At 60.9% G+C, this 55,429-nt stretch carries 54 protein-coding genes, 1 tRNA gene and 1 other RNA gene (2 of these 56 only partly in view); 24 read left to right on the forward strand and 32 right to left on the reverse strand.

Features of this window, described 5'->3' with window-relative positions:
- Positions 1 to 259, reverse strand: the 5' portion of a protein-coding gene (locus ACQY1P_RS05675; protein ID WP_062454222.1) for a GntR family transcriptional regulator. 506 nt of this gene lie to the left of the window's left edge; the window shows 259 of its 765 coding nt (coding positions 1–259); it begins with the start codon at positions 257 to 259; its stop codon lies beyond the left edge, outside the window.
- Positions 256 to 1,149: a BadF/BadG/BcrA/BcrD ATPase family protein gene (locus ACQY1P_RS05680; RefSeq protein WP_430255621.1), complete on the reverse strand. Its 894-nt coding sequence runs from the start codon at positions 1,147 to 1,149 to the stop codon at positions 256 to 258. The genes ACQY1P_RS05675 and ACQY1P_RS05680 overlap by 4 nt, the downstream gene beginning before the upstream one ends.
- Positions 1,150 to 1,354: 205 nt before the next feature.
- On the opposite strand from ACQY1P_RS05680, the gene ACQY1P_RS05685 reads away from it, so the two are divergent.
- The 7 genes from ACQY1P_RS05685 (at position 1,355) to ACQY1P_RS05715 (ending at position 8,035) form a co-directional block, all read left to right on the forward strand.
- On the forward strand, positions 1,355 to 2,278 hold the full coding sequence (locus ACQY1P_RS05685; RefSeq protein WP_430255623.1) for an N-acetylmuramic acid 6-phosphate etherase: 924 nt from the start codon (positions 1,355 to 1,357) through the stop codon (positions 2,276 to 2,278).
- 18 nt (positions 2,279 to 2,296) lie between these two features.
- Positions 2,297 to 3,553 carry an ABC transporter substrate-binding protein gene (locus ACQY1P_RS05690; RefSeq protein ID WP_430255625.1) on the forward strand — a complete coding sequence of 419 codons (1,257 nt, stop codon included), beginning with the start codon at positions 2,297 to 2,299 and terminating at the stop codon, positions 3,551 to 3,553.
- A 171-nt stretch (positions 3,554 to 3,724) separates the two neighbouring features.
- Complete coding sequence (locus ACQY1P_RS05695; protein WP_113165771.1) at positions 3,725 to 4,678, forward strand: carbohydrate ABC transporter permease; 954 nt, start codon at positions 3,725 to 3,727, stop codon at positions 4,676 to 4,678.
- Positions 4,679 to 4,691: 13 nt separating this feature from the next.
- Positions 4,692 to 5,534 carry a carbohydrate ABC transporter permease gene (locus tag ACQY1P_RS05700; RefSeq protein WP_113165757.1) on the forward strand — a complete coding sequence of 281 codons (843 nt, stop codon included), beginning with the start codon at positions 4,692 to 4,694 and terminating at the stop codon, positions 5,532 to 5,534.
- Positions 5,531 to 6,595: a Gfo/Idh/MocA family protein gene (locus tag ACQY1P_RS05705; RefSeq protein WP_430255627.1), complete on the forward strand. Its 1,065-nt coding sequence runs from the start codon at positions 5,531 to 5,533 to the stop codon at positions 6,593 to 6,595. Before ACQY1P_RS05700 ends, ACQY1P_RS05705 begins: the two co-directional genes overlap by 4 nt.
- A gap of 74 nt (positions 6,596 to 6,669) precedes the next feature.
- On the forward strand, positions 6,670 to 7,671 hold the full coding sequence (locus tag ACQY1P_RS05710) for an ABC transporter ATP-binding protein (RefSeq protein WP_430255628.1): 1,002 nt from the start codon (positions 6,670 to 6,672) through the stop codon (positions 7,669 to 7,671).
- Positions 7,672 to 7,771: 100 nt separating this feature from the next.
- A complete protein-coding gene (locus ACQY1P_RS05715) occupies positions 7,772 to 8,035 on the forward strand; it encodes a hypothetical protein (protein WP_174195392.1) in 264 nt (87 codons plus the stop codon).
- 46 nt (positions 8,036 to 8,081) lie between these two features.
- On the opposite strand, the gene ACQY1P_RS05720 is transcribed toward ACQY1P_RS05715, so the two are convergent.
- Both ACQY1P_RS05720 and ACQY1P_RS05725 read right to left on the reverse strand, forming a co-directional pair.
- Positions 8,082 to 8,157, reverse strand: a tRNA-Ala gene (locus ACQY1P_RS05720).
- 154 nt (positions 8,158 to 8,311) lie between these two features.
- Entirely contained in the window at positions 8,312 to 8,701 is a 390-nt protein-coding gene (locus tag ACQY1P_RS05725) for a TIGR02300 family protein (RefSeq protein ID WP_062454214.1), read from the reverse strand.
- A 213-nt stretch (positions 8,702 to 8,914) separates the two neighbouring features.
- On the opposite strand from ACQY1P_RS05725, the gene aroA reads away from it, so the two are divergent.
- The 3 genes from aroA to rpsA all read left to right on the forward strand — a co-directional run bounded on the left by aroA (position 8,915) and on the right by rpsA (position 12,801).
- On the forward strand, positions 8,915 to 10,291 hold the full coding sequence (gene aroA, locus ACQY1P_RS05730; RefSeq protein ID WP_430255630.1) for a 3-phosphoshikimate 1-carboxyvinyltransferase: 1,377 nt from the start codon (positions 8,915 to 8,917) through the stop codon (positions 10,289 to 10,291).
- Entirely contained in the window at positions 10,288 to 10,941 is a 654-nt protein-coding gene (cmk, locus tag ACQY1P_RS05735; RefSeq protein WP_430255631.1) for a (d)CMP kinase, read from the forward strand. Before aroA ends, cmk begins: the two co-directional genes overlap by 4 nt.
- A 156-nt stretch (positions 10,942 to 11,097) precedes the next feature.
- Entirely contained in the window at positions 11,098 to 12,801 is a 1,704-nt protein-coding gene (gene rpsA / locus ACQY1P_RS05740) for a 30S ribosomal protein S1 (protein WP_062454210.1), read from the forward strand.
- Positions 12,802 to 12,895: 94 nt separating this feature from the next.
- On the opposite strand, the gene ACQY1P_RS05745 is transcribed toward rpsA, so the two are convergent.
- The 10 genes from ACQY1P_RS05745 to rimP form a co-directional block, all read right to left on the reverse strand.
- Positions 12,896 to 14,791: a hypothetical protein gene (locus ACQY1P_RS05745; protein WP_430255633.1), complete on the reverse strand. Its 1,896-nt coding sequence runs from the start codon at positions 14,789 to 14,791 to the stop codon at positions 12,896 to 12,898.
- A 177-nt stretch (positions 14,792 to 14,968) separates the two neighbouring features.
- On the reverse strand, positions 14,969 to 15,595 hold the full coding sequence (locus ACQY1P_RS05750) for a ribonuclease D (RefSeq protein ID WP_062454208.1): 627 nt from the start codon (positions 15,593 to 15,595) through the stop codon (positions 14,969 to 14,971).
- 458 nt (positions 15,596 to 16,053) lie between these two features.
- A complete protein-coding gene (locus tag ACQY1P_RS05755; protein ID WP_430255635.1) occupies positions 16,054 to 17,046 on the reverse strand; it encodes an Ldh family oxidoreductase in 993 nt (330 codons plus the stop codon).
- Positions 17,047 to 17,102: 56 nt separating this feature from the next.
- Positions 17,103 to 18,014, reverse strand: a complete 912-nt coding sequence (locus ACQY1P_RS05760) for a cell envelope integrity protein TolA (RefSeq protein ID WP_430255637.1) — start codon at positions 18,012 to 18,014, stop codon at positions 17,103 to 17,105.
- Positions 18,011 to 18,517, reverse strand: a complete 507-nt coding sequence (gene exbD / locus ACQY1P_RS05765; RefSeq protein ID WP_092663993.1) for a TonB system transport protein ExbD — start codon at positions 18,515 to 18,517, stop codon at positions 18,011 to 18,013. The genes ACQY1P_RS05760 and exbD overlap by 4 nt, the downstream gene beginning before the upstream one ends.
- 4 nt (positions 18,518 to 18,521) lie before the next feature.
- Positions 18,522 to 19,481 (reverse strand): tonB-system energizer ExbB, encoded by a 960-nt coding sequence (exbB, locus tag ACQY1P_RS05770; RefSeq protein WP_325264090.1) that lies wholly within the window; start codon positions 19,479 to 19,481, stop codon positions 18,522 to 18,524.
- Positions 19,482 to 19,853: 372 nt separating this feature from the next.
- Complete coding sequence (gene infB, locus ACQY1P_RS05775) at positions 19,854 to 22,697, reverse strand: translation initiation factor IF-2 (protein WP_430255639.1); 2,844 nt, start codon at positions 22,695 to 22,697, stop codon at positions 19,854 to 19,856.
- Between the two features lie 100 nt (positions 22,698 to 22,797).
- Entirely contained in the window at positions 22,798 to 23,481 is a 684-nt protein-coding gene (locus tag ACQY1P_RS05780; protein WP_062578573.1) for an RNA-binding protein, read from the reverse strand.
- Positions 23,478 to 25,094 carry a transcription termination factor NusA gene (gene nusA / locus ACQY1P_RS05785; protein WP_113109286.1) on the reverse strand — a complete coding sequence of 539 codons (1,617 nt, stop codon included), beginning with the start codon at positions 25,092 to 25,094 and terminating at the stop codon, positions 23,478 to 23,480. Before nusA ends, ACQY1P_RS05780 begins: the two co-directional genes overlap by 4 nt.
- Before the next feature lie 61 nt (positions 25,095 to 25,155).
- The gene (rimP, locus tag ACQY1P_RS05790) at positions 25,156 to 25,758 is read right to left on the reverse strand and encodes a ribosome maturation factor RimP (RefSeq protein ID WP_062578581.1); all 603 of its coding nucleotides are present in this window, start codon (positions 25,756 to 25,758) and stop codon (positions 25,156 to 25,158) included.
- Between the two features lie 290 nt (positions 25,759 to 26,048).
- Here rimP and ACQY1P_RS05795 point away from each other — a divergent pair, with 290 nt between their 5' ends.
- A complete protein-coding gene (locus ACQY1P_RS05795; protein ID WP_192078035.1) occupies positions 26,049 to 27,698 on the forward strand; it encodes an MFS transporter in 1,650 nt (549 codons plus the stop codon).
- An 18-nt stretch (positions 27,699 to 27,716) separates the two neighbouring features.
- Here ACQY1P_RS05795 and ACQY1P_RS05800 read toward each other — a convergent pair whose 3' ends face one another.
- Entirely contained in the window at positions 27,717 to 28,898 is a 1,182-nt protein-coding gene (locus ACQY1P_RS05800) for a lytic murein transglycosylase (protein ID WP_430256667.1), read from the reverse strand.
- A 66-nt stretch (positions 28,899 to 28,964) separates the two neighbouring features.
- Positions 28,965 to 29,570 (reverse strand): recombination mediator RecR, encoded by a 606-nt coding sequence (gene recR / locus ACQY1P_RS05805; protein WP_174195406.1) that lies wholly within the window; start codon positions 29,568 to 29,570, stop codon positions 28,965 to 28,967.
- A gap of 54 nt (positions 29,571 to 29,624) precedes the next feature.
- Here recR and ACQY1P_RS05810 point away from each other — a divergent pair, with 54 nt between their 5' ends.
- Positions 29,625 to 30,257, forward strand: a complete 633-nt coding sequence (locus ACQY1P_RS05810; protein WP_325263709.1) for an MOSC domain-containing protein — start codon at positions 29,625 to 29,627, stop codon at positions 30,255 to 30,257.
- A gap of 55 nt (positions 30,258 to 30,312) precedes the next feature.
- Here ACQY1P_RS05810 and ACQY1P_RS05815 read toward each other — a convergent pair whose 3' ends face one another.
- From ACQY1P_RS05815 to ffs, 3 genes are all read right to left on the reverse strand, one after another.
- On the reverse strand, positions 30,313 to 30,636 hold the full coding sequence (locus ACQY1P_RS05815) for a YbaB/EbfC family nucleoid-associated protein (protein ID WP_184654272.1): 324 nt from the start codon (positions 30,634 to 30,636) through the stop codon (positions 30,313 to 30,315).
- A gap of 22 nt (positions 30,637 to 30,658) precedes the next feature.
- Positions 30,659 to 32,536 carry a DNA polymerase III subunit gamma/tau gene (locus ACQY1P_RS05820; RefSeq protein WP_430255643.1) on the reverse strand — a complete coding sequence of 626 codons (1,878 nt, stop codon included), beginning with the start codon at positions 32,534 to 32,536 and terminating at the stop codon, positions 30,659 to 30,661.
- A 76-nt stretch (positions 32,537 to 32,612) separates the two neighbouring features.
- An RNA gene (ffs, locus tag ACQY1P_RS05825) (signal recognition particle sRNA small type) lies at positions 32,613 to 32,709 on the reverse strand.
- A gap of 85 nt (positions 32,710 to 32,794) precedes the next feature.
- Here ffs and ACQY1P_RS05830 point away from each other — a divergent pair.
- Positions 32,795 to 33,205 (forward strand): HIT domain-containing protein, encoded by a 411-nt coding sequence (locus ACQY1P_RS05830; RefSeq protein ID WP_209902757.1) that lies wholly within the window; start codon positions 32,795 to 32,797, stop codon positions 33,203 to 33,205.
- Positions 33,202 to 34,158 (forward strand): NAD(+) diphosphatase, encoded by a 957-nt coding sequence (gene nudC / locus ACQY1P_RS05835; RefSeq protein ID WP_430255646.1) that lies wholly within the window; start codon positions 33,202 to 33,204, stop codon positions 34,156 to 34,158. Before ACQY1P_RS05830 ends, nudC begins: the two co-directional genes overlap by 4 nt.
- A gap of 18 nt (positions 34,159 to 34,176) precedes the next feature.
- Here nudC and ACQY1P_RS05840 read toward each other — a convergent pair whose 3' ends face one another.
- Positions 34,177 to 35,040: a prephenate dehydratase gene (locus ACQY1P_RS05840; protein ID WP_062454192.1), complete on the reverse strand. Its 864-nt coding sequence runs from the start codon at positions 35,038 to 35,040 to the stop codon at positions 34,177 to 34,179.
- A gap of 12 nt (positions 35,041 to 35,052) precedes the next feature.
- Positions 35,053 to 35,811 carry a 3-deoxy-manno-octulosonate cytidylyltransferase gene (locus ACQY1P_RS05845; protein WP_062454191.1) on the reverse strand — a complete coding sequence of 253 codons (759 nt, stop codon included), beginning with the start codon at positions 35,809 to 35,811 and terminating at the stop codon, positions 35,053 to 35,055.
- A gap of 150 nt (positions 35,812 to 35,961) precedes the next feature.
- On the opposite strand from ACQY1P_RS05845, the gene ACQY1P_RS05850 reads away from it, so the two are divergent.
- On the forward strand, positions 35,962 to 36,549 hold the full coding sequence (locus tag ACQY1P_RS05850; RefSeq protein ID WP_062454190.1) for a c-type cytochrome: 588 nt from the start codon (positions 35,962 to 35,964) through the stop codon (positions 36,547 to 36,549).
- Positions 36,550 to 36,574: 25 nt separating this feature from the next.
- On the opposite strand, the gene ACQY1P_RS05855 is transcribed toward ACQY1P_RS05850, so the two are convergent.
- Complete coding sequence (locus ACQY1P_RS05855; protein ID WP_325263721.1) at positions 36,575 to 37,519, reverse strand: AEC family transporter; 945 nt, start codon at positions 37,517 to 37,519, stop codon at positions 36,575 to 36,577.
- A 349-nt stretch (positions 37,520 to 37,868) separates the two neighbouring features.
- On the opposite strand from ACQY1P_RS05855, the gene ACQY1P_RS05860 reads away from it, so the two are divergent.
- On the forward strand, positions 37,869 to 38,861 hold the full coding sequence (locus tag ACQY1P_RS05860) for an adenosine kinase (protein ID WP_062578597.1): 993 nt from the start codon (positions 37,869 to 37,871) through the stop codon (positions 38,859 to 38,861).
- Here ACQY1P_RS05860 and ACQY1P_RS05865 read toward each other — a convergent pair.
- Positions 38,854 to 39,396: an SH3 domain-containing protein gene (locus tag ACQY1P_RS05865; protein WP_062454187.1), complete on the reverse strand. Its 543-nt coding sequence runs from the start codon at positions 39,394 to 39,396 to the stop codon at positions 38,854 to 38,856. The two genes, ACQY1P_RS05860 and ACQY1P_RS05865, sit on opposite strands and share 8 nt — an antisense overlap.
- Before the next feature lie 164 nt (positions 39,397 to 39,560).
- On the opposite strand from ACQY1P_RS05865, the gene ACQY1P_RS05870 reads away from it, so the two are divergent.
- The gene (locus tag ACQY1P_RS05870; protein WP_092663971.1) at positions 39,561 to 40,565 is read left to right on the forward strand and encodes a 2-hydroxyacid dehydrogenase; all 1,005 of its coding nucleotides are present in this window, start codon (positions 39,561 to 39,563) and stop codon (positions 40,563 to 40,565) included.
- 6 nt (positions 40,566 to 40,571) lie between these two features.
- Here the strand turns inward: ACQY1P_RS05870 and ACQY1P_RS05875 are convergent, their stop codons facing one another.
- Genes ACQY1P_RS05875 through recF form a run of 3 tightly spaced genes read right to left on the reverse strand, consistent with a single transcriptional unit; the run spans position 40,572 to position 42,992 of the window.
- Positions 40,572 to 41,045, reverse strand: coding sequence for a GNAT family N-acetyltransferase (locus tag ACQY1P_RS05875; RefSeq protein ID WP_430255649.1), 474 nt, complete (start codon positions 41,043 to 41,045; stop codon positions 40,572 to 40,574).
- Positions 41,042 to 41,830 (reverse strand): molybdopterin-synthase adenylyltransferase MoeB, encoded by a 789-nt coding sequence (gene moeB, locus ACQY1P_RS05880; protein ID WP_430255651.1) that lies wholly within the window; start codon positions 41,828 to 41,830, stop codon positions 41,042 to 41,044. The genes ACQY1P_RS05875 and moeB overlap by 4 nt, the downstream gene beginning before the upstream one ends.
- 37 nt (positions 41,831 to 41,867) lie before the next feature.
- Positions 41,868 to 42,992: a DNA replication/repair protein RecF gene (gene recF / locus ACQY1P_RS05885; RefSeq protein WP_430255653.1), complete on the reverse strand. Its 1,125-nt coding sequence runs from the start codon at positions 42,990 to 42,992 to the stop codon at positions 41,868 to 41,870.
- A 197-nt stretch (positions 42,993 to 43,189) separates the two neighbouring features.
- Between recF and ACQY1P_RS05890 the strand changes: the two genes are divergently transcribed.
- Positions 43,190 to 43,396, forward strand: coding sequence for a SlyX family protein (locus ACQY1P_RS05890; RefSeq protein WP_430255655.1), 207 nt, complete (start codon positions 43,190 to 43,192; stop codon positions 43,394 to 43,396).
- Between the two features lie 3 nt (positions 43,397 to 43,399).
- Here the strand turns inward: ACQY1P_RS05890 and ACQY1P_RS05895 are convergent, their stop codons facing one another.
- The 4 genes from ACQY1P_RS05895 to ACQY1P_RS05910 all read right to left on the reverse strand — a co-directional run bounded on the left by ACQY1P_RS05895 (position 43,400) and on the right by ACQY1P_RS05910 (position 50,622).
- Positions 43,400 to 44,578 (reverse strand): low temperature requirement protein A, encoded by a 1,179-nt coding sequence (locus tag ACQY1P_RS05895; protein ID WP_062578606.1) that lies wholly within the window; start codon positions 44,576 to 44,578, stop codon positions 43,400 to 43,402.
- Between the two features lie 155 nt (positions 44,579 to 44,733).
- Complete coding sequence (gene dnaJ / locus ACQY1P_RS05900) at positions 44,734 to 45,870, reverse strand: molecular chaperone DnaJ (RefSeq protein ID WP_430255657.1); 1,137 nt, start codon at positions 45,868 to 45,870, stop codon at positions 44,734 to 44,736.
- A gap of 94 nt (positions 45,871 to 45,964) precedes the next feature.
- Complete coding sequence (gene dnaK, locus ACQY1P_RS05905) at positions 45,965 to 47,866, reverse strand: molecular chaperone DnaK (RefSeq protein ID WP_062578609.1); 1,902 nt, start codon at positions 47,864 to 47,866, stop codon at positions 45,965 to 45,967.
- Positions 47,867 to 48,060: 194 nt separating this feature from the next.
- A complete protein-coding gene (locus tag ACQY1P_RS05910) occupies positions 48,061 to 50,622 on the reverse strand; it encodes a PBP1A family penicillin-binding protein (protein WP_430255659.1) in 2,562 nt (853 codons plus the stop codon).
- 240 nt (positions 50,623 to 50,862) lie between these two features.
- Here ACQY1P_RS05910 and ACQY1P_RS05915 point away from each other — a divergent pair, with 240 nt between their 5' ends.
- From ACQY1P_RS05915 to ACQY1P_RS05935, 5 genes are all read left to right on the forward strand, one after another.
- Entirely contained in the window at positions 50,863 to 51,066 is a 204-nt protein-coding gene (locus ACQY1P_RS05915) for a hypothetical protein (protein ID WP_430255661.1), read from the forward strand.
- Positions 51,067 to 51,180: 114 nt separating this feature from the next.
- Positions 51,181 to 51,423 carry a hypothetical protein gene (locus ACQY1P_RS05920; RefSeq protein WP_162734899.1) on the forward strand — a complete coding sequence of 81 codons (243 nt, stop codon included), beginning with the start codon at positions 51,181 to 51,183 and terminating at the stop codon, positions 51,421 to 51,423.
- Positions 51,424 to 51,527: 104 nt separating this feature from the next.
- Complete coding sequence (locus tag ACQY1P_RS05925; RefSeq protein ID WP_062454176.1) at positions 51,528 to 51,725, forward strand: hypothetical protein; 198 nt, start codon at positions 51,528 to 51,530, stop codon at positions 51,723 to 51,725.
- 277 nt (positions 51,726 to 52,002) lie between these two features.
- Positions 52,003 to 52,215, forward strand: coding sequence for a hypothetical protein (locus tag ACQY1P_RS05930; RefSeq protein ID WP_062454175.1), 213 nt, complete (start codon positions 52,003 to 52,005; stop codon positions 52,213 to 52,215).
- A gap of 95 nt (positions 52,216 to 52,310) precedes the next feature.
- The gene (locus ACQY1P_RS05935) at positions 52,311 to 52,685 is read left to right on the forward strand and encodes a hypothetical protein (protein WP_139283901.1); all 375 of its coding nucleotides are present in this window, start codon (positions 52,311 to 52,313) and stop codon (positions 52,683 to 52,685) included.
- A gap of 15 nt (positions 52,686 to 52,700) precedes the next feature.
- Here the strand turns inward: ACQY1P_RS05935 and ACQY1P_RS05940 are convergent, their stop codons facing one another.
- Entirely contained in the window at positions 52,701 to 53,180 is a 480-nt protein-coding gene (locus tag ACQY1P_RS05940) for a YbaK/EbsC family protein (protein WP_325263735.1), read from the reverse strand.
- Positions 53,181 to 53,730: 550 nt separating this feature from the next.
- Between ACQY1P_RS05940 and ACQY1P_RS05945 the strand changes: the two genes are divergently transcribed.
- Positions 53,731 to 53,940, forward strand: a complete 210-nt coding sequence (locus ACQY1P_RS05945) for a cold-shock protein (RefSeq protein ID WP_062454173.1) — start codon at positions 53,731 to 53,733, stop codon at positions 53,938 to 53,940.
- Positions 53,941 to 54,243: 303 nt separating this feature from the next.
- On the opposite strand, the gene ACQY1P_RS05950 is transcribed toward ACQY1P_RS05945, so the two are convergent.
- Positions 54,244 to 55,429, reverse strand: the 3' portion of a protein-coding gene (locus ACQY1P_RS05950; RefSeq protein WP_430255663.1) for a dipeptidase. Its footprint extends 203 nt past the window's final position; 1,186 of the gene's 1,389 nt are visible here — the last part of the coding sequence; the start codon falls outside the window, past its right edge; the stop codon is at positions 54,244 to 54,246.

Below are 55,429 nucleotides of genomic sequence, written 5' to 3' on the forward strand. Positions count from 1 at the left end.
TTACCACGAAGGTCCCGGATCCATGGCGGCGGGTCAGAAGCCCGTCCCGGACGAGATCGTCGACGGCCTTGCGCACCGTGACGCGGCTGACGCTCGCATAGTCGGCGAGATCCCGCTCCGCGGGAAGCGCGTCGCCGTGACCGAGCTTGCCGGACCGGATCGCATCTTCCAGGCTTTGGCGCAGCTTGAGATAAAGCGGGCCGGAGCCGCCGGACTGCAGGCCGTCGAGGGGGAGGATGGCCGTCAGCGTCTCGCTCATGCGCACGCCTCCATCCGGGCTCCAGATGCGAAGGCCTTGACGGCCAGTTCGACGGCGCCGGTCAGCGCGTCCGCCCGCGGCTCGGAAAGGCGACGCCTGTGCCTCTGGGCAAGATAGGGAGGATAAAGCGGTGCGAGACCGCCCAGCAGGCAGAGCTTGGTCTTGTCGCCGGATAGCGCGGTAACTGCATCGAGCGCTTCGTCGATCCCGGCTGCACCGGTATGGAGGATCCGCAAAGCCGTCTCGTCGCCACGCCGCGCAAAGTCGAAAACCTTTGGCGTGTGACGACCGAAGTCGCCGGGCTTTGCCAGCCGCGCGAAATCGACGATCAGTTCCGGATTGTTGTCGAACTCGGCAAGGATTGCCTCGCAGAGCGGCGTCATCGGCCTTATCCGGTCGAAGGCAAGCAGGGTTTCCTGCAGCGCGAGCTGCCCGAGCCTTGCGCCGCTGCCGAGATCGCTCACCTGAAACCCCCAGCCGGCGACGGATCTGAACTGACCGTGGCTGCGGATGATGTAGACGGTCCCGGTCCCAACGATGCCGATCGCACCGTCTTCGTCACCGATCGCGCCCTGCAAGGCGATGACGCCGTCAGAAACGATCTGCGATCTGGCAAAGGGGAGACGTTCGGTCACATAGCCCACCGCGCCGCCGACATTGTTGCCGGCAAGACCCAGGATTGCAGATGCGGATGAAAGATCCGGCGTGAGCCCAGCATCTTCGAACGCCAGCTCTGCGGCTTCAGCAATATGCCTGAGGGCAGTGTCGGGATCGGTCAGGATATTGGAGGCACCGCTCTTGCCGCGGCCGAGCAGGGTGCCGTTCCTATCGGCCAGCGCCGCCCGGCAGCTTGTCCCGCCGCCATCTATCCCGATCACGTAATCCGCCATGGATACCTCCACGAAGAATGATACCAAAAAAATACCATTTACCAAGCGCGAAATTATTGATGCGGACAGAGCGGCGCTAACACGCTATTTTAACTCAATTATTAGTCCTAAACGCCAGCTGCCATGTTTCAGTTGGTAACTTTCGTTAATTTCCTGCTGGACAATTGGTATTTTTTTGGCATCATTTTGCTTGAGGGAGAAACGGATGAGCCAAACAGCCACCGAAGCCAGGCATGGGAATACGGAAGGGCTCGATACGCGCGCCCCGACCGAAATCCTTCGGCTTCTGGCGTCCGGTCAGCAGCAGGCGGCCAAGAGCGTCGATGCGGCGATCCCCGCTCTTGCGGATGCCGCGGAACTCATTGCGTCGGCTCTGAGGCGTGGCGGAAAGCTTGTCTATGCAGGCGCCGGCAGCTCCGGCCTGATGGCCATGGCCGATGCGCTCGAGCTTCCCGGAACCTACGGCATTGCACGCGAGCAGATCGTCCTTCTTCTTGCCGGCGGAACGTCCGTCCTGGCTGACCTGCAGGGTGCGCCGGAGGATGATATCGCCCTGGCCGATCAGGATGCAGCGATCATTGCGGCGGGAGACTGCGTTCTCGCCGTGTCTGCAAGCGGCTCGACCCCTTACGTGCTGAAGATCGTCGAAATTGCCGGGGCCCGTGGCGCAAAGGTCGTGGCACTCGCCAACAATCCCGATGCACCGCTTTTCAATCATGCCGATGTCGCCGTCCTTCTCGAAACGCCGCCGGAACTGGTGGCGGGGTCGACGCGCATGGGCGCGGGGACCGCACAGAAGCTTGCATTCAACATGCTGTCGACGCTGGCTGCGATCAAGCTCGGTCACGTGCATGACGGACACATGGTCAATCTGCGCGCCGACAATGCCAAGCTGCGCACCCGCGCCGCCGGCATGGTTGCCGATATCGCAGGCGTGACTGCCGACGAGGCGGTAAGATATCTGCAGGTGGCGGACGGATCGGTGAAGATCGCCGTGCTTCTGGCTGAAGGCGCCCCCGATATCGACGCCGCACAATCGCTGCTTATTCGTTCCGATCAGGTGTTGAGGAAAGCACTAGCGGAACTGAAGATGACGGAAACGACCGAGACTCGCGCCGCAAGGCGCTAACCAATAAGGGAGAACAGCATGAACAGCCTGTTGAAATCAATTCTTTTGGCCACGACGGTGATCGCGTCTGCGGGCGCAGCGTCTGCGGCCGATGTCACGCTCAACATCGAGAGCTGGCGCAATGACGATCTGGCGATCTGGAAAGAAAAGCTGATCCCGGCCTTCGAAGCGAAGAACCCCGGCATCAAGCTCAACTTCTCGCCGACCGCACCGACCGAGTACAATGCGTCGCTCAACGCCAAGCTCGATGCAGGCTCTGCCGGTGACATCATCACCTGCCGTCCTTTCGATGCCTCGCTCGAACTCTTCAACAAGAAGCAGCTCGTCGATCTCACCAGCCTGTCGGGCATGAGCAATTTCTCGCCGGTCGCCAAGGCCGCCTGGTCGACAGACGACGGCAAGTCCACCTTCTGCGTGCCGATGGCATCCGTCATCCACGGCTTCATCTACAACAAGGACGCCTTCGACCAGCTGAAGATCGCGGTGCCGAAGACGAACGAGGAATTCTACGCCGCGCTCGACAAGATCAAGGCTGACGGCACGTTCATTCCGCTCGCCATGGGCACCAAGGATCTCTGGGAAGCCGCCACGATGGGCTACCAGAACATCGGCCCGAACTACTGGAAGGGCGAGGACGGCCGCAAGGCGCTGATCGAAGGCAAGCAGAAGCTGACCGATCCGGAATGGGTCAAGCCCTACGAAGAGCTGGCCAAGTGGAAGCCTTATCTCGGCGACGGTTTCGAAGCCCAGACCTATGCCGATAGCCAGAACCTGTTCACGCTCGGCCGCGCTGCGATCTTCCCGGCCGGTTCGTGGGAAATTGCGCTGTTCACCAGCCAGGCCCAGTTCAAGATGGGCGCGTTCCCGCCGCCGGTGCTCAAGGCTGGCGAAACCGGCTACATCTCCGACCATCCGGATATCGGCGTTGGCTTGAACACCAAGAGCAAGCATCCGGAAGAAGCCAAGAAGTTCCTCACCTGGGTTGCTTCGCCGGAATTTGCCGAGATCTACGCCAATTCGCTTCCAGGCTTCTTCAGCCTGAATTCGTCGCCGGTGAAGATGGCAGATCCGATGGCGCAGGAATTCGTCTCCTGGCGTGAAAAATACAAGCCGACCGTTCGCTCGACCTATCAGATCCTGTCGCGCGGCACACCGAACCTCGAAAACGAGACCTGGGTCGAATCGGCCAACGTCATCAACGGCACCGATACCCCGGCCGTTGCCGCCGAGAAGCTCCAGAAGGGCCTCGACAGCTGGTACAAGCCAGGTAAGTGACAAGCTTACCCTCCCCTTGATGGGGAGGGTCGGCCCGACGGGCCTGGGTGGGGTGATCCTTGTGCGTGTGGTGTCACCCCCACCTGCAGCTTCGCTGCGACCTCCCCCTTCAAGGGGGAGGTATCGTGATCATGCTGCGCCAGCGCAAGCACCAAGAAAACAGGCAAAGCCATGAGCGACATCCACCCTTCATCTGCCCTGCAGCCGGTATCGATCAAGCGCCCGTTCCGCTGGCATATCGTCGTCTTCATGGCGCCGGCGCTGCTGGTCTACACGGCGATCATGATCCTGCCGCTGATCGAGACGCTCAGGCTTTCGTTCTACAACACTGTCGATGGTGCTCAGTCCTTCGTCGGCTTTGCAAACTACCAGGTCCTCTTCGGTGATGTCCGCTGGGCGCGCGATTTCTGGAATGCGCTCACCAACAACCTGATCTTCTTCGCCATCCACATGTGCGTGCAGAACCCGATCGGCATTGCGCTCGCAGCACTGCTGTCACTGCCGAAACTGCGGTTTGCCGCCTTTTACCGCACCGCCATCTTCCTCCCGACGCTTCTCTCCTTCGTCATCGTCGGCTTTATCTGGAAGCTCATCCTCTCGCCGATCTGGGGCGTTGCGCCCTGGCTGATGAGCCTTGCCGGCGCCAAATGGCTGTTTGCGCCCTGGCTCGGTCAGTCCGGCCCAGCCCTGATTGCGGTTTCCCTCATCTCGGTTTGGCAATATGTCGGCATACCCATGATGCTGATCTATGCGGCGTTGCTCAGCATCCCGGAAGAGGTGGTCGAAGCTGCCGAATGCGATGGCATTACCGGCTGGAGCCAGTTCTGGAAGATCAAGCTGCCGCTCATTCTGCCGGCGATCGGCATCATCTCGATCCTGACCTTCGTCGGAAATTTCAACGCCTTCGATCTGGTCTACACGGTACAGGGCGCGCTTGCGGGCCCTGATATGTCGACGGATATTCTCGGCACGCTTCTCTACCGCACCTTCTTCGGTTTCCAGCTGCAACTCGGAGATCGCTCCATGGGGGCAACGATCGCAGCGGTGATGTTCGTCATCATTCTCGCCGGCGTCTCGTTTTACCTTTTTGCCATCCAGCGGCGCATGCGCCGCTACCAGTTCTAGAGGGCGTCCAGACATGTCCAACAAGGCACGCTCTTCACCGATCCGCTCAAGCCTCGTGCATCTGGCTTTGATCGCCTACACGCTGATTGCGCTGTTTCCGGTCTTTCTCACCATCATCAACTCGTTCAAGGATCGCAATTCGATCTTCCGCAATCCGATGCAGGTTCCCACACCGTCGAGCTTCAGCCTGATCGGCTACCAGACGGTTCTCGGCCAGGCGGATTTCATCGGCTATTTCCAAAACAGCATGATCGTCACGGTCGCCTCGATCGCGCTCGTGCTGTTGTTCGGCGCGATGGCCGCCTTTGCGCTGTCAGAGTATCGCTTCCGCGGCAACACGCTTCTTGGGCTCTATATGGCGATCGGCATCATGATCCCGATCCGGCTCGGCACGGTCGCGATCCTGCAGGGCATGGTCGCATCGGGCCTCGTCAACACGCTCACCGCGTTGATCCTCGTCTACACGGCGCAAGGGATACCGCTTGCGATCTTCATCCTGTCCGAATTCATGCGCTCGGTCTCCGATGACCTAAAGAATGCCGGCCGCATCGATGGTCTTTCGGAATATGCGATCTTCTTCCGCCTGGTCCTGCCGCTGATCAGGCCGGCCATGGCAACGGTTGCCGTCTTCACCATGATCCCGATCTGGAACGACCTGTGGTTCCCGCTGATCCTTGCACCGTCTGAGGCCACCAAGACGGTAACGCTCGGATCGCAGATCTTCATCGGCCAGTTCGTCACCAACTGGAACGCGGTGCTGGCAGCCCTGTCGCTCGCCATCCTGCCGATCCTCGTCCTTTACGTCATCTTCTCGCGGCAACTGATCCGCGGCATCACGTCTGGAGCCGTCAAGTGAGTTCAACCGAAAAGCCGATCCGCGTTCTCGTCGCAGGCCTCGGCAATATGGGCCGCAGCCATGCGCTGGCCTATCACAACAACCCGGGCTTCGAGATCGTCGGTCTCGTCAACCGCTCGAAGCCGACGCTCGATCCGGCCCTTGCCGGCTACGAGATCCATGCCGATTTCCTGACTGCCCTTGCCGAGTTGAAGCCAGACCTCTGCGCCATCTGCACCTATTCCGACAGCCATGCGGACTATGCGGTCGCAGCCTTCCAAGCCGGCTGCGACGTGTTTGTCGAAAAGCCGCTGGCAACCACGGTTGCCGATGCCGAGCGCGTCGTTTCCGCCGCCAAGGCCGCGGGCAAGAAACTGGTGATCGGCTATATCCTGCGCCATCATCCGTCCTGGATCCGCCTGATTGCCGAAGCCCGCAAGCTCGGCCCGCCCTATGTCTTTCGCATGAACCTCAACCAGCAATCGTCAGGCCCGACCTGGGATGTCCACAAGGCCCTGATGCAGACGACGCCGCCTATCGTCGATTGCGGCGTGCATTATGTGGATGTCATGTGCCAGATCACCGATGCCAAGCCGGTGGAAGTGCGCGGCATGGGCCTGCGCCTTTCGGATGAAATTGCGCCCGACATGTATAATTACGGCCACCTTCAGGTGATCTTCGATGACAAGTCGGTCGGCTGGTACGAGGCGGGCTGGGGGCCGATGATCTCCGAAACTGCGTTCTTCGTGAAGGACGTGATGTCGCCGAGAGGCTCGGTCTCCATCGTCATGGACCCCAATGCCAAGTCCGACGATATTGACACGCATACCAAAACCTCTGTCATTCGCCTTCACAACGCCGAGACCGGCCCGGACGGCAGGTTCATCAGGCCCGACGAGGATATGACGATGGCGGGTGAGCCCGGCCATCAGGAGCTTTGCGATTTCGAGCAGGCCTATATGCTGAAGGCGATCCGCGAGGATATCGATCTAACCAGGCACATGGACGACGCGGTTCAATCGCTGCGCATCTGCCTTGCGGCGGATGAAAGCGCAAGGACCGGCAAGCCAATCTATCTCTGAAATCAACGCAAGCAAGACAGCCGGGCGGACAAACGTCCGCGATTGCACCAAACGACAGAAGTGGGAATACGCTCGTGGGTTCGCTGCAACTGAAATCCATCCGAAAGGCCTTCGGCGATCATGAAGTGCTGAAGGGCATCGACCTCGAGGTTCAGGATGGCGAGTTCGTCATCTTCGTGGGCCCTTCCGGCTGCGGCAAGTCCACGCTGCTGCGGGTCATTGCAGGCCTTGAAGATGCGTCATCGGGCTCGATCCGGATCGACGACCAGGAAATGGCAACGACCCCGCCGGCCAAGCGCGGCATTGCCATGGTCTTCCAGTCCTATGCGCTCTACCCGCATCTGACGGTGAAGGACAATATGGGCCTAGGTCTGAAGCAGGCCGGAACGGACAAGGCCGAGATCGAGACGCGCGTGTCGAATGCCTCGTCGCTTCTGTCGCTCGATCCCTATCTCGCCCGTCGCCCTGCCGAGCTGTCCGGCGGACAGCGCCAGCGCGTGGCGATTGGTCGTGCCATCGTGCGGGAACCGAAGCTTTTCCTGTTCGACGAGCCGCTGTCCAACCTCGACGCGGCTCTGCGAGTGCAGACCCGGCTTGAAATCGCCCGCCTGCACCGGCGGCTGAAGGCGACGATGATCTACGTGACGCACGACCAGGTCGAGGCGATGACGCTTGCCGACAAGATCGTCGTCCTCAGCGCCGGCGTGATCGAGCAGGTCGGGTCTCCAATGGAGCTTTACAACAAGCCGGCCAACGTCTTCGTCGCCGGTTTCATCGGCTCGCCGCAGATGAACTTCATCCCGGGCGAGACGCTTTCCGAAAGCGGCATCAAGACCATCGGCATCCGGCCGGAGCATATCGCTCTGTCGCGAGAAAGCGGCGACTGGAAGGCCAAGGTAGTCCATGCCGAGCACCTCGGCGCCGATACCATCCTCTATCTCGAAACCGAGACGGCGGGCCTCATCACGGTCCGTCTGTTCGGCGAGCATCGCTATGGTCCAGACGACATCGTCTTTGCCACACCGGATAAGGCCTCGCTGCACCGGTTCGACGAAAACGACAAGGCGATCGGTTAACCTTTAAATCGGCCGTAACCAGTTCCGTGTTCCACTACCTCCAATGCGGGAAAGCGAACCTTTGCGCTCCTTCCGCGTTATGGGGATGGAGGAAACGGCAATGACGGTAATTTTAATTCTGATTGCAGCGATCGCCACTCTCGCAGGGACCGGCGCCCTGGTGGTTCGCCAGATCGCGGATGCTCGCCGCCAGCAGTACCAGGACGAGGTTCTGGCCTCAGATCTCGGCTATCTGCGCGAAGTCGAGCGCACCAAGAAGCGCTTCCGGCACGCGGCCCACAAAACCCGCAAACTCGCCGCCCGACGCACCCGGATCCATCAGACGAAAGCTGCGCACAGCACAGCCGCGTACTTCGCGAATTAGGCTTTGTCGGCCTCTATTCGGCAGTCGGTTTATTGAGAGAAAGATTTGGTGGAGCTAAGCGGGATCGAACCGCTGACCTCTTGCATGCCATGCAAGCGCTCTCCCAGCTGAGCTATAGCCCCATCAGGGTGGTCCGGGTGTTCCGGTCCTTGGGAACTCCGAAGCAGCGATGCTGACCGGAGTGGCGGCTTATTACGTCCGGTTTTCGGAGAGTGCAAGCCTGTTTTTCAAAGCCCGGCAATTTTTCTTCAAATTACCGGGCTTTAGGTCGAAAGATCAATTCTCGTCGTCGTCGCCGCCAACGCCGACAATGCCGGTTACGTCGTCGTCTTCATCGTCTTCGTCGGCTTCGAGGAAGGTGTTGTCGTCATCGTCGCCGATATCGACATCATCGTCGTCGCCCAGATCCGGGATATCGTCGCCGGTTGCCGCATCGTCGGCGTCGTCGGTTGCGACGGGCTCGACAGTTGGGTTCTCGACGTCGACTTCCTCGACATCTTCTTCTTCCGCCTGCTCCAGCTTTGCAGCGGCGCTGTTTTCGGCGAAGAACGACAACGGCCAGGACTTGCCGCTATAGGGGGAAACGACGGGATCGCGGTTCAGATCGTAAAACTTCTTGCCGGTATCCGGGTCGGTGCGCTTGGTTCCGAGTTCCGCTTTAGCCACTATCAAAGCCTCATGAGATGGCCGAACAGGTCGGCGAAGCCGCATAAAGCGGCAATCAATGGGTGAAAAATCTAAGCCGGTCCCCATAAGGCCTGGCGGGCTCCATGTCAAAGACTAACTTTTCCTGAATTCCTTGGCAGGCAGGCTAATGACCCGCCTTTTGCTTTGTGATAACGACGGCGGAAATCAAAGGCATACGAGCAAGGACCGATCATGTCGCATGGGATTGCCCTCAAACCGGCAAAGTCGAGAAGATCGACAAACCTCACCGGGACCGTCCGCATCCCGGGCGACAAGTCCATCTCGCATCGTTCCTTCATGTTCGGAGGCCTGGCTGCCGGCGAGACGCGGATCACCGGCCTCTTGGAAGGCGAAGACGTCATCAACACCGGCAAGGCGATGCGTGCCATGGGCGCGAAGATCGACAAGGTCGGCACTGAGTGGATCATCCAGGGCACAGGCAACGGCGCGCTGCTGGCACCGCAGGCGCCTCTCGATTTCGGCAATGCCGGCACCGGCTGCCGCTTGACGATGGGGCTGGTCGGCGTCTACGATTTCGAGTCCACCTTTATCGGCGATGCCTCGCTGTCCAAGCGGCCGATGGGCCGGGTGCTCGATCCATTGCGCGAGATGGGCGTCCAGGTGACGTCGATGGCCGGCGACAGGCTGCCCGTCACGCTGCGTGGTCCGCGCACGCCGAACCCCATCGTCTACCGCGTGCCCATGGCCTCGGCGCAGGTCAAGTCCGCGGTGCTGCTTGCCGGCCTCAACACGCCTGGTGTCACCACCGTGATCGAACCGGTCATGACCCGCGACCATACCGAAAAGATGCTGCAGGGTTTCGGCGCCGATCTGACCGTCGAGACGGATGCCGACGGCGTTCGCACGATCCGGCTGGAAGGTCGCGGCGCTCTCAAGGGGCAGGTGATCGACGTGCCCGGCGATCCGTCCTCGACCGCGTTCCCGCTTGTCGCTGCCATCCTGGTGCCGGGTTCGGATGTGACGATCATGAACGTCCTGATGAACCCCACCCGCACCGGTCTCATCCTGACGCTGCAGGAAATGGGCGCGGATATCGAGGTGATGAATGCCCGCAGCGCCGGTGGCGAGGATGTGGCCGACCTGCGCGTCCGCGGCTCCGACCTCAAGGGCGTCACTGTTCCCGCCGATCGTGCACCATCGATGATCGACGAATATCCCGTCCTCGCGGTCGCCGCAGCCTTTGCGGAGGGAACGACGACGATGCTCGGTCTCGAGGAACTGCGCGTCAAGGAGTCCGACCGTCTCTCGGCCGTCGCTGAAGGTCTGAAGCTGAACGGCGTCGATTGCGATGAAGGCAAGGAAACGCTGGTGGTGCGCGGCCGTCCAGGCGGCAAGGGCTACGGCAATCCGTCCGGCGCTGCCGTCGTCACCTATCTCGATCACCGCATCGCCATGAGCTTCCTCGTTCTCGGTCTCGCATCCGAGCACGAAGTCACGGTCGACGACGCCTCGATCATCGCCACCAGCTTTCCGGAGTTCATGGATCTGATGACCGGTCTCGGCGCGCAGATCGAGAACCAGACCGACGGAGCCTCCCGCCTGACATGACTTCTGCAGATAAAACTACGCCTCTGGTGATCGCAATCGACGGCCCTGCCGCAGCCGGCAAGGGCACGCTGTCGCGCCAGATCGCTGAAACCTACGGCTTCCAGCACCTCGATACGGGTCTGACCTACCGCGCAGCCGCCAAGGCCCTGCTCGACCGGGGTCTGCCGCTCAATGACGAGGGCGTTGCCGAGAAGATGGCGCGCGACGTCGAACTGGCAGGTCTCGACCGCGAAATCCTGTCGGCCCATGCGATTGGCGAAGCGGCATCGAAGATCGCTGTCATGCCCGCCGTGCGCCGGGCGCTGGTGGAAGCGCAGCAGGCGTTTTCGAGGCGCAAGCCCGGAACGGTCCTCGACGGGCGCGATATCGGCACGGTCGTCTGCCCCGATGCACCCGTTAAACTTTACGTGACCGCATCGCCGGAAGTCCGCGCCAGACGCCGTTACGACGAGATCGTTAGCCGCGGCGATGCCGCAGATTTCGACGAGATTTTTGCCGATGTGCGAAAGCGCGACGAGCGCGACATGGGGCGTGCCGACAGCCCTTTGAAGCCTGCGAAAGACGCGCACTTGCTTGATACGTCAGAAATGGGTATAGAGGCCGCGTTTCAGGCCGCGAAGGCGATTATCGACGCCGCCCTGAAAGGATGATGACCGACCGGATAACCGGCGGCGCATTCGAGCCCGATATCTTAGTCCTTGCGCCGGATTGCCTCTGAACATGACGAGGCGGGCTTGGATTTCGGGTGTGATCAACACGAACCCACGGCGCAATGTGTCCTTGACTGGACACGACCAGGAGATTTCATGGCAGTAACTAACCCGTCGCGGGAGGACTTCGCAGCCCTTCTCGAAGAATCCTTCGCAACCAATGATCTGGCCGAAGGCTACGTTACCAAAGGTCTGGTAACGGCGATCGAAAAGGACATGGCCGTTGTTGACGTCGGCCTCAAGGTCGAAGGTCGCATCGCGCTGAAGGAATTCGGCGTCAAGGGCAAAGACGGTTCGCTGAAGGTCGGCGACGAAGTCGAAGTCTATGTCGAGCGCATCGAAAACGCGCTTGGCGAAGCAGTTCTGTCGCGCGAGAAGGCTCGCCGCGAAGAGAGCTGGGTCAAGCTCGAAGTCAAGTTCGAAGCTGGCGAACGCGTTGAAGGCGTTATCTTCAACCAGGTCAAGGGCGGCTTCACGGTCGATCTCGACGGCGCTGTTGCCTTCCTTCCGCGCAGCCAGGTCGACATTCGTCCGATCCGCGACGTGACCCCGCTGATGCACAACCCGCAGCCCTTCGAAATCCTTAAGATGGACAAGCGTCGCGGCAACATCGTTGTTTCGCGTCGTACGGTTCTCGAAGAGTCCCGTGCAGAACAGCGCTCGGAAATCGTTCAGAACCTTGAAGAAGGTCAGGTTGTTGACGGCGTCGTCAAGAACATCACCGATTACGGTGCGTTCGTTGACCTCGGCGGCATCGATGGCCTGCTGCACGTGACCGACATGGCATGGCGCCGCGTCAACCATCCGTCGGAAATCCTGTCCATTGGCCAGCAGGTCAAGGTTCAGATCATCCGCATCAACCAGGAAACCCACCGCATCTCGCTCGGCATGAAGCAGCTCGAGTCGGATCCGTGGGATGGCATTGCTGCCAAGTACCCGGTTGGCAAGAAGATCTCCGGTACCGTCACGAACATCACGGACTACGGCGCATTCGTCGAGCTGGAGCCAGGCATCGAAGGCCTGATCCACATCTCGGAAATGTCCTGGACCAAGAAGAACGTACATCCCGGCAAGATCCTTTCGACCACGCAGGACGTCGACGTTGTCGTTCTCGAAGTCGATCCGTCGAAGCGCCGCATCTCGCTCGGTCTCAAGCAGACCCTCGAGAACCCATGGCAGGCATTTGCGTTCAGCCATCCGGCCGGCACTGAAGTCGAAGGCGAAGTCAAGAACAAGACCGAATTCGGCCTGTTCATCGGCCTCGACGGCGACGTTGACGGCATGGTTCACCTCTCCGACCTCGACTGGAACCGTCCAGGCGAACAGGTCATCGAGGAGTTCAACAAGGGCGACGTCGTCAAGGCTGTCGTTCTGGATGTGGACGTCGAGAAGGAGCGTATCTCGCTCGGCATCAAGCAGCTTGGCAAGGATGCTGTCGGCGAAGCCGCAACATCCGGCGAACTGCGCAAGAACGCTGTCGTTTCGTGCGAAGTCATCGCCGTCAACGACGGTGGTGTTGAAGTGAAGCTTGTTGCTCACGAAGACATCACGTCCTTCATCCGCCGCAACGACCTGGCACGCGATCGCGACGATCAGCGTCCGGAGCGTTTCTCGGTTGGTCAGGTTTTTGACGCCCGCGTCACGAACTTCTCCAAGAAGGATCGCAAGGTCATGCTGTCGATCAAGGCTCTCGAGATCGCTGAAGAAAAGGAAGCAGTTGCACAGTTCGGTTCGTCCGACTCAGGCGCTTCGCTCGGCGACATCCTCGGCGCGGCTCTGAAGAACCGCGGCAGCGAGTAATCGTTGTAGCTTGAAATGCGAAAGCCGCCGGATCGAAAGATCCGGCGGCTTTTTTCATGCCCGCTTTTTTGAGGCTGCACCGTGAACCTTCGGCTCAGGCCCACCCTGCCATGCGCCAGTAGAGTTCGTTCGGACGACGATCGTCGTTGCCGGCCTCCGAGGACGCGGCTTCGCCGTCGCCCGGGTTGTCGTCGTCAGTCGGTTGATTACCCTCATCAGGGTGATCGAAAGCTTGGTCCTGGCTGTGGTCGGCTTCGCCATCTTCGTCCACTGCCGTCACCGGCTGCGTCTTGCGGTTTTCGCGCCGCGGCTCGTCTTCAGCCATTGGGTAGGGCACAAACGGCAGGCCAATCGCCTCGCGCTGGACAAGTGGCAGCGGCACGGGCATCGGCTGGATGTCGGGGTCTGGCACGGCCTCCGGGGCTCGGCTGGTTTTTGCGGTGGTGACGTAACGTTCGTTTGCAATGCGCAGTAGATCGTCCTCGGCATGGGTTATCCCGGCCGTATGCATTGCGTCTATGTCCGGGGCACCCGGGGCAGGTTGTCCCTGCCCGCCGGCATGTGCCACCGTTCCACTGCCCCCTCCGCCAAACAGGTTCTTGAACAGTGCCGCTGTCGAATTCCCGACCGGAGCTCCTGTCGCGAGCAGCGCCGCCTGAAGCGCGCTTGGTGCGATCGCAGACACGAGTTGCGCGAGATTGCTGGGCCATTCCACAGCGGGTTTCGGCGCCGTCGTGGCGTCTCCAAACTGCGGGATCTTCAATTCGTTGTCGAAGGCGTCGATAACCGCTGCGACCAGAGCCCCGGTATTCGTCACGGTCGCGATGCCCGGCACGGCGGTCCGCGGCAGGGCTCCTGGCAAGACTTGCGGCACCGGCTTCGCATCTGCAGCCAAGATCGGTGCGGCTTGCGCAGGCGCCGGGCTCGCGTCCGGCTTGATCGGAACCGCGTTTGGGACGGCGGGAGACGGCGTGGCGGGTTTGGTTTGCAGGTCGGAGGTTGCCGTCGCGGGACCTTCTGATCGGACCGGCATCGGCCGCGCAAGGATCGCCTCGCGGGTCGGCTCTTCCTGCAAGTCAACGAGGGGCGGCAGCAGTTGGGGTCTTTGAAGCTCCTTACCGGGAACCTTAGTGTCAGGAGCCGCGGCGGCTGACCCGCTCGTGGGTGGCGAGAACGGAGCGATAGCTGGTGCCGCTGCACCGGTGGCGGGCGGCGTTGCGCTGGTGGCGGGTGACGTCACCGACTGCGATTTTGCTCCGATATCAGGCAAAGCACCGGGGGATGGCCTGGGGGTCTCTGTACTTGCTGTGTCCGGAGCAGAAGCTGGCAGAGGCACTACCGGCGATGCGGGGCTGGGCGTCGAGGGCTGGAGCGCTGAGGGCGCGGGCGATGATGGGCCGGGCAAGGAGGGGCCAGTCTGGGCAACTGCCGGCGGGGGGCCGGGCCGCGTCGCAGGAGAGGGTGTCGCACCGTCTTTTGGAAGGCTGGCGATTTCATTCTGCCGATAGGAGGTGACCGCTGCATTCTCAACCGTATCGCTATCCGATACGAGCGCGGCCTCCAGCGACAGGATCAGCCTGGCGGCATCGAGACCACCGGGGTTCTTGAGGATTTCGGCCAGCAGCGGCACGGACAAGCCCTTGACCAGCTGGCTCAGCGTTTTCTCAAGTGCGGCTACGTCAACAGCACTCATGGACTGCACGGCGACAGTCAGGCGCTCCGCGTAGTCTGCCAGCGTCTCGCCGTCGTTTCGTGGTATCTGCAGGATTTGGCCGATCGTTTCCGCGAAGATGGACGACCCGTAGGCGAGCTGCAACTGTCCAGACAGCGAGAGTAGGTTCAGGCGGTCCCCCGTAAGCATTCCGCCTCTGGAGGAGATTGCGGGATCACCTTCTGCGGATGCAGCGATGGAACGCGTTGCCGCAATCGGACGTGCCGAAGAGAGTGGGTCGGCCTGCATGCTTTGCGTAGCACCGACGGGGGTCAGCATGGCGTGCTTCCATCTCTCGCATGTGAAGGGAGGGGACAACTCGGCCGCACACGACCGTACGCGCAAGGAGCACGCCGAAACTGCGCCGCCATCTCATGGCGCACGATTTGCCGATCAGCAATTTTAAGCGCGCTATGGTTAAATCATCGCTAATCGCCGGATTACACGGGCCGATGATCAGCTATGCGCAAAAATGTCGGTCTCACCCCAGCCGAGCAGATCGAGCTTGGCTCGGGTCGGCAGGAACTCGAAACACGCCGTCGCGTGTTCGATACGCTCGTCGCGGAGAAGGCGCTCGGTCAGCTTGTCGCGGAGCGCATGGAGGTGAAGCACGTCGGACGCCGCATATTCGAGCTGGGCCTGCGACAGGGTTTCGGCAGCCCAGTCGGTCTGCTGCTGCGCCTTCGAGATATCGACGTCCAGCAACTCTCTCAGATTGTCCTTGAGGCCGTGTCGATCCGTATAGGTCCGCACGAGCCGCGATGCGACCTTGGTGCAGAAGACAGGCGTGGTCGTAACCCCGAACGTGTGAAACAGAACCGCAATATCGAAGCGTCCGTAGTGAAAGATTTTCTGTCGGGCGGGATCGGCAAGCAGTGCGACGAGATTGGGAGCTTGCTTCTGCCCGGCTGCGATCCGGATGACGTCCGCGGTTCCGTCGCCTGGTGAGAGCTGCACGACACAAAGCCTGTCGCGGCGCGGGACGAGGCCAAGCGTTTCCGTATCGATTGCGATCGCGCCTGTGTAGCGCGCAGCGTCAGAGGCTGGAATATCTCCTTGATGGTACCGTATCGACGTCTTCATGCGTGTCTCCGCTGTCAGGCTCTATGCGGGATAACCTAGAGGAAAGCTCCGGTGGAAGCACGCGGCCGCATCGTCTTATCCCGGACAATGGCTATCGCTTGGCGACGACGAAACACGAACGCGTGAGCAATTGCCCAGCAATGCAGCAAACGCATTGCTGCATTGCAGCAGAGCCTCTTGGCGCACCGGGAAGATATGGCTAGAAGTTTGGTCATCGAACGACGCACCTCCTCCTCCCAGTGTCGTTCGATACGGATCAACAACACCCTCCTCCTCCCAGTTGTTGATCAAGTTTAAAGCCTGGCGCATCCTCCTCCCGCGCCAGGCTTTTCTCGTTTTGTATCCCTTAAAATCCTCTGTATGACCGGCTCTGCCTCCGCAGAACGCCTTGCTGCGCAATAAGAAAAAGCCAGCGCATCGCTGCACTGGCTTGTCCGGCATAAAGGTGGATCTGCAGGTCAGCCCAGAGCTTCTATCGCCTTCATCACGTCGTCGTCGATCTTGAGACCGTGCTGGATGCTTTCGGCGCGAAGACCGCGGCCGCGCCGGCCGGGCAGGCGGACACCGTCCTGCTTTGCCATTTCGCTCGCCAATGCCGCAAAGCGTTCTGCCGCGCCGCCACCCGTCGTGGCATCCGGATCGATGACGATCAGCGACTGGCCAAGCGCCGGCGGAGGCCCGGTCTCGTCAAACAGCGAGCTGGCCTGGTAGGAGTAATGCGCACCGCCGATGCCGGCCGCCATCACTTCGACCATGAGTGCAAGCGCTGCCCCCTTGGCGCCCCCGGATGGCGCCATCGTTCCCTTGATCGCGGCAAATGCGTCGGTTGTCGGATTGCCGTCGGTGTCGAACGCCCAGTCGTCGGGAATACTGGTGCCCTTCTGGGTCGCTTCCATCACCTTGCCGCGGGCAACCTTGGAGAGTGCTAGATCGATGACCAGCGGCTCGTCACCGGCAATAGGCGCCGCAAAAGCGATCGGATTGGTGCCGAACAGCGGCACCTTGCCACCCCAGGGGGCCATGGAGGCGGGCGCGTTGGCAAACATCATCGCAACCAGCCCCTGCTCGGCAAAGCGCTCCACGGTCAACGCCATGACGCCTGCATGGTGCGAACGGTTGATGGCGGCAAAGGCGATGCCCTGTTCGCGCGCAATCGCTGGAAGTTCCAAGACAGCGAGATCGAGCGCCGGATAGGCAAAGCCAAAGTTCGCGTCGATTGCAAGAACTGCGGGTCTTGGCCTGCTCGCCTCAGGCCGAGCAGTGCCATCCACCTTGCCGGTCCGCACCTGTTTGACATAGGCCGGGATGCGGCGAAGCCCGTGACCGGACTGGCCGGCGGCTTCCGCCTGCACCAGGGCGCGGGCAACCGAGCGTGCGGTGCTATCAAGCACGCCGTTGGCTTCGAAAACGCCGCTCACCAGCGTTTCGGCTTCTTCAAGGGTAATTTGCATGGACAAGCTGTTCCGGGAGCGAGTGTTAAGGAGGGCAACCGAACCCGAAAGCACGGCTACTTGCACTCTACCGACTGAGTGACGAGGCTTGCAACACCTGCCGGTGCGATCGGAACAGGCGATGCGCGCCGAACGGCTGAGACGACGTAGTCGTCGATACGCGTATCTCCAGACGATCTGGCAACGGACACGCGCCCGATATTGCCATCGCTATCGAAATTGAAGCTGATCGTCACGATCCCCTTCTGGTTGGACGGGCAGCGGCGGGCATTACGGGCGATCTTCGTGCGCACACGGGTCATCCAGGTGGACGGTGACATCGTCGAGGCCACCGATCCGCTCGAGGTCTGCGCAGCGGCAGTGCGCTCCGACGGCTTTGCCTGAACCTTTGCCTGCGCCTTTTCCTTCTGCGCCTGCGGCTGACGCCGTGGCTTTTCTACCTTCTGGACCGGCTTCGGTGGTGGTGGACGAGTGACCGGCAGCGGGACTTCCACGTTCTCCAACGCTGCGGTGACCTTCTGCTCGATCGGATCGACAGGCTCGGGCGGCGGCGTTTCGACGATCTCCGGCGGCGGGGGCGTTTCCTCCGGCAGCGGCGTCTCGATCACGGGTTCCGGCGGCGGTTCGGGTGTCTCCTCAGCCACTTCCGGTGGCGGCTCGGCCGGCGGCGGCTCCTCGATGGGTTCGACCTCTTCGACCGGCTCGGTCTGCTGGGTCTCGACGAGTTGCTGGTCCTCGGCGTCGGTGGCGATCTGCTCTTCTTCCGGGATCGCCGCTTCCGGCTCCGGCGCAAGCTCGATCATGATGGCGGCCTGCGGACCGTTGTCGGCAAGTTCCTCCGGCTCTTGCCTCATCAGAAGCGCTGCGGCGGCAATGTGGACCGTGAGCACAAGGATAGCGGCAGATCCCCACAGGGCGATCTCGCCGATCCGGCTCGCATATCCTCTGCGCTGCATGGCAAGGCTCATGGAGCGCCTCCGGTGGCCGGCGAAGCGGCTGGTGCAGGCCCTGCCGGTGCGGCGGATGTAGACGCTGGCGCCTGTTGGGCACCCGACGCGGCTTCCAACCCGACCAGCGCAATCTTCAGGTAGCCGGAATCACGCAGCAGGTTCATCACTTCCATGAACTGCCCGTAATCGACGGCCTTGTCGGCCCGCAGGAAGATCCGCGTATCCTTGTTGCCTTCGGTCTGACGGTCGAGATTTGCGGCAAACTGTTCGCGCGCGACCGGATCGTTGCCGATATTGAGCGACAGGTCGTCCTTGACCGTCACGTAGAGAGGCTCGTCCGGTCGTTCTGCGGGCTTGGCGCTGGATGCGGGCAGATCGACATTGACGTCGACCGTCGACAGCGGCGCGGCCACCATGAAAATGATCAGGAGCACCAGCATGACGTCGATAAACGGCGTCACGTTGATCTCGTGATTTTCGGGAAGTTCATCGCCGTGATGTTCGCGAATGCCGCCTGCCATGGAATTATTCCCCCGCGACCAGAGACATCGACGCCGGCCTGCGTCCGCCTGGCGGCACCTTGCGGAAATCGAGATCGCGGCTGACCAGTCGTTCGACACCGGAAGCAGCGTCGGCCAGCAGCTGGCGGTAGCCGGTGACCGAGCGGGCGAAGGCGTTGTAGATGATCACGGCCGGGATTGCGGCGACAAGACCGAGCGCGGTTGCGAGCAGCGCTTCGGCGATGCCGGGTGCCACGACCGCAAGGTTGGTCGTGTTGGACTGCGAAATGCCGATGAACGAATTCATGATGCCCCAGACCGTGCCGAACAGTCCGACAAACGGACCAACCGAGCCGATCGAGGCGAGAATGCCCGTGCCGCGGGCCATGCGCCGTCCGGAATAGGCTTCGATGCGCGACAGGACCGAAGATACGCGCTCCTTGACGCCACCGGTATGGGCGTAATCGAGAGCGGCTTCGGAAAGCTCCACCTCTTCCGTCGCCGCGCGCAGCATCAGGGCCGCAGGCCCGCCGCGGCGGCCCGTCGTCTCAAGCGCTTCCGGCAGCGTATGCGCGCCCTGGATGATTTTCAGGACACGCTTGGCGCGGGTGCGGGCGCCCATCAGCTCCAGCGTCTTGGCGATCCAGATCGTCCATGTGAGAAGCGACGCGATGGCAAGGCCGATCATCACGGCCTTCACCACCCAGTCGGCCGCCATGAACATGCCCCAGGGCGAAAGATTGTGAGGAATATCGGCGCGCGCTTCGGGGGAAGGTGCACCCGTTGCAGCCGGAGCCTGCTCGATTGGTGTCACTGAGGGAGAAGCAGGTTCTGCCGGGGTTGCGTCTTGAACGGGTGGCGGGGTCTGCTGTGTCGTAGGAGCAGCGCTTGGAGGAGCAAGGGCCGGCGCCGTCTGTTGTGCCGGACCAGGCGCTTCCGGTGCAGGCGCCTCGACCTGCGCGACCGCATTTGTCGTCATCAGCATCAAGCCCGCAATCGTTGTCACGAGGGGACCGGGCCCGGCAACGCGCAACTGCTTCCTGTAGAGGTGAGACTTCGGGACAACGGACATGGCAGCGATACTCCGACTGGTCGCCGGAAGGCTCAGGTGGCCCAACGGCTCGATATCATTCAGCCGGTCCGAAAACTGAGGGCGGCGGCTTGCCGCTATGCGATAATAAACATGAGTGTGGTTGGCAACTATAATCGGGAGAGTATCGCTTAAATTTGACTGCTTGCGTCATGATTCTCTCCGCATGGCCATGCTGCCAGCTGCAGCCTGTCTCCCAAAGCTCCGCAAACGAAAAAACCGCCAGAGATTTCTCTCCGGCGGTTGATGGTTTCGGCAGCGCTAAACTTACAGCGTGCGCGTAATGTGCTCCACGCGGAAGCACTCGATCGTGTCGCCTGCGCGGATATCTTCGTAGTTTTCGAACGCCATACCGCATTCCTGACCCATCGGCACTTCGCCAACTTCGTCCTTGAAGCGCTTGAGCGTCTTGAGCTTGCCTTCGTGAATGACAACGTTGTCGCGCAGCAGTCGGACGCCTGCACCACGCTCGACCTTGCCTTCGACGACGCGGCAACCTGCAACCTTGCCGGTCTTCGTGATGTTGAACACCTCGAGGATTTCGGCATTGCCGAGGAAGGTCTCGCGACGTTCTGGCGAAAGCAGACCGGACATCGCTGCCTTCACGTCATCCACCAGATCGTAGATGATGTTGTAGTAGCGGATCTCGGTGCCGGCACGATCGGCCGCTATGCGCGCCTGTGCGTTGGCACGGACGTTGAAGCCGATGATCGCTGCTTCGGAGGATTCGGCAAGCGCAAGATCCGACTCGGTGATCGCACCTGCGCCCGAATGGACGATGCGGGCGCGGACTTCGTCGGTGCCAAGCTTGTCGAGAGCGCCGATAATGGCTTCGACAGAACCCTGAACGTCGCCCTTGATGAGCAGCGGGAATTCCTTGTAGCCGGTATTCTGCAGCTTGCTCATCATCTGCTCGAGCGAACCGCGCTGACCGGACTGGCGAGCAACCGCCTTGTCGCGGGCAAGCCGCTGGCGATATTCGGAAATCTCGCGAGCACGGCTCTCGTTTTCAACGACGGCAAACTTGTCGCCGGCAGCAGGAGTGCTGGAAAGACCGAGCACTTCGACCGGCATGGCCGGGCCGGCTTCCTTGACGTGAACACCCTTGTCGGTGACGAGCGCGCGGACGCGGCCCCACTGATCGCCGGCAACGATGATCTGGCCAGGCTTCAGCGTGCCCTTCTGGACGAGCACGGTTGCAACCGCACCGCGGCCACGGTCGAGCTGAGCTTCGATGACGATGCCTTCTGCCGTACGGACCGGATCTGCCTTGAGGTCGAGAATTTCGGCCTGCAGCAGAACTGCCTCGAGCAGCTTGTCGAGATTGGTCTTGTTCTTGGCCGAAACTTCGACGTCGAGAACTTCACCGCCCAGCGATTCCACGAACACTTCGTGCTGCAGCAGCTGCTGGCGCACCTTGTCCGGGTTGGCTTCGTGCTTGTCGATCTTGTTGATCGCCACGATGATCGGAACACCGGCAGCCTTTGCGTGGCTGATGGATTCAATCGTCTGCGGCATCACGCTGTCGTCGGCTGCAACCACGAGGATCGCGATATCCGTTGCCTGGGCACCACGGGCACGCATGGCCGTAAAGGCGGCGTGACCGGGGGTGTCGATGAAGGTGATCTTCTGGCCGTTCTGTTCAACCTGATAGGCACCGATATGCTGGGTGATGCCACCGGCTTCGCCCGAAACTACGTTGGCCTGGCGGATCGCGTCGAGAAGCGAGGTCTTGCCGTGGTCGACGTGACCCATGATCGTCACGACCGGAGGACGCGACACCATTTCGCCGGCGTCGTCCATCTGGTTGAAGATACCTTCTTCAACGTCCGATTCCGAAACGCGCTTGACCGTATGGCCGAATTCACCGGCAATGATTTCAGCGAGATCGGCGTCGATAACGTCGCCGGCCTTCATCATCTGGCCTTCCTTCATCAGGTACTTGATAACGTCGACGGCGCGTTCAGACATGCGCTGCGACAGTTCCTGAATTGTGATGGTCTCAGGCAGGATCACCTCGCGCATAACCTTTTCGCGGGTTTCCTGCATTTGGCTGCGGCGGAACTTTTCCTGCCGGCGGCGCATGGCAGCCATCGAACGACCGCGGCCGGTGCCGTCATCATCGGTGCTGGCAGCAGTGATCGTCAGTTTGCCCTGGCGACGGCCTTCTTCGACCTTCGGGCGTGTCGGTGGCTTGGCAGGAACGGGCGCTGCAACGCGGCCGCGACCTGGAATGGTCCGGGCAGGTGCGCGATCCTCTTCCTCGTCGTTGCGGCGACCACGTCCGATGACGGGGGCGGCAACAGGTGCGGCTCCCGGCGTCGGGCGAGACGAGTTACGGTTGTCTTGTGTATTGGCGTTGCGATCTGCAGCGGCTGGCGCTGGCGCGACGGGTGCCGGACGCAGAGCTTCCTCGGCAGCGCGTGCCTTGGCTTCTTCGGCCAGACGTGCTGCTTCGGCTGCTTCTTCGACCTTGCGGCGCTCGTCTTCTACCTTGCGGCGTGCATCATCCTCGACGCGCTGCTTGGCTTCGACCACATCGCGCGCCTGGGCTTCGACGAGTGCGCGACGGCGTGCATCCATTTCGCTTGCCGACAGGTCGTGCAGGACAGCACCACCCGAACGCTGCGGCTGGCGCTGCGGCTGTGACGGCTGCTGCGGACGCTGGCCCTGATGCGACGAGGGACGCTGACCCTGCGATGACGAAGGGCGCTGGCCCTGCGAAGAACCGGGGCGGTATCCCTGCGATGAAGGCTGCTGGACGCGCGGCTGCGGCGGGCTCGGCTGGCTGACGGGCGCAGCAGGGGCGGGGGCTGCAGGTGCAGCGGCTGCCACAGGGGCGGCTGGTGCCGGCGCTGCAGGGGTTGCCGGCTGCGGGCGTGGCGCTACAGGAGCGGCTGCCTCGACCGGGCGTGGTGCCGGTGCTGCGATAGGAGTAATTGGCTTTTCGTCGAGCGGACGGGTCGGACGGCGCTTGACCGTCTCGACGACGACCGCCTTGGTCCGGCCGCGACCCATGTCCTGGCGCACAGTACCCTGGGTCACACCCGATGGTTTCAGGGTAAGGGTCTTCTTCACGCCCAGTGTCTTGTCGTCGTTGTTATCAGTCATTCCGTTCCTGTTCCTTCGGACAGGAACAGATGGAAGCCATCAGTGCCTGTCGTTCAATTCGTACATATCGATGTGCGTCCGGCAAAAACCGGTAACCGCGTCATTGTTTCGGCATGTCAGCGACACCTTTTGTCTGGGACAGACCGCCCTTGCGGTACTGTTCAAGTAGGTTTGCGCGTTTCACTACACCTTCACCCGCCTGTCCCGCAAGCGCGCAGGCATGGATAAAAGCATTCTGGCCCATCACTTCGTCCAGTTCGGCCCCCGTGAAGAGCAAAAAGGATGGAATTTCTTCCTCGGCATTCGAGCCGAATTTGAAGGCCTTGCGGGCCTGATCGATCTTCCGGATACCGTCTGCCGCAGCGTCTGAGGCATGAAAGACGGCAATCGCGCCGCCGGAGCGAACTGCGGCATCGACCTTCGTCGCGCCCGAGATAAACTGGCTCGCCTTGCGAGCCATGTTCATCATGCCGATCAGATCGGCCGCGAGCAGTCTGTCAACCGTCGCGCCCAGATCGGCATCCGCCTTTGCGTCGGTCTTCAACGCGCGGGCGAAGGATTTCTTCTGGACCGCCCGGTCGATCAACGCCCGTTCGGCCTTTACCCAGCAGCCCCGCCCCGGAAGGCGACGCTTGAGATCGGGAACAACCTGGCCATCAGGCCCGGCCACGAAGCGGATCAGCGTTTCCGGTGATCCGGCTTCACGGGTGACGATGCAGGTACGGTCATTCACGATAAGCTCGTCGTCTGCATCGTCGTCTGGTTCATTGCCAATCGGGATCATTCCCGCTCGGCGGCAGGCGCCTCCTCGGCGTCTTCGGCCTCTGGTGCTTCTTCGGTGGCAAGATCAGCCTCGGTGATCCAGCCAGCCAGCAGGCGGGCCTGCACGACCATGTTTTCAGCTTCGGTGCGCGAAACTTCGAACTTCGAAAACAGACCTTCGAACTTCTTGGTCTCGCCGTCCTTGCGCTCGCTCCAACCGACAAGGTCGTCAGCCGCGCAGCCGGCAAAATCCTCGATCGTCTTGATGCCGTCTTCGCCAAGCGCGACCAGCATCTGACCGGTCAGGCCGTCGATCTGCTTCAGTTCGTCGGCAACACCGAGTGCGACGCGCTTTGCATCGTTTTCAGACTCGATCCGCTCGAGATATTCGCGGGCACGGGTCTGGATCTCGGTCGCGGTATCTTCGTCAAAACCGTCGATCGAGGAGATTTCGTCGAGCTCGACATAGGCAAGCTCTTCAACGGCGGCAAAGCCTTCGGACGCCAGCACCTGGCCAACCATCTCGTCGACATCGAGCGCGTCCATAAACAGGTTGGTGCGCTCGTTGAATTCCTTCTGGCGGCGCTCCGATTCCTCGGCTTCCGTCATGATGTCGATATCCCAGCCGGTCAGCTGCGATGCAAGGCGGACGTTCTGGCCACGACGACCGATCGCCAGCGACAGCTGCTCGTCCGGAACCACGACTTCGATCCGCTCGCTGTCTTCGTCGAGAACAACCTTGGAGACTTCTGCCGGCTGCAGCGCGTTGACGATGAACGATGCCGGATCCTGGCTCCACGGAATGATGTCGATCTTTTCGCCCTGCAGCTCGCCGACGACTGCCTGAACGCGCGAACCGCGCATACCGACGCAGGCGCCGACCGGATCGATCGACGAGTCGTTGGAAACGACAGCGATCTTGGCGCGCGAGCCCGGATCGCGGGCAACGGACTTGATCTGGATGATGCCGTCGTAGATTTCAGGCACTTCCATGGTGAACAGCTTCACCATGAACTGCGGATGGGTACGCGACAGGAAAATCTGCGGGCCACGCTGTTCGCGGCGCACGTCGTAGACATAGGCGCGAACGCGGTCGCCGTAGCGCATGTTTTCGCGCGGGATCATCTCGTCACGGCGAATGATGCCTTCGCCACGACCGAGGTCGACGATGACGTTGCCATATTCGACGCGCTTGACGGTGCCGTTGACGATTTCGCCGACGCGGTCCTTGAACTCGTCGAACTGACGGTCACGTTCCGCTTCGCGCACCTTCTGGACGATCACCTGCTTGGCAGACTGGGCGGCGATACGACCGAAATCCATCGGCGGCAGCGGATCGGCGATGAAGTCGCCAATCTTGGCGTCAACGTTGCGATCGAGCGCCAGCGTCAGCGGGATCTGCGTGCCGTAATCCTCGGCGACATCGACCACTTCCAGCAGACGCTGGAGACGGATCTCGCCGGTCTTGGAATTGATGTCGGCACGGATGTTGGTTTCCGAACCATAGCGCGAGCGGGCGGCCTTCTGGATGGCGTCGGCCATCGCAGCCAGCACGATTTCGCGGTCGATGACCTTTTCGCGGGCTACTGCATCTGCGATCTGCAGAAGTTCAAGCCGGTTTGCGCTCACTGCCATTGTCGTTGGTCTCCGTAAGTCGAGCTATGTGCGACCTTCTCAAAGGAAGGCGTGCTGTCGGTTATTCTTCGTCAGTGTGTTCGTCGGTTTCGTCGTTCTGATTGGCGGCCTGCTGCTTGGCCGCCTTGTCAGCCCGCAACGCGTCGCGGATCAGTTCGTCGGTGAGGACAAGCTTTCCTTCGGACAGCGCCGTAAACGGAATGAGCAAATGCTGTGTCTCGCCATCGGCGACCTGATCGCGGTCGATCGTGAAGCCCTCGGACGTGACGTCGGTGATCTTGCCGCGAAAACGCTTGCGATTGTCGACCAGGATCGACGTCTCGCATTTCACGATATGGCCGTTCCAGCGCTCGAAATCGGACTTGCGCACCATCGGGCGATCGATGCCTGGCGACGATACTTCGAGATGATACTCGCGATCGATCGGATCTTCCACATCGAGAACGGGCGAGATCGCCATCGAGACGGCTTCACAGCCCTCGACATCCATCGTGCCATCGTTGCGTTCGGCCATGATCTGCAGCGTCGCGCCATTCTGATTGAGCATCCGGACGCGCACGAGGCGGAAGTCCATGGATGTCAGAACGGGCTCGATGATCTCGGCCACTCTGAGTTCAAGCCCGGTCTCGACGATCAGGCGCGGTTCGCTGTCGGTTTGTGGCATGCGCCCTCCGAATTCGTGCTCCCTGTCCGGTTTCCGGAAGAGAGGGAGAAAAGCGATCGCCTAACAAAAAAGAGCGGGTCCGGGAGGGCCCACTCTTCATCGGACGATCAAGAATATGGCCTGCATATACGCTTTCACACCGGCGATTGCAAGACCGCCGCAAGACTCGTCGCATTCGCTCCGGTCCGTGATGGGGTTGGTGACAGCAGATCTCCATCATCGGGCATTTTAGGACATGACGCGGGTGGAATTTGTGGTCTTCAGGTCTATAACCCTTTGGTGACAGTGCCATGATGGGAGGAAGAGACTTGCCCGATCGGATTTCGACGCTGGCGCCGTTTCGGCTGCCGACGTTCCGAATGATCTGGATTGCCAGCATCGCGTCGAATTTCGGTGGGTTGATCCAGGCCGTCGGTGCCGCCTGGATGATGACGGCGATCGCCAGTTCGCAAGATATGGTGGCGCTGGTGCAGGCGTCCAACGCGTTACCGATCATGCTGTTTTCGCTGGTCGCCGGCGCATTGGCCGACAATTACAATCGCCGAAGCCTAATGCTGACGGCGCAGGTCTTCATGCTGACCGTGTCGATTGCACTGACGGTGTTTGCCTATCTCGGCCTGCTGACGCCCTGGCTTCTTTTGATGTTCACCTTCCTGATTGGCTGCGGCACGGCGCTCAATAACCCGTCCTGGCAGGCCTCGGTCGGCGATATCGTACCACGCGAAATCCTGCCGACCGCAGTGACGTTGAACAGCGTCGGCTTCAACATCACCCGCAGCGTCGGCCCGGCGATCGGCGGCGCGATCGTCGCAGCAGCAGGGGCTGCCGCCGCCTTCGCGGTCAACGCGATGAGCTATTTCGCGATCATCTATGCGCTGTTTCGCTGGAAGCCGCAGCGTGCCGACGATTCGCTTCCGCGCGAAACTTTGCTGCGGGCACTGTCTGCCGGCCTTGGCTACGTCGCGATGTCGCCGAACATTCTGAATGTGCTGCTGCGCGGCCTGCTGTTCGGTCTGACCGCAAGCGCTATTCTGGCCCTTCTGCCGATCGTCGCCCGCGATCTCGTGTCCGGTGGCCCGTTCACCTACGGCATCATGCTGGGCGCTTTTGGCATCGGCGCCGTCGCCGGTGCCATTGCCAATGCGAGGCTCAGGGAAAAGTTTTCGAGCGAGTGGATCGTCCGGTTCGCGTTCGTGGGCTTTGCCGCAAGCTCCGCCGTCATCGGCGCAAGCACGAATACGACGGTGACGGTGATCGCCCTCCTGTTCCCCGGCGCCTGCTGGGTTCTCGCGCTATCACTGTTCAACACGACCGTGCAGCTTTCGACGCCACGCTGGGTCGTCGGCCGTGCCTTGTCCTTCTACCAGACGGCAACCTTCGGCGGCATTGCTGCGGGCAGCTGGATGTGGGGTCTGCTTTCCGAAAACTTTGGCGCGTCGGTTGCACTGTCCATCGCGAGCTTGGCCATGCTCGTCGGCGCTCTCGTCGGATGGCGCATGCCGCTGCCACAGTTCGGCGATGTCAATCTCGATCCGCTCAACCGCTTCAACGCGCCACTTCTGAGCCTCGCGCTGCAGCCACGCAGCGGGCCGATCGTACTGCAGATCGACTACCTCATCGGCGAGGCCGACATCCCCGAATTCCTGACCCTGATGGCACGCCGCAGACGGGTGCGGATCCGCGACGGTGCAAGGCAGTGGGCCTTGATGCGCGATCTCGAACATCCCGACGTCTGGACGGAGACCTATCATACCGCCACCTGGGCAGATTACGTGCGCCACAATCAGCGGCGCATGCAGATGGATGCGGAAATCTGGGACGCGATCCGCAAGCTGCATCAAGGCGATGAGGAACCGAAGGTTCATCGCATGATCGAGCGTCAGACGATCCCGCCGCCCTCCGACATCATGCACAAGCCGCATATCGACCTTCACCACTAAGGCGAAGGCTGTGGTCCGTTACTTGAGCCGGGTTTTCAGCGACGCATCCGGACAGCAGGTCGGCGAAAGACCATTCTTGGCCTGCCAGTCGCCAAGCGCCCGGCGGGTTTTGAAACCCGGCAGACCGTCCACGTTGCCGACATCGTAACCCTTCGCCACCAGCGCCTTTTGCATGGCAAGCACGTCGGAGCGAAGCATCTTGCCAACGTCACCCCACGAGCCCTCAAAGGCGCCGGCACCATGGGCGATACGATCAGCCAGATTGCCGATGAACAGCGCATAGAGGTCGGAGTTGTTATATTCCTTCAGCACGTAGAAATTCGGCGTGACGACGAATTCCGGTCCGTTGCGGCCGGCAGGTACCAGCATCATGCCGGATGCCTTGAGATCCGCCGTAGGAAAGGCCTTGCCGGAGATGCGGGTAATGCCCGTCGCCGCCCAGGCGGAGATCGGCTTTGCCAGATCCGGGCCTTCCTGGGCGCAGGAAACCTTGGCAGGAATGGAAACCTCGAAACCCCAGTCACGCCCGCGCTGCCAGCCTTCCTGCTGAAGATAGTGGGCGATCGATGCCAGCGCGTCGGGCACAGAATTCCAGATGTCCGGGTGCCCGTCCTTGTCGAAGTCGACGGCGTATTTAAGGTAGCTGGTCGGCATGAACTGCGGCTGGCCGAGAGCGCCGGCCCACGAACCCTTCATCGTCGCCGCATCCACGTCGCCGCGCTCGATCATCGTCAGCGCCGCGATCAGCTCCTCGCGGAACATCGGCTTGCGGGTAGACATGAAGGCCTTGGTCGCGAGAACCTCGATCGCCGAATAGGGAAGCCGCGCCTTGCCGAAACCGGATTCGCGACCCCAGATGGCAACCACGATCTCGCCGGGAACGCCATAGGCGGCCTCGATCCGCTTCAGCGTCGCGGCATGTGTCGACGCAAGGCCGCGACCCGTTGCCGCCAGTCCTTGCAGCCGTTTTTCGGAAAAGTATGCGCCGGGGGAAGAGAACTCCGCCTGGCTCTGATCCTGGCTCTTCGGCGGCTTGGAGCCCGGCGGCACCAGATCAGGCAGGGTCCAGTTAAGCGCGATGCCGTCAAACGCGGTCTTCAGCGTCCGCTCGGAAATGCCGGCTTTGCGAGCTTCCGGCCCAAGATCGCTGGCGATCCATCGCTGGAATTGTTTTTCCACATCCGGCTTGTTCTGCGCCATCACGGGCAGCGGAAGCAGGCAAAGGATGGCGCCAAGGGCGATGATTGTCTTGCGCATGAAATCTCCTCAGATCGCCGTTCGTGCCCGAAGCGCCGCCGTCAGCGTGCCTTCGTCGAGATAGTCGAGCTCGCCGCCGACAGGAACGCCATGCGCCAGCCGGGTGATCTTCACATCGATGCCGGCAAGCTGGTCGGTTATATAGTGTGCTGTCGTTTGCCCCTCGACCGTGGCGTTGACGGCGATGATGATTTCCTTCACCACGCCTTCGCTGACCCGGTCGATCAATCCGCGGATGTTGAGATCATCCGGCCCCACACCATCCAGCGGCGACAGCGTGCCGCCCAGCACGTGATAGGCCGCGTTCATCGCGCCTGCGCGCTCCAGCGCCCAGAGATCGGACACATCCTCGCAAACGATCAGCGTCGACTGGTCGCGCCTGATATCGGTGCAGACCGTGCAGGGATCGGACGTATCGACATTGCCGCAGCGCGAGCAGATCTTCACCTTGTCATAGGCTTCGCCCATCGCGTTCGACAGCGGACCGAGCAACTGGTCTTTCTTCTTGATGAGATGCAATGCCGCGCGACGGGCCGAACGGGGGCCGAGACCCGGTACTTTCGCCAGAAGCTGGATGAGTTTTTCGATTTCGGGGCCGGTGACTCGCTTTGCCATGGTTCTCCTTTAGCCCATATGCAGGGGAAACGGAATCGACGAAGGACCAGCCGAATGAAACTTCTTAGCCTCTGCCTTGGTCATCCGGAAAAGCTTCCGGGCAAGAGCTACAAGACCGGCATCAATAAGATGCCGATGAAAAATCCGGTCATGATCGATACCGAGGGCCTGGTCGGCGATGCCGTCTGCAATACGAAATATCATGGTGGCCCGGAGCAGGCGATCCTGCTCGAAGGCAGCCTCACGCTCGACTGGTGGCGGTCGGAACTCGGCCGCGATCTTCCCGATGGCACATTTGGCGAAAACCTCGTCATCGAAGGGCTCGACAACCGCGACGTGGCCGCGGGCGATTGTTTCCGCATCGGTGCCGAGCTTGTTCTGCAGGCGACATCCGCCCGCACGCCCTGCGCGACGCTTGCCGCCAAGATGGGCGATCCGTCCTTCGTCAAAGCCTACCGAACGGCTGCTCGCCCCGGCATCTACTGCCGGGTGCTGACGCCGGGTTTTGCGTCGGCGGGCGATGCCGTTGAATTCAGTTCGTACCGAGGAACGAGGGTTTCCATCCCGGAACTGCTAACCAAATTCGGCAAGCGTCTGGGAGATGACGACCGGCAGCGGTTTCTATCCGCACCAATCCATGCCGATATGCGAGACGCGATCCAAGCCGGAAAGCCCGCCAAGTTCTAGCGAGTGGGCGGGTCTTGTCGGCAGGCGGTTCCTAGAGGGAACGCCGATCTCGTATTTAGAACGGCAGCTTCATGCCGGGCGGGATCGGCAGACCGGCGGTCAGTTCCTTGGTCTTTTCGGCAGTGATCTCTTCGGCCCGGTCCTTGGCCAGCTTGTGGGCTGCAATGATCAGGTCTTCGAGGATCTCGGCTTCGTCTTCCTTGAACAGGGACGGATCGATCTTCAGACCCAGCATGTCGCCCTTGCCGTTCATCCGGATCGTCACGAGGCCGCCACCGGCCGTGCCTTCGACTTCGAGAGCGGCGATATCCGCCTGCATCTTCTCCATCTTGGCCTGCATTTCCTTGACCTTGCCCATCATGCCCATGATGTCGCGCATCGGGATCTCCTCTTCCTGATTTTTAAAGTTCGATGTCGTCGCCCGGCAGGATATCGCCCTCGGCGCTTTCCACCACTGCTGGCGGCGGCAATTCGTCTGCATCGATTTCGTCCTCGCTCACGCGGATCCGGACGTCGGTGATCTTTGCGCCGGGAAACTGCGACAGGATCGCTGCAACATCCGGGTCTGAGCGGGCGTCGGTCAGCCGCGCTTCGCGCGCGGTTCCCTCTGCCTCGACCAATGTCGGCGAACCGTCTTCCTTGCTGAGGGAGACGATCCAGTGGATGCCGGTCCATTCCTTCAGTTTGACGCCGAGTTCGCCCGGCAGCGTTGTTGGTCCGCCGTCGGTCAGGCGCATGTCGAGCCTGCCCGGCTCGATCTTTACCAGCCGCACGAAATTGCGCACGAGTGCCTTCAACTTCGCGTCGCGGTTCTTGGAGCAGAGATCGACGATGTCGGCCAGCGAGCGAACCGCAACGCTGGGCTCGGGCTTTTCCTCGACACGGCCGACCGGCATCTCGCGCGGATTGTCGTTCGGCACGGCCTTGAGCATCGCTGTCGGTCCACCGGATGGCATCCGCTGCGACTGCATATCGATCCCGCGGGCATTGAGCGGCGGCTGCGATGACGACGTCTGGCCTGCGCCATTGCTCCCGCCGTTCCCATTGGGCGCACTGCGCTGGCCATCGCCACCGGAAAGGTCAGCAAGCCGGCGCGCAGCGTCTTCCGGTGAGGGAAGGTGGGCGGCATGGGTCAGGCGGATCAGCACCATTTCGGCGGCACCGGCGGGGCGGGAAGAGTTCTCCGCTTCCGGAATGCCCTTCAATAGCATCTGCCAGATGCGCGACAGGGTGCTGACCGCAATCGTCTCGGAAAATTCGCGACCGCGCACACGCTCCACTTCGCTCAGCGAAGGATCGTCCGCAGCTTCCGGGATATATTTAAACCGCGTGACGAGATGGGTGAAGTCTGCAAGGTCGGTCAGAACCACGACAGGGTTGGCGCCGGCCTCGTATTGGGCGGTAAATTCGGAAAGGGCAGCCGTCACGTCGCCCTGCACGATCTGTTCGAACAGATCGACGATGCGGGCGCGGTCGGCAAGACCCAGCATGCCGCGCACGGTATCAGCCACCACATGGCCTGCGCCATGGGCAATCGCCTGGTCGAGAAGGGAAAGTCCGTCGCGAGCCGAACCTTCGGCCGCGCGCGCGATCATCGACAACGCCTCGGTCTCGGCCGGTATGCCTTCCTTTTCAAGGATGGTCGTGAACAGGCCAACCAGATCGGCAGCGCTGATCCGGCGGAGGTCAAAGCGCTGGCAGCGCGACAGAACGGTAATCGGCACCTTGCGGATTTCCGTCGTCGCGAAGATGAATTTCACATGTTCCGGCGGCTCTTCGAGCGTCTTCAGCAGGCCGTTGAAAGCCTGCGTGGAGAGCATGTGCACTTCGTCGATGATGTAGACTTTGTAGCGCGCCGAGACAGGCCGATAGCGCACCTGCTCGATGATCTCTCTGATATCGTCGATGCCGGTGTGCGAGGCTGCGTCCATCTCGATGACATCGACATGCCGACCTTCCATGATCGCCTGGCAGTGTTCGCCGGGGATACGCAGATCGATCGTCGGGCGGTCGATCTCGGCGGTCTTGTAATTGAGCGCACGCGCCAGAATGCGGGCAGTCGTCGTCTTGCCGACACCGCGCACACCGGTCAGCATATAGGCCTGGGCGATGCGGCCGGTCTCGAAGGCGTTGGTGAGTGTTCTCACCATCGGCTCCTGGCCGACCATCAGGTCGGAAAAATCCTTGGGACGGTATTTGCGGGCGAGAACCCGGTAGCCACTGCCGGAAGGCGTGGGCGCAGTCGGGTTGCTGGAATATGTCGGCCCGTCGTCGCTCATGAAAATCCTGCCAGCCTGTACGGGCCATTCCGGCCGTCAGAGACTGAGCGCGCCGGATGCTGACCAAGATGAGAGGGTGGGAGGCTGGCACGGCGACCCGTGCCTGGCTCGTTAGGGCTGCTTCCTTCCGGACCTGACCCGGTTGGCGAGTGGCTCGTCCACCACCAACCTCCCACCGCTCATATCGTCAATAACGCTTCCAAATGCAAGCCAAGCCTGTAAAAAACTACGACCAGATAAAAACATTAGGAGGAATGCTTGAGCGAGTTCGAACTGGACGGGCGCATTGCGCGGGACTCCGATCTCATCGCCACCCTCGATCTCTGCCAGCTGCGGATCCAGAATGACAGCCGCTGGCCGTGGCTGGTGATGGTGCCGCAGCGGGCCGACATGACCGAGATCTTCGAGCTTTCGGAGGCCGATCAGGCGCTCCTGTCGGCCGAGGTCAATCATGTTGCGGCGGCCTTGAAAGCCATAACGGGTGCGACCAAGATTAATGTCGGTGCGCTTGGCAACATCGTCCGGCAGCTCCATGTTCATGTGATTGCCCGCTTCGAAGGCGATGCGAACTGGCCGGGCCCGATCTGGGGCTACGGATCCGCAGAACCGTATGATGGCGAAAAGATGCAGGCCCTGATGAACAGACTGATGGAAAAGCTTTCCCGATGAGCAGCATATTCGATACCGATACACCCCATCCCGACCCCAGCAGCCTCACGGCGTTCTCCGGCAACAAGCTCGACCGGCAGGCGGAAAACCGGGAAGACGACTGCATCGAGAAGGCGCTGTCCGTCGATGGCACCCATATCCTCGCCTTTTCCGGCAGCCGGGTCATTCTGAAGCACGACGGCCAGATCCTCGATCCGCTGTTTGCGGCTTACGAGCTGGCGGAGCTGAAGCCGGATTTCGACCGGGCCGTGCTGCTCGGCCATCACCAGAACGGCGAGCCGCGCGTCGCCGTCCCGGTCACGATCGCCGATGAAGAGCTTGCAAGCCATTACAAGCCGACCGAGGCGCGCGCTCTTTTCCGGGAAGGGCTGCTGGATGACGAGCTTCAGGGCGAGGTCGCCCAGGCCGTGTCCTTGCTCAACTGGAATGCCGCCAATATCTTCTGCGGCAAATGCGGCTCGCCCACCGAAATGAAGATCGGCGGCTACAAGCGCGTCTGCACGAAGTGTCAGCACATGATGTTTCCGCGCACCGACCCCGTCGTCATCATGATGACGATCGACGAGGAAAACGACCGCTGCCTTTTGGGACGCAGCCATCATTTCCAGGAGGGCATGTATTCCTGCCTGGCTGGCTTCGTCGAACCCGGCGAAACGGTCGAACAGGCCGTCAGGCGCGAAACGTTGGAGGAGTCAGCGATCGAAACCGGTCGGGTGCGCTATCACGCATCGCAGCCCTGGCCGATGCCGCATTCGCTGATGATCGGCTGTTTCGCCGAGGCGACGTCGACGGAGATCACCATCGATGCCCACGAAATGTCTGACGTTCGCTGGTTTTCGCGCGCCGAGGTGCAGGCGATGCTGGAGGCAGGCCCGGATGACAAGCCGTTCGGCCCCGCCAAGGGAGCGATTGCCTATCGGCTGATGCGCGACTGGATCGACTGGAAGCGCTGAAAGGAGCGCTTCCGCCCGTCAGCCTTTCTGCAGCGCGCCGCGCATCGGATGGCCCTTGTAGGTCCCGAGAATGCGGACCTTTTCGGAGAAGAAGCGCAGTTCTTCCAGCGCACGCCGCACGGGGGCATCGTCCGGATGCCCCTCGATATCCGCGTAGAACTGCGTCGCCACGAACTTGCCGCCCAGCTGATAGCTTTCGAGCTTCGTCATGTTGATGCCGTTGGTGGCAAATCCACCCATCGCCTTGTAGAGCGCAGCCGGAATGTTGCGCACGTTGAAGACGAAGGTGGTGACGATCACGTCGTCCGCCTCGTTGCGCTGCACCCATTTCTCGTCGCGCGACAAAACCACGAAACGAGTGACATTGTTTTCCGTGTCCTCGACATTTTCAGCCAGAATATCGAGCCCGTAGAGGCTGGCCGCAAGCCGTGGCGCAAGGGCCGCCATCGAGCGGTCGCCCTTTTCGGAGACCAGTTTCGCAGCACCCGCCGTGTCGCCGGCAACAACGGCCTTCCAGCCATTGGCGCGGATGATCTTGCGGCACTGGCCAAGCGCGTGGATATGGCTGTGGACGGTGCGGATCTCCTCGCGCTCCACACCCGGCAGCACCATCAGCTGGAACCGGATCGGCATGAAATATTCGCCGACGATATGCAGACGCGATTCCGGCAGCAGGTAGTGAATGTCGGCAACACGGCCGGCGATGGTGTTTTCGATCGGGATCATCGCGAGATCCGAATCACCGTTCTCCAGCGCCTGGAACGCATCCTCGAAGGTCGGGCAGGGCAGGGGTTCCATATCCGGAAACATGTCCCTGGACGCCATATCGGAATTGGCGCCGAATTCGCCCTGGAAGGAAATGCGGTTGGTCGAGGCATTCATGAGGCTGATCCGTTACAAACCGCGGGAGGAGAGGATGGCGCGTGCCTTTTCAAGGTCGGCCGGCGTGTCGACGCCCAGCGGCACCGACGCGACGATTTCGGCATCGATGCGCATGCCGGCTTCAAGTGCCCGCAGCTGTTCGAGTGATTCGCGCTTTTCGAGCACCGAAGGGCCGAGCGCCACGAATTTCTCGAGCGCAGTGCGGCGATAGGCATAAAGCCCGATATGATGGTAAAGCGGTCCGTTGCCGTAAGGAGCTGTGGCGCGGGTAAAATAGAGCGCCTTCAGCCGCGTGTCCGAGAGAGGCGAACCGACGATCTTGACCACATTCGGATTGGTCTTCTCGTGCTCGTCGGTGATTTCGACGGTCAGCGTGGCGATATCCGTCTGCGGGCTGTCCAGCAGCGGCTTGAGCGAGGCGCGCACGACGTCGGCTTCCACGGTCGGCAGGTCGCCCTGCACGTTGATGACGTATTCCACCTTGCCATCGGGGTCTGCCTTGGTCAGCGCTTCAAAGATCCGATCGGAACCCGACTGGTGGTCTTCGCGGGTCATGACTACCTCGAAGCCTGCAGCTTTCACCACATCGAAAATGTCCTGATGGTCCACGGCAACGACGATGCGACCGACATTGGCCTCCTCGGCGCGCTTTGCGACCTGCACGATCATGGGCAGGCCGGCGATGTCTGCCAGCGGCTTGCCGGGAAGGCGCGTCGACGCCATTCGTGCTGGAATGAGGACGAGCGTTCGGTCGAAAGCCGTGTAAGTCATCGTAAAACCTTCCAATCCAGCCTGCGCAGTGGCAAAAAGTCTCAAGCAGAACGAGCGTATCGTGTTGCAAGGCCTCTGCAAAAGACATAGCTTCCAAACAAATTCAAGGTGCCTGCTTTGGGACGGCGGGCCGGTGAGGAGAATTTGCTGATGAATCCCTATGTAAACATGTCGGTAGGCGCATTGCTTGCCACGGTTTTCGTGATGATGTCCGTATCGATCGCGTCGGAGGGGATTTTCCACTCGCCGTCGCCTGAGAAGGAAGGATTTGCAATCGCCGCGCTGGAAGAGCCAGCCGGCGGCGAAGCGGCTGCCGGTGGCGGTGCCGCGGAAGTTGTCCCTGTTGGTCAGCTGATGGCGGGTGCCGATGCCGCTGCCGGCGCAACGGTATTCAAGAAGTGTCAGAGCTGTCACTCCATTGAAAAGGGAGGCCCCAACAAGGTGGGTCCCGATCTATGGGGTGTTGTGAACCGTCCGATCGCCAGCCATGAGGGCTTTTCCTACTCTGCTGCCATGAAGGATTTCTCCAAGGGCGGTGCGGAGACCTGGACGTTCGATCACCTCAACCACTTCCTCGTTGCGCCCAAGGCCTACGTGAAGGGGACAGCGATGGGCTTTGCCGGATTGAAGAACGACAAGGAACGCGGCAACCTGCTTGCTTATATCCGCGAACAGTCTGATAGCCCTGCGCCACTGCCTGAACCCGGCGCTGCACCCGCTCCCGCCCCGACGAACTGATCCCACCCGGCGGCAGACATTCCGATCACGACAGCAGCCAACCCCAGAAGCTTACGGTGATAAGGCCGAACGCTGTCGTGATGCTGATGGTCGAGGCCGCAAGGCTTTGTCCGGACCTGAACCGCTGGGCAATCAGCCAGGCATTGATGCCCGTTGGAACAGACGAGGTCAAAACCAGAGCGGCCGCCCAGTCCCGCGGCAGCCCGATCGCATGGCTTGTGGCGAACACGATCGCCGGCATCAGGGTAAGCTTCAGGACTGCAACGGCCGTGGCGAGATTGATATCGCCACGGATCGGATAACGGGTGAGCGCCATGCCGATTGAAATCAGCGCCACCGGCCCGGCTGAGGCGGCGATCTGGTTGACGACAGGCAGCACGGACGTGGGGATCGAGAAGCCCAGAAGATTGAACGGTATCCCGATCGCGATCGCGATCACGAGCGGATTGCGGACCAGGTTGCTGGCGACCTGCCGCAGAACCACGGAAAGCGTGCGCTTCTGTGTGCCGTCGACCCGCGCAGTTGCCCCCTCCATCAGGATCGAGCCGGCGATCATCATGATCGGCAGATGGATGGCGAGCAGGATCGAGACGGCAAGAAGCCCTTCCTTGCCAACCATGTGATCGATCAACGGCAGGCCGATGAAGATGTTGTTGGCAAACGCACTCGACATGCCCGCGATGACGCCGACCTTGGCATCCCTTGCGAAGAACCGCGTGGCCATCAGATGCCCGGTCGTCCATGTGACGGCAACGGCAATGAAATAAGCGCTCCACAGCCCGAAGGGAGAGACGCCGCCAAAATGGGCGTCCGCAACCGTCCGGAAGATCAGCATCGGAACCGCGATCTTGAAGACGTATTCCCCCAGCGCGTCACCGGTTTCGGCCTTCAAAAGCCCGGTTTTGGCGGCGAGCCAGCCCATCAGGATCAGGACGAAGACGGGCAGCACATTGGCGAAGACTGACGACACGGACGCGGCTTTCGGAGGAGACTGTTATCTGCGTCTAGCGCAGATCTGGCTGAACGACAAATGCGTCGGGCGCAAACCCGTTGCAGGCGAAAGCCGAAAACAGAAAAGCGGGGCTTGATCCCCGCTTCCTTCCCCGGTCCAGCCAGGGGTGTCCAAACGCTTCGTCGCCAGTTCATCCGTGGTCGACATCAGCAATCGGATGATCGTTATCTAGCGGCTCACCATGACGGGAGAATGACAGCTGCGGATTTCTGAAGCCTTAGTGCCGACAGCGTTTTTTGCTTCCAATCATGGCCAAAGGCGAATACCCGTTCTCTCATCCATTCATTCGAAAGAGGATCAGAGCCGGATGCCGAAATTCGACGTGCTAACCATCGGCAATGCCATCGTGGACATCCTCGCACGCTGCGACGATCAGTTCCTCGGCGACAACGCGATCATCAAGGGTGCGATGAACCTGATCAATGCCGAGCGCGCCGAACTTCTCTATTCGAAGATGGGGCCTGCGGTCGAAGCCTCTGGCGGTTCCGCCGGCAATACGGCAGCAGGCGTCGCCAGCCTTGGCGGCAGGGCTGCATATTTCGGCAAGGTCGCCAACGATCAGCTCGGCACCATTTTCCAGCATGATATCCGTGCCCAGGGTGTCCACTACGAAACAAAGCCTGACGGTGTTCATCCACCGACCGCCCGTTCGATGATTTTCGTGACGCCGGATGGCGAGCGTTCGATGAACACCTATCTCGGCGCCTGCGTCGAACTCGGTCCTGAACATGTCGAGGAAGACGTGGTGGCCGAATCGAAAGTGACCTATTTCGAAGGTTACTTGTGGGATCCGCCGCGCGCCAAGGATGCGATCCGCGAAGCAGCCCGCATCGCCCATGCGCATGGTCGTGAAGTCTCGATGACGCTGTCGGATCCGTTCTGCGTCGGTCGCTACCGCGAGGAATTCCTGGAGCTGATGAAATCCGGCACCGTGGATATCGTCTTTGCCAACAAGCAGGAACTTCTGTCGCTCTACGAGACGGACGATTTCGAGCTCGCCCTCGGCAAGATCGCTCACGATTGCAAGCTGGCGGCCATCACGTTGAGCGAGGAAGGTGCGGTTCTCGTGCGTGGCAAGGAGCGGATCGCGATCCCGGCCTATGCCATCGAGGAACTCGTCGATACGACCGGTGCCGGCGATCTGTTCGCCGCCGGCTTTCTCTACGGCTATACCGCAGATCGTTCGCTTGAGGATTGCGGCAAGCTTGGCTGCCTGGTCGCGGCCATCGTCATTCAGCAGATCGGGCCGCGGCCGATGGTCTCGCTCGCGCAGGCGGCGAAGGAAAGAGGCCTTATTTAAAGGCCTCTCCCGGGTAAGCGCCCCAGATTTCCGCCTGGGCGATCCAGCCCTCTGCACCATTCGCTTCTGCGTGGCACCAGTCGCCATTGCATTCGCTGATCTTGATCATCACGCCGGGCTCGAGCTTTGCAGTGAGGCCCGCGGATTGCTGCGGTTCGTTGCGCATGTTGACATAGATGTCCTTGCCCTTGCCGCGCATCCACGGCGCTGCAACGGCCGTGCGCTCGCCCGATAGCAGGGCCTGGTTGACCCAGCCCTCCGTGCCCTCGGCATCGCGAACACGGCGCCAGTTGTCGTATTCCTGGATGATTTCCATCGGGGTTCCCGACTTCATGTACATCCATGACACCGCATAATCCGTGCTCGGACCGATGCGGATGTTCACCTTTCTCGATTTCAGGCTGACGAAACGGGGAAGCGGCAGACCGCTTGCGCCCTTGGCAACGCCCTGTGCAAGTGCGCCGTCGGCGCCGGAAAGGCAGGTGAGGAGCCCGATCGAGGCTGCAAGGAAGGATGTAAAGAATGTTCTGCGCATGAATCTCATTCCGGCTGAAATTCCACAAGCGTTCCTGTCCATGCGAGGTTTTGTTTGTCTTCGCCGACGGGTCTGTTAAGAAAACGCCCTGGATGCCTTCGACTATTGCGCACCTTGGTTAAGGACGTCCTAATGGCAGCTGATTGCAATGCGGCTTTGAAACCATGACAGCGAAGAAAAAACCCCAGGTTTACATCACTCGCAAACTTCCGGACGCCGTTGAAACGCGCATGCGCGAGCTTTTCGACGCAGAGCTCAATATCGACGATTGTCCCCGTTCGCGCGAAGAGCTTATCGCTGCTATGAAGACCGCCGATGTGCTGGTACCGACGGTTACCGATAGGATCGACGCAGGGCTGATCGCGGAAGCAGGCCCGCAGCTGAAGCTGATCGCCAGTTTTTCCAACGGTACCGATCATATCGATGTGGATGCGGCCGCGAAGAAAGGAATCACGGTCACCAACACGCCGAACGTCCTGACCGAAGACACGGCCGACATGACCTTGGCGCTGATTCTTGCCGTCAACCGACGCCTGGCGGAAGGATCGCGGATCCTCACCGACAAGCCCGGTGACTGGGAAGGCTGGAGCCCGACCTGGATGCTCGGCCGGCGGATCTGGGGCAAGCGTATCGGCATCGTCGGCATGGGCCGCATCGGCAGTGCCGTGGCGCGCCGGGCCAAGGCCTTCGGCCTCGCCATCCATTATCACAATCGCAAACCGGTCAGCCCGGCCACCGAGGAAGAGCTGGAGGCGACCTATTGGGACAGCCTCGATCAGATGCTTGCGCGCGTCGATATCGTCTCGATCAACTGCCCGTCGACGCCGGCGACCTTCCACCTTCTCTCGGCCCGCCGGCTGGCCTTGCTGCAGCCCGGTTCGATCATCGTCAACACCGCCCGCGGCGATATCATCGACGAGGCAGCGATGGTGCAGCTGCTGCGTGACGGAAAAATTGCCGGCGCAGGGCTCGACGTCTATCAGAACGAACCGGCCGTCAATCCGAAGCTGGTCAAGCTTGCGCGCGAAGGGCGTGTGGTTCTGCTGCCGCATATGGGCTCGGCAACGATCGAAGGTCGCATCGACATGGGCGACAAGGTCATCATCAATATCCGCACGTATTTCGATGGCCATCGCCCACCGAACAGGGTCCTGCCCGGCCGAAACTAACGGTTCTTACGCGAGGGGCTTCTGCATCTCGATCGATGTCGTTCTGGCATAGCCCGCATGGGCGTTCTCGGCCGTCCTGACGAAGCCCCACTTCTCGAAGGTCGCGTGATTGCCGGTAAGCTCGATGCGCGTCTCCAGCCTCAGCGCAGGCAGGCCGTGTTGCCGCGCGATATCCTCCGCCACCGAGAGCAGCCGCCGGCCGAGACCTCGGTTCTGGAACGCAGGCGATATCGCCAGCTTGCCCACATAGAGACATCCGGGTTCAGGCTTCAGAAACACGCAACCTGCAAGCTGTCCCTCTTCCACCGCGACGAACGCAATCTCGTCGCGCGCCTTCTGCTCAAGCGACACAAGCGTGAGCCGGTGGGCAGAGGAGGGCGGATCGATCACGCCGTCCATGTAGGCGAAGGATGACAGGATGAGCGTCAGCAGGTCTTCCCAGCGGGTAAAACTCTCGTCGAGGCGAACGATCTCGGTCATTCCGCCGCCGTCCGTGTCCCGCGGCGCTTGTACTTGATCACATCGAACCGGGTTGCCAGCGCATCGTAGAGCAACAGGCGTCTAACCAGCGGCTCGCCGATCCCTGTCACCAACTTGATCGCTTCCATCGCCATCAGCGTCCCGATCACGCCGGTGAGCGCACCGACGACGCCAGTCTCCGCGCAGGCGGGGATAAGGCCTTCCGGCGGCTGCTCGGGAAAGAGGTCGCGGTAGGTGGGGTTGAGCTCTCCGTCCTCGCCGGCCTCGTAAGGTTTCACCACCGTCACCGATCCGTCGAAGCGCCCGACCGCACCCGTCACCAAGGGGATGCGGGCCGCTTCCGCCGCGTCCGCTGCTGCATAGCGCGTGTCGAAATTGTCCGAGCCGTCGATCAGCAGGCGAAAACGGGAGAGATGCATCTGAGCCCATTCGGCGGAGAAGCGCTCCTCGAAATCGATCACCCGCGTATTCGGGTTTAACCGGGCGATCGCCTCTCGGGCACTCCGTGTCTTCATCTCGCCGATCGTGCCGGTATCGTGGATCACCTGTCGCTGCAGGTTGGAGAGCGAAACGCGGTCGTCGTCAACGATGCCGATCGTGCCAACGCCGGCCGCTGCGAGGTATTCGAGAATGGGCGCGCCGAGGCCGCCGGCGCCGATCACCAGAACGCGTGCGCTCTTGAGCTTCTGCTGGCCCTGACCGCCGATCTCCGGCAGCAGGATATGGCGGCGATAGCGCTCGATTTCATCTGGACGGAGCGCGTCCGAATTCTGGTTTTCCATCATGGGATCATAGCACCGCGGCAATCGAGTGTAAGCAGGTTCAGCGGCTAATGCCGCCATGGGAAACGGTCAGGAACTGCGCCCGATCAGCAAGCGCTGCAAACATGTGGCGATCGGTGCCGGTCATGAAGGCCTGCCCGCCCAGTCCATGCACGAGATCGAACAATGTCGCGCGCCGTCCCTCGTCCAGATGTGCTGCAATCTCGTCCAGAAGCAGGATCGGCGCATGGCCAGTCATATCCGCCGTCAGGCGGGCATGGGCAAGCACGAGCCCGATCAGCAGGGCTTTCTGCTCCCCGGTCGAACAGCGCGAAGCCTCGATGTCCTTCTCGCGGTGACGAACTGTTAGGTCGACACGGTGCGGCCCGTCCAATGTCCGGCCTGCCGCCGCGTCGCGGCCGCGCCCTGACGAAAGCATCGCCAGGTATTCATCTTCCAGGTCCGCCGCTGGCCGATCCATGGCGCCGTCCAGGAACCCTTCCAGCGAAAGATCGGGCGTTGGAAACGGCGTGTCGCCGAGATTGGCAGACAGCGTCTTCAGCAGTCCCAGCATCTCGTGCCGGGCCGCCGCCATGGATATACCGAGACCCGCCATCTGCGCCTCGATTGCGGAAAGCCACGCGGGATCGAACCGGCCTTCGGACAGCAACCGGTTGCGGCTGCGCATGGCCCGCTCAAAATCGCCCGCCCGCCGGCCGTGACCTGCATCGAGCGAGAGAACCAGTCGGTCGAGAAAGCGGCGGCGGTCGGCCGAGGGGCCGGTGAACAGCCCATCCATAGCCGGCGTAAGCCACAGGGCGCGCAGATGGTCCGAGAGTTCTTCGGTCGATTTTGCCGGCGTGCCGTTGATCCGGAGCTTACGGCTGACACCGTCGCCGTCATTCGCTTCGATGCCGGTGCCGAGCGAAACCTCGCCCTCCATCCCGTCCACATCCGCAAAGACGCTGAAACCAGCGGCAGCACCGACGCGCGTGACATCGCTCAGCACGGCGCGGCGCAGGCCACGGCCCGGAGACAGGAAGGACACGGCTTCCAGAAGGTTGGTCTTACCCGCACCATTCTCGCCGGTCAGGACGACATGCCGGCCGTCGAGATCGAGCGAAGCCTGGGGGTAATTCCGGAAGTCGGTCAGCTTCAGCCGGGAAAGGAAAGTCTTTTGCGCCATCTTGTATCGCGTTGTTTCCACGTAGGAGCTAAGGACTTCGCGCCAAGAAGGCAAGCGCAGGTCTGTAACTGACATCACCCTTAGCGAGTTGCAGGCCGTGCCCGCCGTTTTCTTCCCGCTCCAAACGCTGTAGTCTCGGAGAAAGCCTCAGCCGGAAGGATCCGGCGACGGCCCGAAATCGAGTGCGAGTGAATAGTGTGACCGACGACGATAGAATTTTGAAGCTGGAGGAATTGGCGGCGCATCAGGCCAAGGTCATCGAGGAACTGTCCGACCAGCTTGCCGAGCAGTGGAAGGTCGTCGAGCAGACCCGCGCGAAGCTCGACCGGCTGACCGTACGCTTTCTGTCCCTCGAGGAAACCTCGCTGGAAGCGCCGGCCAACACACGCCCGCCACACTACTGAGCCTCACGCCGCGGCGCGGGCAAAGCGCCTCAGGGCCACATATTCCCAGATTGCGACGGCCAGAAGCGAACCCGTCGCAAGCATCTGGATGTGGACGGTTGTCAGGCTCGCAACAAGCAGAAAGCAGGCAACAAGGACGGCAATGCCGGCGCAATGCGACCATGGCACATGCTTTGTCGAATGCGTCTTTACCCAGATCATGCCGCTTAAGAACAGGATCGGACCGCCCAGAAGCGCGAAAGCCTGAGCAAGCGTTGCATGCTCGTGCGCATGCGACAGCGCGAAGTCTTCACCGACTGCAGTAAGGATGATGCCAGCGATAATCGGCAGGTGACCGTAGGTGAAAAGATGATTCGCGGTCGCCTGTGGCTCTGAACTTTCTTCCGCCTTGTCGGCTGCCTTTTCCTGCCCGTCATGGAAGTAGATCCACCACATCAGCACGGTCGAAAGGAAGGCTACAAACAACACGAGTGGCGTCAAGCTGCTTTCCAGATGACTGGACGCATTCTTGCCCGTGGTGAGGATCGTTTCCCCAAGTGCGATGATGACGAACAGCGCGCAGCGTTCGGCCATATGCTCGCCGTTGATGTCAAGCGTTTCCGCAGGTGCGGCACCTAGCCCGGGCACCCGGTACCGTAAGATCGGTGCGATATATTCGATCGCCAGCGCAGCGATCCAGAAATACACCCGGACGGACTGTTCACTGAGGCCGCCGGCGATCCACAAAGCGCTTGAAACCGAAAGCCAGACGGTGATCCGCTGGAAGGTGACATAGGAGGCCCGATCGGCGTGTCGGAAGGCGTAGAGGGCAAACAGCGATCGGATGATCTGCATGGCCGAATAGGCGAGTGCGAAGGTCAGGCCCATGTCCTGAAACGCCCTCGGCAGGGCAATTGCCAGAATGACGCCGAGAAACATCAGGCCGAACAGCAGGATCCGCACCGGCTCTATTTCGGCATCGAGAAGATTGGTGACCCAGGTCGTGTGGATCCAGACCCACCAGAGCGCGAAGATGAAAATCAGCGCTTCGGCGGCGATCCCGAGCGAGAAATCCGCGGCCAGCGTTTCTGACAACTGGATGAAGGCGAAGACGAAGACCAGGTCGAAGAACAGTTCCGGGAAGTTGGCCTTGGTCGCCTGCTTGTCGTCTTTGCGAAGCCAGTAGTGTTTACCGTCCGTCATGTCTGGTCTCGATTGTTTCAGTCCCGCAACTACAGAGCGGGCTTGTTCAGCTCTATAATAATGGCTGGGCAGATTGCGGTGTCTATAAGGGTTTTAACGAAGAAAAACGCCGGCGCAGGGCCGGCGTTTTGCAATCTTCGTCTTTGTGACAGCCATCAGGTGTCGAAGAATTCCTTCATCCGGGCAAAGAAGCCCGTCGATTCCGGATTGTTCTCCTTGGACGAGATGTCCTCGAACTCCTGCAGCAGCTCGCGCTGGCGCTTGGTCAGCTTCTGCGGCGTCTCGATCTGGATCTGGATGTAGAGATCGCCCGTCTGCGAAGACCGCAGCACCGGCATTCCCTTGCCCTTGAGGCGGAACTGCCTGCCGGCCTGTGTGCCCTCAGGAACGGTCACACGTGACTTCGATCCATCCAGCGTCCCGACATCGAACGTGCCGCCAAGCGCTGCCGTCGTCATGGAGATCGGCACGGCGCAGTAGAGATCGGCGCCATCACGCTGGAAGAACTCGTGCGGTCGGACCGACAGGAAGATGTAGAGATCCCCGGTTGGGCCACCGCGCGCACCGGCTTCGCCTTCGCCCTGCAGGCGAATGCGCGTGCCGTCTTCGATGCCCGATGGAATGTTTACCGACAGCGAACGCTCTTCGGTGACGCGACCCTGGCCGTGGCACTTGGTGCACGGATCGGTGATGGTCTGTCCGCGGCCATGACAGGTCGGGCAGGTCCGCTCAACCGAGAAGAAGCCCTGGGATGCACGGACGCGCCCGGACCCCTGGCAGGTGCCGCAGGTCTTCGGCTGGGTGCCGGGCTTGGCGCCCGAACCCGAACAGACGTCACAGGTGATCGAGGACGGAACCCGGATCTGCGCCGTCTTGCCGGCATAGGCCTCGTCGAGGGTGATCTCCATATTGTAGCGAAGATCGGCGCCACGTTCGCGACCGCCGGAGGACCGGCGCGCACGGCCGCCGCCCATCATGTCGCCGAAAATGTCTTCGAAAATGTCGGAGAAGCCACCTGCTCCTGCGCCGCCGGAGAAGCCGCCACCGCCGCCGCCCATGCCACCCTGTTCGAAGGCAGCATGACCGAAGCGATCGTAGGCCGCGCGCTTCTGGGGATCCTTCAGCGTCTCGTAAGCTTCGCCGATCTCCTTGAATTTCTTCTCAGCTTCCGCATCGCCGGGGTTCTTGTCGGGATGGTATTTCATCGCAAGCTTACGGAAGGCGCTTTTCAGCTCCTTCTCGTCAGCGGATTTGCCGACACCCAGCGTTTCGTAAAAATCTGCTTTAGCCATAAGCGGTAACCGGCTCCAGAAAGGGTTCCGGCTGCACGATGGCAGCCGGATATCTTAGTCGACTATCTAGCGGTATCCGTCAACGGAGCCAGACTTAGGCCGACTTCTTGTCGTCCTTGATTTCCTCGTAGTCGGCATCGACGACACCGTCGTCCTTGCCGGCTTCGGCAGCGCCACCATCAGCCTGCTGGGCCTCATAGATGGCCTGACCAAGCTTCATGGATGTTTCCATGAGGGTCTGGGTCTTCGCCTGGATATCGTCTGCATCAGGCTCGGGAGCCTCGACAGAAGCCTTGAGCGCGGCAATGGCATCCTCGATCGCCTTGCGGTCGGTCTCGGTTACCTTGTCGCCATATTCAGCCAGCGACTTCTCGCTGGAATGAATGAGGCTTTCGGCCTGATTCTTGGCTTCCACACCGGCACGACGCTTCTTGTCGGTTTCGGCGTTCGCCTCGGCGTCCTTGACCATCTTCTCGATGTCGGCGTCGGACAGACCACCAGATGCCTGGATGCGGATCTGCTGTTCCTTGCCGGTACCCTTGTCCTTGGCCGAAACCTGGACAATGCCGTTGGCGTCGATGTCGAACGTGACTTCGATCTGCGGCATGCCGCGCGGAGCCGGCGGCAGACCGACGAGGTCGAACTGACCAAGCAGCTTGTTGTCCTGCGCCATTTCACGCTCGCCCTGCGAAACGCGGATCGTCACGGCCGACTGGTTATCGTCGGCGGTAGAGAAGGTCTGCGACTTCTTCGTCGGGATCGTCGTGTTGCGGTCGATCAGGCGGGTAAAGACGCCACCGAGCGTTTCGATGCCGAGCGACAGCGGGGTCACGTCGAGAAGGAGAACGTCTTTGACGTCGCCCTGCAGAACGCCGCCCTGGATCGCGGCGCCCATGGCAACCACTTCATCCGGGTTGACGCCCTTGTGCGGCTCCTTGCCGAACAGCTGCTTGACGACTTCCTGTACCTTCGGCATGCGGCTCATGCCGCCGACCAGAACGACTTCGTCGATTTCAGCGGCAGTCACGCCGGCATCCTTCAAGGCTGCCTTGCACGGTGCGACAGTGCGCTGGACGAGATCGTCGACCAGGCTTTCGAACTTCGAGCGGGTCAGCTTCAAGGTCAGGTGCTTCGGACCGGAAGCATCGGCCGTGATGAACGGCAGGTTGATTTCGGTCTGCTGCGACGACGACAGTTCGATCTTTGCCTTCTCGGATGCTTCCTTGAGGCGCTGCAGAGCGAGCTTGTCGTTCTTCAGGTCGATGCCGTTTTCCTTCTTGAACTCGTTTGCGAGATATTCGACGAGACGCATGTCGAAGTCTTCACCACCGAGGAAGGTGTCACCGTTGGTCGACTTCACTTCGAAGACGCCATCGCCGATTTCGAGAACCGAGATATCGAACGTGCCGCCGCCCAAGTCGTAAACGGCAATCGTCTTGCCTTCCTTCTTGTCGAGGCCGTAGGCAAGTGCTGCAGCCGTCGGCTCGTTGATGATGCGCAGAACTTCAAGACCCGAAATGCGGCCGGCATCCTTGGTTGCCTGGCGCTGGGCATCGTTGAAGTATGCGGGAACCGTGATGACGGCCTGCGTGACCTTCTCGCCGAGATAGGCTTCTGCGGTTTCCTTCATCTTCTGAAGGATCATCGCGGAGATCTGGGCCGGAGAGTAGGCCTTGTCCTGAGCCTTCACCCAAGCGTCGCCGTTGTCGCCCTTGACGATGTCGAAGGGTACGAGGCCCTTGTCCTTCTCAACGGTCGGGTCTTCGTAGCGGCGGCCGATAAGGCGCTTCACTGCGAAAAGCGTATTGGTTGGGTTGGTTACAGCCTGGCGCTTGGCCGGCTGACCGACGAGACGTTCGCCGTCGTCAGAAAATGCGACCATGGACGGCGTCGTGCGCGCGCCTTCCGCATTCTCGATGACTTTGGAATCCTTGCCGTCCATGATGGCGACGCAGGAGTTGGTAGTGCCAAGGTCGATGCCAATTACTTTTGCCATATCTTCTCTCTCCTTTAAGCGAACTGTCGGAACCCCGTGAAAGGCATTCCTTTGACAGTTCCTCGACTGGGAATTTTCGCAGCACCGGCTGCTGTCATGCGGGGTATATAAGGACGGGTTTTTCGGACTGCAAGGCGGGAATTCGCCTGCATTCACGCAAAAAAATGCAATTTTCCTTCTGTCTTTCTAACGGGCTACTGGCCCATGAGGATATCGTACAGCGTCGTGCGACGCGTTTCCTGCGGCTGGTAGACTTGTCCGACGTCCGAAGGCGGCATCGGGCGGCCGCCGACATCGCCGGGCGGCACCGGTGCCTGGCTATCGTAAGGGGCACGATATTCGCGGTAATCCCTGTACTCTCCGGGTTGCGCCCGGTTGGCAGAACCGCCTTCGCGATACTGTCGCGGCGGCGGTCTGTTGTCATAAACCGTCCCGGTGTTGCAGACCGCGTTGTCACCATAGGCGCAATCGGGCTGGCCCGGGGTGGCAGGCTGGACTTGCTGGCGCGTCGCGGGCGGAGGCCTGCGTGCCGGCTGTTCGAGAGAGGCTTCTCCACGAGGTGCCGCCTGCTGGACCGGCGCACGCGGAGCTGGCGGAAAATTATCCGGCGCAGGCGCTTCACGCTGATCGCTCGCCCCCGGTATGATGCCGGAAATGATGTCGCCAATCGATGTCGATGGCGATTGTTCTTCCTCGACGGGCGGTGGCAGCTGAAGGCCGCTGTTGAAACCGAACAGTGGCGTCGGGGTATAGCCCTTCATCGCCACCGTCATGTATTCCTTCCAGGCTTTTGCCGGCAGGCCGCCACCAGTCACCTTTTTCATGAAGGCGCCGTCGTCGTTGCCGAACCAGATCCCTGTCGTCATGATGCTGGTATAACCGACGAACAGCGCATCGCGGAACGACTGGGTCGTCCCGGACTTGCCGGCAACCTGCCAGCCGTCGAGGCGCGCGGCCCGGCCGGTGCCGTCACGGACGACGCCCGACATCATGCTGTTCATGGCAGCCGCAACTGGCGCGCTGAGAACCCGCGGCGGGTTGGTGTAATCGGCCTCATAGAGAACCTTGCCGTCCGTATCGGCAATCCGCTTCACGATATAAGGCGTCGCCTTGTAGCCGCCGTTCATGAAGGCTGCATAGGACGAGGTGAGCTCCGTCAGCGAGACTTCCGATGTCCCGAGCGCAATTGAAGCGTTCGGCTGGATGTCGGAATCGACGCCGAGCCGATGCGCCATCGACACGACCTTTTCAGGCCCCACCGCCACCACCAGTTGAGCGGCGACGGTGTTGAGCGAATGGGCCATCGCATAGGAAAGCGGAACCGGCCCCTTGTATTCCTTTTCGTAATTCTCCGGCGTCCAGTTGCCGATGCGGACAGGCGCGTCGTTGACGATCGTGTCCGGATTGTAGCCCGCTTCGAGAGCCGAGGCATAGACGAACGGCTTGAACGCGGAGCCTGGCTGGCGCTTGGCCTTGACGGCCCGGTTGAACTGGCTTTGGGCGTAATCGCGGCCGCCCACCATTGCGCGGATGGCGCCGGTCGCATCAACGGACACAAGCGCCGCCTGCGAGGCGTTCAGCTTGCCGCCTTCCTTGTTGAGCACGTCTTTCAAAGCCTTTTCGGCGGCTTCCTCAAGACGCAGATCGACGGTGGTCTCGACGACGACATCGACCTTCGGCTCCCCGATCAGACGCTTGACCTCATCGACCACCATGTCTGCGGCGTAGTGCTGGGCGCCGTTCCAGGAGCTCTTGGCGTTGGAAGGCGGCTGCGCCATCGCGGTCTTGAGGTCGCTGTCAGTGATGTAGCCTTCTTCCCGCATCGTCCCGAGAACGACCTGTGCCCGCTCTTCGGCCGCTTTCGGATCTCTGGCAGGCGAAAGCCGCGAGGGCGCCTTCAAAAGACCCGCAAGCGTTGCCGCCTCACCGAGGTTGACGTCCCGTGCCGACTTGTTGAAGTAGCGACGCGAAGCGGCCTCGACACCATAGGCGTTCGCGCCGAAGTACACCCGGTTGAGGTACATCGCCAGGATCTGGTCCTTGGTGAATTTCGTCTCCAGCCAGAAGGACAAGAGCACTTCCTGGATCTTGCGCTCGAACGTGCGATCCGGGGAGAGGAACAGGTTCTTGGCAAGCTGCTGGGTGATCGTCGAACCGCCCTGGATCGGCTGGCCTGTCAGGTTGTTGACGAAGGCGCGCGCCAGACCCAGCGGATCGACGCCAAAATGGGAATAGAAGCGCCGATCCTCGATCGACATGACGGCCTGGGGCAGGTAGGGCGACATGTCTTCCAGCGCCAGCGCCTCGCCACCGGTCGTGCCGCGGTTGGCGATCACCGACCCATCGGTCGAGGTGATCTTCATGTTTGGCGGACGGTCTGGAATGGTCCAGCTGCTGGCAGACGGCATCTGCGCGCCGTAGTAGAGAACAAGTCCACCGATGCCGATCGCTGCCCAGATCGACAGGACGACGCACCAGTAAACCAGTCGTTTCAGGGGCGCGAAGAAGCCACCATTGTCGCCACCGCGATTTGACGATGCCTTGCGCGAAGACCTGTCGCGGTCGTTGGACGGGTCGGACTGCTTGCGTGTCTTGCGGGGCGGGAGATCGTCGTAGTCGTCATCGGCCTTCCGCGCACGCCGGGTGGAGCGTCCATTGCCAATGATGCGGTCGTCCGCGTCGAGACGGAAGTCATCTTTGTCCTGCGATCCGCCAAAAGACGGTTCGACGCGTTTGTCCGATTTTCTGGCTGCCATGATGAGCCGGCATATCCCCGTTACGCGCATCCTGAATGCGCTGTTCTCACAAATTTTCGCCCGAGTTATCTCGCTGCAGTGTAAATGCGGCGATTTAAGGAGATGTAAAATCCGATCGGACGCTATTTAATATGAGTGCCGCCTAAAAAAGGCTGGATTTCTACGTAAAACAGTTGCTTTCTATATACGGTAATTCGCCTGTCGGATCGGTTTGAGTTCCACCTTGGAGGAGGGGAGTGCATGAACAGGATCGTTGAGGCTGTGGTCATCAATGGCGACCGGCGTGTTCCGGTCGGTCTCGTCAGCGTCAAGCAGGCGCTCGAGATGCCATATAACGGCGTCTTTTCCAGCGGCATGTTTGAATTCAGTCATCCGGCCTATGAGGCTGGAAACACCGATGTGTTTCTGACGCGAGAGGCGCTGTCGAAGTTGCAGCTCATGTAGAGGCTCGGCGGCCTGATTGCCCGCAGACCCGCTACGGCGGCGCTGCATGCCCAGTCGCGTCTTGCGGACGGAACTTCATTCCGGCCCGTGGATTGTCTTCAAAAGGAGATGACCATGGCGAGAAAACCACTCAATGTCGGCTTCACCGGTGATATCGACCCTGAAACGGGCGTCGTTGAAAAAGCAAAATCCACAGCCGCGAAGGTGAAGGACGAAGCGGGAATGGTCGCAGCGCATGCTGTGGATCACCCGGCCGCTACTGCATCCGTTGCCGCATCCATTGGCGTGGCGGCATTTCTACTCGGTTATCTGCTGGGCGTTTCGTCCCGGCCCCACGACAGGCGACGCTGGATTTGACCCGCGATCCGCGTCCAGCGCTAGCCCTGCCCGAGGAGCGGACCGGAACAATCAATGGTTATAGCCGTTTCCTCTAGACCTACCCTGAGACAAAGGAGGCATTCATGCCGAATCGTGACCCATTGCCAACTCCCGGCGTCGAGACTCCCCGTGGTCCCGTGGGGACTGGTGGAGTGCCCGACCGCACGCAGGAAAAGCCGCCGCTGACCCCGACGCAGGATCCGGGGGATACGAAAAACCCGCAGGATCCCACATTGGAGCCGGCTCTGATGCCGACGGGAGACCCGGCAGGCGCTGCCTGATTCGTGGTCCGAGAGAAATTGATGATCTACGCCGTCCGGTGACAAGCGCGCCGGGCGGCGTGGCTCGCGATAAGGGTGTGGCTATTGTTAATAACCCCCTAAATTGCACCCGTGCGATCTTGTTATTGCTATTCAATTAGTCAGATCTCACACTGCCGGCTGCATCCACTCGTTTCCTTCGCTGAGGTTTGGAGGCTGCAAGCGGATAAGTCTTTTAGCCTGATCGCGGCTCCCAGGGGTTTGGGGAGGAGCCTCGCCATCCGCACGTGAGGGGCAAATGCCAAGTCAGCTTATCCGCAAGCCGGTCAGTTCCGGCCAGCTCAACCTATTGCAGCAAGTCTTCGACGAGACCTGCTCCGAGCACCACATCGATAAAAGCAGTCCAGATGCAGAAGCACTGGCGCTCATTCTCGTCAACTCGCTTCAAAAGGGCGCCGACGAAAAAGAGAAACTGGCTGCATTGGCGGAAACTCTCGCCAAGGCGCGGTAGATTCCGGGTCGAACAGACATTCGGGCCATTCAAGGAACATATCCTGTCTTCGAAAGTTGACCGTGCTCTCGATCAACAACAGACAGGAGGCCAAAATGGCAGAATCCGTAAAGAGCCTGAAGCCAACCGAATCCCAGTCGCCATCCTTCGATCATGTGCCGAGCGAAAATTCGGCATTTAATTCCGAGATCGCCAGCCTCAAGTCCGAGATCGCCAATTTGCGTGATCTGTTGGCAGAAAAAGGCAGCGTTGCTTATGACCGCGTTGCAAGCCGCGCGTCCGATGCCGCAAGCTACGTTTCGGAAGAAGCAAATTCCGTGGCCGCCACTGTCCGCGAGCATCCTGCAGCAACCACGACCCTGATCACCCTGATTGGCGGTATCGGCTTTGCGATCGGCTATCTCGTCGCCAACGCGTCCGTCGACAGCAAGCAGGCCTGGTATCAGCGTTACATCAACGACCGCTTCTAAGAATACCTTATCCGTCTAGCCGGCCGAACTATCCGTTCGGCTGGCGCAGTCGATCCAGAAGGCCTTGGCGAGTTCTGCAAGTCGTTCCGGGTCTATCCTGATCGCAGCATTCGTTGCTCCAGCTGCGGGCACGACCTCAGGGTAATCCCTTAGCGAAAGGTCGCAATAGACCTGGAGCTCAGTCGCAAGACCAAACGGGCACACCCCTCCGATCGGATGGCCAGTTGCTGCCATGACCTCATCGCCGGACAGCATCCGCGGTTTGGCGCTGAAGACCGACCTGAACTTCTTATTGTCGATGCGACTATTTCCCGACATTACGACCAACAGCATGACGTCGCCCGCTCGCAGGCAGATTGTCTTCGCGATCTGGTCAGGATCGACGCCATGCGCGAGTGCTGCAAGCGGAACGGTCGCCGAACTCTGTTCGGTCTCGATGATCTCGATGTCAGGCGCGTGGGTCGCGAAAAAGCTGCGTACGGATTCAAGGCTCATGGGAGCAGCATGACGGAAGCGCATCCAACGGGCAAGTCTCGCGAGGCATGCGATTCTTGCAATGCTGCGGTGCGAAATTACGTCTGTTTTTTGTGCGTTTCCGCTGTATGTTTAAATCATCGACGGACGCACTCCTCCTCCCAGCGTCCCCGATGGGGCCGGCAACACTCCTCCTCCCAGTTGTTGGCCAGTTTCAGAAGCCCGACGCACCTCCTCCCGCGTCGGGCTTTTCTGTTTTCTGAGGGGCTGGAGCGATGAGATATCTTAAGCGCCTGAAGCTCTCGAAAAGGCCCGCAACTCCAAGAACTTGCGTCGATACAGCGGATACAGGGCACCACGATCGCGTCTGGATCGATCGATTTGCGCCCGGTCCTGCAGGCTTGACGCCAAAACGGCCAGACCTTAAATCCTCTGCATCGATATTTGTTTGACAAGCCAGCACGTGGCTAAACTGCCCCGCCTGCGACGATCTTTCTTCAAATACGAAACACAAACGCCCCGCGAAATTCCGAACGGGGCAGTCGGTCATTTGCAAGAGAAAGGCATCGTTATGGCGACTGGTACTGTAAAATGGTTCAACGCAACCAAGGGCTACGGCTTCATCACCCCTGACGACGGTGGCAAGGACGTTTTCGTTCACGTCACCGCGGTCGAGCGCGCAGGCCTCGGCCAGCTGCAGGACGGTCAGAAGATCGGCTTCGAACTGACGACCGACCGCCGTTCCGGCAAGGAATCGGCTGACAGCCTCCGCGCCGTCTAAGATACCCGTTTCATTTATTTATGAAGGCCGGTCATCGACCGGCCTTTTTGCGTTCCGACGATGCCTTTCGAGCAAGGCACAGAGCGCCGTTAACCAAATATTAACCAATTAGCGAGACGATGAACATTAGAGCCAATGTCGTCGACGGCGGCTGTTTCGCATTGCATGCCCATAAGAGTGACCACGGATGTACTGGCACTTGTGATTGGGATCAGAAAGGTCGGGCTAGCCCGACCTTTTTCGTTTCGTATGAGTTGGACGTGTATCGGCAAAGGCGCTGTCTGCTGCGCCCCGCCGATGCCCTTACTTTGCGAGGGCCGTGATGATCCGGACCCAGGACCTGATCCCCTTGTGGTAGGACTTCAGGTCATACTTCTCGTTCGGCGAGTGGATCCGGTCGTCATTGAGTCCGAAGCCGACCAGCAGACTATCCATTCCGAGCATCTTCTGGAAATCGCCAACGATCGGAATGGAGCCGCCCATGCCGATGATGACGGCTGGATTTGCCCATTCGTCCGAAAGTGCACTCTTGGCCTTGGTCAAGGCCGGTGAGTCGTAGGAAAGCTGGATCGCAGGCGAGCCACCATGCGGGTGGAACTCGACGTTGCAGTCCGCCGGGATCTTGGATGTCACATAGGCGCGGAACGCGTCGCGGATCTTGTCGGGGTCCTGCGTGCCGACGAGGCGGAACGAGATCTTTGCCGAAGCCTTGGCCGCAATGACGGTCTTGAAGCCGTCGCCAGTGTAACCGCCCCAGATCCCGTTGACCTCGCAGGTCGGTCGGGCCCAGGTCATTTCCAGAACCGAACGGCCCTTTTCGCCGGCTGGCTCTGAGAGCCCGATTTCGCCGAGGAACTTTTCGGCCGAGCGACCAAGCGTCTCCCAGCTTGCCTTGATGTTTTCAGGCGTTTCCTCGACGCCGTCGTAGAAACCCTCAAGGGTGATACGGCCCGTGTCGTCGCGAAGGCCGGCGATGATGCCGGTGAGAATGTGGATCGGGTTTGCGGCAGCACCGCCGTAAAGGCCGGAATGCAGGTCGCGGTCGGCAGCGGTGACAGTGATCTCTTCGCCGACCAGTCCGCGAAGGGCGGCAGCGATTGCCGGTGTGTCGGTGTCCCACATGCCCGTATCGCAGACCAGGGCGAAGTCGGCCTTGAGCTCTTCGGCATTTGCTTCGAGGAAAGGCTTCAGCGACGGCGAACCGGATTCTTCCTCGCCCTCAAACAGAATGGTGATGCGGATCGGCAGCGCGCCATGCACGTCCTTGTAGGCGCGGCAGGCTTCGACGAAGGTCAGCAACTGGCCCTTGTCGTCGGATGTCCCGCGTCCGGTCATGATCTTGCGGCCACCCGGGAGCTCCTTCAGCTTCGGATCGAAAGGATCATGTTCCCAAAGCTCGATCGGATCGACCGGCTGCACGTCGTAGTGACCGTAGAACAGAACGTGCGGCGCATCCGGCGTTGCTCCCGCGTGATGACCGACCACCATC

Origin of the sequence: Neorhizobium sp. DAR64872/K0K18 (genome assembly GCF_050500175.1) — a bacterium.
Classification (GTDB): Bacteria; Pseudomonadota; Alphaproteobacteria; order Rhizobiales; family Rhizobiaceae; genus Neorhizobium; species Neorhizobium soli.

Excerpts from the sequence above, each read along its gene's own strand:
- ACQY1P_RS05760 (WP_430255637.1), bottom strand. The coding sequence starts at position 18,014 with ATGAGCCTTGCCATGCAGCGCAGAGGATATGCGAGCCGGATCGGCGAG.
- moeB (WP_430255651.1), bottom strand. The coding sequence starts at position 41,830 with ATGATGGAAAACCAGAATTCGGACGCGCTCCGTCCAGATGAAATCGAG.
- ACQY1P_RS05745 (WP_430255633.1), bottom strand. The coding sequence starts at position 14,791 with ATGCTGACCCCCGTCGGTGCTACGCAAAGCATGCAGGCCGACCCACTC.
- ACQY1P_RS05920 (WP_162734899.1), top strand. The coding sequence starts at position 51,181 with ATGGCGAGAAAACCACTCAATGTCGGCTTCACCGGTGATATCGACCCT.
- ACQY1P_RS05750 (WP_062454208.1), bottom strand. The coding sequence starts at position 15,595 with ATGAAGACGTCGATACGGTACCATCAAGGAGATATTCCAGCCTCTGAC.
- dnaK (WP_062578609.1), bottom strand. The coding sequence starts at position 47,866 with ATGGCAAAAGTAATTGGCATCGACCTTGGCACTACCAACTCCTGCGTC.
- ACQY1P_RS05795 (WP_192078035.1), top strand. The coding sequence starts at position 26,049 with ATGATGGGAGGAAGAGACTTGCCCGATCGGATTTCGACGCTGGCGCCG.
- infB (WP_430255639.1), bottom strand. The coding sequence starts at position 22,697 with ATGACTGATAACAACGACGACAAGACACTGGGCGTGAAGAAGACCCTT.
- ACQY1P_RS05945 (WP_062454173.1), top strand. The coding sequence starts at position 53,731 with ATGGCGACTGGTACTGTAAAATGGTTCAACGCAACCAAGGGCTACGGC.
- ACQY1P_RS05925 (WP_062454176.1), top strand. The coding sequence starts at position 51,528 with ATGCCGAATCGTGACCCATTGCCAACTCCCGGCGTCGAGACTCCCCGT.
- ACQY1P_RS05860 (WP_062578597.1), top strand. The coding sequence starts at position 37,869 with ATGCCGAAATTCGACGTGCTAACCATCGGCAATGCCATCGTGGACATC.
- ACQY1P_RS05680 (WP_430255621.1), bottom strand. The coding sequence starts at position 1,149 with ATGGCGGATTACGTGATCGGGATAGATGGCGGCGGGACAAGCTGCCGG.
- ACQY1P_RS05930 (WP_062454175.1), top strand. The coding sequence starts at position 52,003 with ATGCCAAGTCAGCTTATCCGCAAGCCGGTCAGTTCCGGCCAGCTCAAC.
- ACQY1P_RS05865 (WP_062454187.1), bottom strand. The coding sequence starts at position 39,396 with ATGCGCAGAACATTCTTTACATCCTTCCTTGCAGCCTCGATCGGGCTC.
- dnaJ (WP_430255657.1), bottom strand. The coding sequence starts at position 45,870 with ATGGCTAAAGCAGATTTTTACGAAACGCTGGGTGTCGGCAAATCCGCT.
- aroA (WP_430255630.1), top strand. The coding sequence starts at position 8,915 with ATGTCGCATGGGATTGCCCTCAAACCGGCAAAGTCGAGAAGATCGACA.
- rimP (WP_062578581.1), bottom strand. The coding sequence starts at position 25,758 with ATGCCACAAACCGACAGCGAACCGCGCCTGATCGTCGAGACCGGGCTT.
- ACQY1P_RS05875 (WP_430255649.1), bottom strand. The coding sequence starts at position 41,045 with ATGACCGAGATCGTTCGCCTCGACGAGAGTTTTACCCGCTGGGAAGAC.
- recR (WP_174195406.1), bottom strand. The coding sequence starts at position 29,570 with ATGGCAAAGCGAGTCACCGGCCCCGAAATCGAAAAACTCATCCAGCTT.
- ACQY1P_RS05935 (WP_139283901.1), top strand. The coding sequence starts at position 52,311 with ATGGCAGAATCCGTAAAGAGCCTGAAGCCAACCGAATCCCAGTCGCCA.
- ACQY1P_RS05870 (WP_092663971.1), top strand. The coding sequence starts at position 39,561 with ATGACAGCGAAGAAAAAACCCCAGGTTTACATCACTCGCAAACTTCCG.
- ACQY1P_RS05810 (WP_325263709.1), top strand. The coding sequence starts at position 29,625 with ATGAAACTTCTTAGCCTCTGCCTTGGTCATCCGGAAAAGCTTCCGGGC.
- recF (WP_430255653.1), bottom strand. The coding sequence starts at position 42,992 with ATGGCGCAAAAGACTTTCCTTTCCCGGCTGAAGCTGACCGACTTCCGG.
- ACQY1P_RS05690 (WP_430255625.1), top strand. The coding sequence starts at position 2,297 with ATGAACAGCCTGTTGAAATCAATTCTTTTGGCCACGACGGTGATCGCG.
- exbD (WP_092663993.1), bottom strand. The coding sequence starts at position 18,517 with ATGGCAGGCGGCATTCGCGAACATCACGGCGATGAACTTCCCGAAAAT.
- ACQY1P_RS05915 (WP_430255661.1), top strand. The coding sequence starts at position 50,863 with ATGAACAGGATCGTTGAGGCTGTGGTCATCAATGGCGACCGGCGTGTT.
- nudC (WP_430255646.1), top strand. The coding sequence starts at position 33,202 with ATGAGCAGCATATTCGATACCGATACACCCCATCCCGACCCCAGCAGC.
- rpsA (WP_062454210.1), top strand. The coding sequence starts at position 11,098 with ATGGCAGTAACTAACCCGTCGCGGGAGGACTTCGCAGCCCTTCTCGAA.
- ACQY1P_RS05940 (WP_325263735.1), bottom strand. The coding sequence starts at position 53,180 with ATGAGCCTTGAATCCGTACGCAGCTTTTTCGCGACCCACGCGCCTGAC.
- ACQY1P_RS05800 (WP_430256667.1), bottom strand. The coding sequence starts at position 28,898 with ATGGCGCAGAACAAGCCGGATGTGGAAAAACAATTCCAGCGATGGATC.
- ACQY1P_RS05815 (WP_184654272.1), bottom strand. The coding sequence starts at position 30,636 with ATGCGCGACATCATGGGCATGATGGGCAAGGTCAAGGAAATGCAGGCC.
- exbB (WP_325264090.1), bottom strand. The coding sequence starts at position 19,481 with ATGCTGATGACGACAAATGCGGTCGCGCAGGTCGAGGCGCCTGCACCG.
- ACQY1P_RS05715 (WP_174195392.1), top strand. The coding sequence starts at position 7,772 with ATGACGGTAATTTTAATTCTGATTGCAGCGATCGCCACTCTCGCAGGG.
- ACQY1P_RS05685 (WP_430255623.1), top strand. The coding sequence starts at position 1,355 with ATGAGCCAAACAGCCACCGAAGCCAGGCATGGGAATACGGAAGGGCTC.
- ACQY1P_RS05845 (WP_062454191.1), bottom strand. The coding sequence starts at position 35,811 with ATGACTTACACGGCTTTCGACCGAACGCTCGTCCTCATTCCAGCACGA.
- nusA (WP_113109286.1), bottom strand. The coding sequence starts at position 25,094 with ATGGCAGTGAGCGCAAACCGGCTTGAACTTCTGCAGATCGCAGATGCA.
- cmk (WP_430255631.1), top strand. The coding sequence starts at position 10,288 with ATGACTTCTGCAGATAAAACTACGCCTCTGGTGATCGCAATCGACGGC.
- ACQY1P_RS05700 (WP_113165757.1), top strand. The coding sequence starts at position 4,692 with ATGTCCAACAAGGCACGCTCTTCACCGATCCGCTCAAGCCTCGTGCAT.
- ACQY1P_RS05755 (WP_430255635.1), bottom strand. The coding sequence starts at position 17,046 with ATGCAAATTACCCTTGAAGAAGCCGAAACGCTGGTGAGCGGCGTTTTC.
- ACQY1P_RS05695 (WP_113165771.1), top strand. The coding sequence starts at position 3,725 with ATGAGCGACATCCACCCTTCATCTGCCCTGCAGCCGGTATCGATCAAG.
- ACQY1P_RS05895 (WP_062578606.1), bottom strand. The coding sequence starts at position 44,578 with ATGACGGACGGTAAACACTACTGGCTTCGCAAAGACGACAAGCAGGCG.
- ACQY1P_RS05850 (WP_062454190.1), top strand. The coding sequence starts at position 35,962 with ATGAATCCCTATGTAAACATGTCGGTAGGCGCATTGCTTGCCACGGTT.
- ACQY1P_RS05910 (WP_430255659.1), bottom strand. The coding sequence starts at position 50,622 with ATGGCAGCCAGAAAATCGGACAAACGCGTCGAACCGTCTTTTGGCGGA.
- ACQY1P_RS05820 (WP_430255643.1), bottom strand. The coding sequence starts at position 32,536 with ATGAGCGACGACGGGCCGACATATTCCAGCAACCCGACTGCGCCCACG.
- ACQY1P_RS05840 (WP_062454192.1), bottom strand. The coding sequence starts at position 35,040 with ATGAATGCCTCGACCAACCGCATTTCCTTCCAGGGCGAATTCGGCGCC.
- ACQY1P_RS05780 (WP_062578573.1), bottom strand. The coding sequence starts at position 23,481 with ATGATCCCGATTGGCAATGAACCAGACGACGATGCAGACGACGAGCTT.